Consider the following 57,333-nt stretch of genomic DNA (forward strand, 5'->3'; position numbering starts at 1 on the left):
GCCTTGCCTGTGGAACAGAAGTTTCTCAAGCAAGAAATAAAAGTGTCTTACCTAAGAAACAAATGTTCCACAATAAGGAAACAAATGTTCCTATAAAGTGAAACGGATGCTTTCTCGTAACAGGAAAGAAATGAGCTAAATGATAATTTAGCGAAATGAAGAACTAAGAATGAAGAATGAAGAATTACCTTGCGGCATGCTTGCATAGCGCAGCCAAATTCTTCATTCTTCATTCATCATTCTTCATTAAATTATCATTTAGTTCATAACCCGTGCAGAAAGGAATTATGCCTATATGTTTTGCTACAGGACGATCAATAGAATTGAAACTTTGTAATCTCTGTTTACGTAAAGGTTTACGTACCTTTTTGCTTTCTTTCCTTTTCCTTTTACATGTAATTCTTCTACTTTTGGCCACGTAAATCTATTTAAAACCGAATTTAATATTATATTTATGGAAAGAAGCCTCTTTAAATTTGCTCTACTGGGAGTCATGCTCCTGGTCAGTCATTCCTCTTTTTCACAAATAACGGAACGGGAACGTCCTGCGGAATGGAAACAATTAGTGAAAGGCGCCCGCTTCATGGATTGCTTCCTGCCAATGAAGGGAAATGTACTTTCATCCGATACATGGGGCGCTGACTGTGTGCTTCCGCGTTATGTAGATAATGGCATTGAAGACGGTATCTGGTCCTATTGGGGTGGAAACGTCCGAAAAGGCGAAGACGGTAAATATCATCTATTTGTCTGTGGCTGGCTGGAATGTTCACGCAAAGGACACATGGAATGGCCTAACTCATACGTATTTCATACCGTAAGCGATGATCAGACAGGGCCTTTCAAGCCTGTTCGTATCATAGGTAAAGGGCATAATCCTGAAATATTCCGTGCTAAAGATGGCCGGTATGTTGTCTATGTAATTGATGGCCGGTATGTATCCGATGATCTGAATGGAAAGTGGGAATATGGAAAGTTTGATTTCAATGCACGCGACCGCCGTGTTATCGAAGGCCTTTCTAATCTTTCATTTGCCCAGCGTGAAGACAGCTCTTATGTGATGGTCTGTCGCGGTGGTGGTATCTGGGTCAGTCGGGATGGATTGGCGGAATACAATCAACTGACCGACAAACGGGTTTATCCGGATGTGGACGGTCGGTTTGAAGATCCCGTAATCTGGCGCGATCATATTCAGTATCATCTGATTGTTAATGATTGGCTGGGACGTATTGCTTTCTATCTTCGTTCGAAGGATGGAGTGAACTGGGTGGTCGATCCGGGTGAAGCTTATATGCCGGGAGTTGCCGTACATGCAGACGGACAGGTGGAAGACTGGTTCAAATATGAACGCCTTAAAGTGTATCAAGATAAATACGGACGTGCCATTCAGGCTAATTTCGCGGTAATCGATACGCTTAAAAATGAAGATAAACCTTTTGACCACCATAGTTCAAAGAATATCAGTATTCCCTTGAATCCGGGATTGTTGCTTACCATACTGGACGAGAAACCTATCACCTCGGGCACAAAAACAATTCGTGTGAAGATACAGGCGGAAGAAGGTTTCAATCCCCAGACGGATATAGATGTGAATTCCTTGCGTTTCGGTGCTTCTGAAGAAGTGAATTATGGCAGAGGCTGTCAGGTATTAACCACAGAAAATGCGGGCAAGGACTTGATTGTAACTTTCAATGGCAAAGGAAATGGCATCACTAAAGATGAGTTTGCCCCGAAGTTGATTGGAAAATACAAAGATGGGAGAATGCTTTACGGGTATGCGCGTTTGCCATACGTTGATTATATAGAACCGGTCCTTTCAGCTCGTGCTCCGGTCTTTAACAAATCCGGGAAGGGATTGGAATGTACAGTGGAAGTACAGAATTTCGGTCAGGTCGGCTCAAAGAAAGCATTGGTGGAAGTAGGGTACAAAAGGGAAGGAAAAACAATAAAGGTAGCTTCCGGTATGGTTCCGGCATTGAAGCCTTATGAAAAAACCGATATATTGCTTTCTGCTAAAGACAGGTTTGAGGAAGGAAAGGAATATGATCTGATAGTGACACTCTATTCCGGCAAAAAAGTATTGTCAACATTTAATTTGAAAAAGAAAGTATTGGAGTGATATGAGAAAGTTATCGGTTTCGATGATTTGATAAGGGGATAAATATTCCGCTTACAAGGTATTAACTTCCTGTCGACAAGGTCTCAACTTCTTGTCAACAGGAAGTTAACTTTTTGTATGCAAAGAGTTGGAATCTTGTAATGTATTGATAAATAAAGCCTTCCTATCTTGTCTAATTTTAATATAAAAGGTTCTGTTCATAAGCGAATGATTAATATTATACCGTCAATATCTTTCGGAAACTTTCATTAAATTCCTATCTTTGCGGAATTCCGTATTATTTGAATTAAGATGAAACGATACCTGCTGTTACTTCTTATGTAATTGATTTCTATGAAGAGTCAACAATAACAGGCGGGTAGTCGTTATTAGGTTATAGCTAAATTTCATTTCATGAAACATTTCGTTCTTTTTGCCTGCGTAGTTGTTGGTTTGATTTTTGCCGGATGTCGTAACCGGCAGGAACCACCTGTGCCGGTAGTTGTGCAGGGGGCTGAACCCAAGGATACGGCCGTGCTGGAATTTCCTCATCCTAAGGAGAAACAGTTGACCGCTGCCGATATCTCCCTTACCAAAGAATTGCTTTATGACCAGCATACCCTGGAAGATACCTATCCATATAAGGATACGGTACGCTCTTTCAAATGGGATGTCATCCGGAACTGTCTGGCCTATATTGAGAATATGCAGCGCGATACTACCGTAAGGTGGGTGGTGTTGCAGAATTATAAGAATCTGAATAAAGAAGCTCCCTTGGTACGTAAGTTCGTGCGGAATGTGTACCGCCGCGTATCTGATACGCTGGGTGTGGAGCGTTATCAATCGGTGCCGTTGTATCTGCCCGCTGATACGCTGGTGCCCGAACGTTATGGCAGAGACGGCACTATCGCTTATCTGAAAGGCGAGGAGGGAAGTTTTTACCGGATATTACCCGCCACTTTTGAAGAAGAATGGCTGGCGCCGCGCGGTTATCTGAAGCAATTGCCGGATAGCACCGTCTTTAACCATGTGATTTTTGTCGACCGCCTGGATCAGAATATTGCTACCTTGGAACATGTCTCGGAAGGTGAGTGGAAGATACGCAGCATGAACCCGTCCACTACCGGAAGACATGCCCCGCCTTATGCTCAGGAAACCCCATTGGGCATGTTCCTGCTTCAACAGAAGAAAACGCGTATGGTCTTTCTGAAAGATGGTTCGGCGGAGACGGGAGGCTATGCACCCTATGCCAGCCGCTTTACGAACGGAGCTTATATCCATGGAGTGCCGGTGAATGCGCCGCGTACAAGTATGATTGAGTACAGTTGGTCGTTGGGCACGACGCCACGTTCGCACATGTGTGTGCGCAATGCTACTTCGCATGCCAAGTTTGTCTTCGACTGGGCGCCTGCCGAACGCTCTTTGGTTGTGGTGATTGAATAGTGAATCCTCATTTTTAACTATCTGTGTGATAGGTGTCTGGAGAATAAACTGTAATTTAGCCGCCGTTATTTCTCTGGCTAAAGTTTTATGTTGCGATTTATTGTATCCGTTTTATTCTTATTTCTTCCTTGTACCTTGTTTCTGGGCGGCAAGTCGTCAGATAGCGCTCCTGACTTTGCTGAAAGGGCTGCTTCATCTGATGTTGAGGCTTATGCGAGCTTATACCGTTCCATGCGGTTGGAAGGAGTTGTCAACTGGAAAGCTTTCCGGCAGGCTGTGGCAGGTTATTATAAAATAGACAATCGCAAACGGGAGGTGTTGACATTGATAGACTTTTCCCGTCCTTCTACCGCAAAACGTCTTTTTGTATTTGACATGAGGGAGTGTAAAGTACTTTTTTCATCGGTCGTTTCCCACGGAAAGAATAGCGGTGATAATTATGCCACTTCCTTCTCCAACGAATATGGTTCCTACAAAAGTTCACTGGGGTTCTATCTTACAGAATCTACTTATCAGGGAAAGAATGGGTATTCGCTTATTTTGAATGGTTTGGAAAAAGGAATCAACGACCGGGCCCGTGAGCGTGCCATTGTGATGCATGGGGCGGCTTATGCCGATCCTTCGGTAGTCAGCGGAGGAGGACGTTTGGGAAGAAGCTTTGGCTGTCCGGCTGTTCCGCAAAAACTTTCCCGTCCTATCATTGATGCCATCAAAGGAGGAAGTGTGATGTATATCTATGCTGAAACTCCCGAGTACCTGGCACACAGTTCAGTCTTGAAAGGTGCGGACGGACTGTAGTGTGATTAAATAACTTCGGTGATAGACTTTGCACGTAAAACAGCGTAACTAAGCTATGCCGTTCCTATGGGTTGGCATTGATGATATGCCGAGCCATATACCGAGGCATGCTCGTTCTAATTGTAATCCGGGTTCTTCCCAAGTGTATGATCCGCTCCCGTCATATCCCGTGGGATAGGGAAGATATGTCGTAAGGCTCATCTTGCGTCAGGGTTACTGCACCTTCGGGCTTGTACAGAGGTATTCTGCCCATGTATCTTGCGGATAGTTACGTTTACGCGCGGCATTCAGTAGCCGGGCGGCTCCGTCCATGTCAAAATAGTAATAATGGCAAATTCGGGGTAGCTTCTCACGAGGATGCCCTGAATTTGCCATTAAGAGAGAGAGTGTGTGTGTGTAAAGAACTACTAATGTAAAGTTAAACTATAATCAGGAAGTAGAGAATTCATCAAGGTTATTAATACTTGTCTTCCGGGAAGCCGGTATAGGCATACCCGCCGATTATGATAACTTCATCCTTACTGGCATCATGCGTCAGCGATGACAGTTTCCATGAATATTCCGGTATAGTCGGGTTTTTCCATTCATTTTCCGGCTTAGGCTGGCTTTTGAAGGTGGCGGTGCCGCTATATAGCTTAAGTTTCAGATATAAGCTGTCGGCTATGTTCCCTCCTTTGGTGGTGACGGCTTTAGGAATGATTTTCCCGTCCTCAACGAAAGCGCGCAGATAATCACGTTTTTCCTCTATTGTTTGTCCCTCGGCCGTAGGCTCATTCGCTGGCGCTTCTACAGAAGGAAGATTGTCGGTCAACTTGTCGAACTCCGTATTCGCGGATCTGAAAGATACCGGATTGCCGGTGAAGAAGAATTTGCTTTTCAGATAAAACATACCCGGTATCGTGTTGTCTATCCACATCTCATTGGGCACGTTGGCGGATGTGTTATAGATGCTCAATTCGGATTTATCATAGTCGTGATAAGTCGTCGTCATGCTTTCGTCCATCAATTTGACAACATATCGTCCTGAGTACTCCAGCGTTTCGCTGTCCCATACTTCTACATCTTCCTGGCACGAGATAAGAAACAATGCAGAAGCGAAAACTAGTCCTATAAGCGCGGTTATTTTTCTCATAATATCTGTTTTTTTTTGAGTTTACTTTAATACAATGGTAAAGAGCATGCCGGCATATCCGGCTTTCCATGACACTGCGCCGGTTGACGGATCATAGTTGCCCTCTGTCAGAGACGTGAGAGTATCATTCCATGGCAATGTGGAGCTTGACAGCAAAGTAATGCTATTGTCATTCTTCACTTGCACATATCCTTTGCAGGCATAGGCGGCACCATACCCTGCCCTTTGTTCGTAGTAGCCGCCCAGGAAGTCGGATATCTCGAAGAATCCGGGGGCTATCTTGCTGACTCTTACCTTATACCCCGGAAAGTTGGTGACGGTGCTGCCCGACAAGCGGAATGTTCCGTCGGCTGTGAGGTAGTTTCCGGCAATCTCAACGGTAACGGTCGGGTCGGCAACGATGACCGTGCGCTTCTTGGTTGTTTTTACTCCATCTTTATTGGCGAATACGTACTGGACGGAATAAAGCCCGACGGTTTGCGCGTCGACAGTGCCGATTGCTTCCGCGTCCGCCGAAACGTCTTGTCCGCGGTAGATGACTTTGCAGCCGGGGTCCTGGAAAGAAGTTCCTAATGTGACAAGCATTGTCTCTTCTCCCAATAGTTCGAAGCGCATTGTTCCGGAAATGCCTTCAGTCTCTTTTTCACATGCCGTGAGGAGGAACACGGCACATAAGAGTATGCTTATATATCTCATGACTTTCATATACAAAAGGTTTATTTGTTTATTACTGATTTGCTGTCTATTTTATCACAATCTCCGCTTTCTTGTTCCACCATATCTTCTCGCCCAAATTGGCTTTCTGGTCGGGCTTGTTGATATTGCGTCCCATCACGGCATCGGGATATAGGGGTGAAGCCGGCAGAGTGTTGTTCAGCTTGTTGCGCCCGTTGACCGCCACGGTCAGGTTCCCTACTATCTTCGGGTCGGAGTAGGCGGTCGTTCTCTTCAGCTTGATGTCAATGTCGTAGATGGCCGGGTACTTTATGCGGTTACGTTCCAAGAACGACTCGATGTGCTGATAATGGGCATTGGCAACCCATTTCTGCATGCCTATCTGCTTGATTTCCTCTTCCGGCGTACCGTCTTTCCATTCGGCATAGCCACCGGCATCAAGAATGGCGCCTGCCACCCCGTGCTGTGCCAACGAGGCCTTTACCGCATTCTCATAGCAGCGCCTTGCGTTGTTGTGGTCCGATGCGCGGGCATAAACCTCGGCCATATAGAAATATACTTCCCAGTCGGACATGATCATCAAGTCCATATCGGGCTTGAAAACAATGGTACTGTAAGCCACTTTGTCATCCGTGGTGCTGCCGTCGGATGCTTCTTTTGAATCAAAATCGCCGAAGAAGGCACCCCTGTGTGCAGTACTGGTCTTGAACAGGTTGTCGATGCGGGGGTCGTTGTTATTTTGCAGGTAGTCGATGAAGTTCTTGCAGGCGATGACGTTGGTTGATAGATACGATGCCCCTCCTTGCTGGAATTCTCTCATCGGATGGCGTTTGCCTTCTTGCCCGTCGGACCATACTTTGCCCGAAATCTTGGCGCTTGAGGTGAGAAAGCTATTGGCTTTGACGAAAGCCAATGTCTTGGCATTGTCATAACCGGGAGCTTCGGAAACCCTTAACATCAGCTTCAGCTTCAGGGAGTTGGCGAATAGTTTCCATTTGTTCAAATCTCCGGCATAGATAAAGTCATATTCTTCGTCCACCATTGCCCCGGTCAGATCCACTTTCAGCAGTTCTTCCATCCTGACCGTCAGGTCGGCATATATCTCTTCGCCTGTGTCGAACTTCGGCGAAATAATGCCCTCGGCTCCTTTCAAGGCCTCCGAATAAGGAATGTTTCCCCATAAGTCGGTTATAATCTGCCATGTGAAGATGGACAGGGCTTCGGCTATAAAATAGTTGCCGTTCTCGTTCGTTTCTTGAGAAATGGTCTTGATTCTGTCCAAGTCGGCAAGCACACCGGCTGTCAGGCTGCTATAGGCGGTGTTGAAGTCCGTTTCATTATATTCGCACAGGAATTTGAACTGGGAGGCTGTGTGCTTCTGTGTCCAGTATTCCGACCAGAATCCGCCCGCAAAGCCGAAATCCCATCCCATCAGGTTGTTGCCCAGGGTCACTTCGGCCGAAGGTAGGATAACTTTCCCGTTCGGAATGTTTTCCAGCACGTTAGGGTCGTGGTTCACGTCCAGCCAGTCTTGGCAACCGGATGCAAAGAATAACATAAGAACCGATAATGAGGATATGATAAACTTCTTCATAATATTCTTTTTTTTAGGTGATTGTTTAAAAGGCCACGTTGAGGCCGAATGTATATAGTTCGTTGCTCGGATTGGCGTTGAACTCACCGAACTTGGCACTTACGTCGTTTCCGAAAGTCGTGGTTTCCGGGTCGATATACGGATTCTCACGCGGGGTCCACAACAATATGTTGCTCATGTTGAACGACAAGCGTACGCTTCTCAGGTATAGTGCCGAGCACCATGACTTCGGGAACTGATAGGCTATGCCCGCATCCCTCAGTTTCAGATAGGAACGGCTGATGACAGAACTTTGGTCTCCGTGCAGTCCGCCGCGGTCGGAATAGAAAGTATGCAGTGCGGTAGGATTTACCGGAATGTCGTTCTCTCTGTAAGTGCCGTCGCTGTTGGCGATCACGGAGTTTGGAACGAGGAACGGTTTGCGGTCGTTGAGCACCGATTCGGGAGAACTTCCTGTCCAATGCATGTATTTCTTCGTTTGGGAGTAGATGTACCCTCCGTGGCGATAATCGAGTGTCGCGAATATCGAAAGCCCCTTCCACTTGAACACATTGGTGAATCCCATTCTGTATTTCTCGTTGATGTCTTTGCTGAAATATTCAGTTTGGGCTGTGGGCTGTGGATTTCCGTTCCCGTCAACCACCGTATAATCTTTTCCATCGATAGCAACCTTTTTCACTCCGCTCAGTTTGAATTGTCCGAGCGGCTCTCCTTCAACGGCATATATACCTGCTCCTCCAAAACCTCCCAGGAATACTTCCGGGACATTCAGTTTTTCCACCTTGTTCTTATTCACTGAGATGTTCCATGACAAGTTCCATTCGAAATCCTTTATTCTGACGGGAGTCAAGTTGAGGGTCAATTCAATACCCTTGTTTCGCACGTCGCCCAAGTTGCTGATTTGTGTGGTATATCCGCTGGAAGGATCCTTGGGGAGGACTTCAATCAAGCCTTCGGTGTATCTATTATAATAGGAGAAGTCGATACCCACGCGGTTTTTGAAGAAATTGGCTTCAAACCCGATTTCGAACTCTTTGGTCAACTCCGGTTTCAGGTCGGGATTTCCCAATTGGTTGGATACGGTATAAGAATTGACACCATTCAAAGGGAAGGTCAAATTGTCTATGCTCGGATAGCCGGGGTTTGCGGCGGCGGCGGCCACGTAGCGGTCGTATATGAAGTACAAGTCCGCATCGTTACCCGTCATACCGTAGGCCATACGCACCTTGGCGAAATCCACGATTCCTGTATCCACGTTTTTGGTTCTTAAGAAATCGGTTATCAGGAAGCTTAATGTCGCTCCCGGATAGAAGTATGAGTTGTTGCCCTGAGGCAGGGTGGATGACCAGTCGTTTCGGGCGGTCAGGGTCAGGTAAGCATAGTTCTTATAGCTCAAATCGGCATTCATATACGCTCCGACCAGGCGCCTCGTTTCTTTTCTTTGATTGGAAACTGATGGAGAGCGGCTGTTGCTCAGGTTGTAGAATCCGGGAACGTCAATCGAATTGATGGCACCCGAAAGCCAGCTGTCCTTGCGCTCATTGGTGTTCCAGCCGACAATGGCGTTTAGCGACCAGTCGTCAGTGAAATCGGCATTATAAGTAACCATGACATCGTGGTTCATTTGTACGCGTTCGCGTCTCACTTCCTGATAGTTGCCGGCACTTGCGGTACTCGCTCCATCGTTTGGGGAGCCCGGTGTAAATGCGACCGGTGCTTCGTGTGTTTCGGATGTGGAGGTTTCATAATCGCCGCCGAAACGGTAAGTAACTGTCAGGTTTTCCAGCATCTCATAGTCCAGCTGGAATTTGCCGAATATTTTGTTCTTGTTCTGTACGGCGCCGTTTTCATTGAGCACATAGTAAGGATTCAGTCCGTAAGGAGTGAAATAATTATCCAGATTATTGAATTTGCTATGATAATCTTTCATATCGACGATGGAAATGTCGCTGGCTATTTCATACAACGAGCGGTGCAGGGATGTTCCCTGGCCGGAAGCAACCGCTTGGGTCTTTTCCGTACTGAAGTTGACGGCGGTTTCCACCTTGAGCCTGCCGGTTCGATGAGAACCTCTGGTGGCAATCGTGTAGCGGTTGTAAGAGTCTTGTTTGGTAGGGATAACTCCGTCCGAACTGTTCTGGGAGAGAGATACGAAGTAGACGGTCTTTTCATTGCCGCCCGACAAGGACAGTGCGTTCTTGAAGTTCTGCCCTGTCTCGTAGAAGTCTCTCACCCGGTCTTCCAGAAAGACATAAGGTTTTACTTGTTGCTCATTGTCGACGATGCGTCCCCACACTCTGTCCTTTCCGTCATAGGGCGCTCCCCAGTTTCCGTTTTCGTCCAAGGCTCTGTCTCCGCTCCAGCCTTGACCGAACTGAGACTGCTCTTGCGGCAAACGGCCTACTCTGGACATGGTGTACCCGCCGTCATAGACCACTTGTACTTTTCCGTTCGTGTTCTGTCCCGACTTCGTGGTAATCATAATCACCCCGTTGGCAGCGCGCGAACCATATAGGGCAGTGGCGGCGGCGCCTTTCAGCACTGTCATGTCGGCAATGTCATCGGGATTCAGCGCATTGATTCCCGAACCGAAGTCGACTTGCGAATTCAGGTTGTCGCCTGATCTGTTCTGAGCATTGGTGATCGGTACTCCGTCAACGACATAAAGTGGCTGGTTGTTTCCGAAAGAGGACGTACCGCGAATGATTACGTTCTGTGTAGCGCCCGGTCCGGGTGCCGTCGAGATATCAACTCCGGCAATTTTTCCCTGCAAGGCATTCATCGGATTCACGGCTTTGGACTGGGTAATGACATCCCCTTTGATGGAAGTTGCGGCATAACCTAACGCCTTTTTGTCGCGGGTGATGCCCATGGCGGTTACCACGACCTCTTCCAATATCTCCGAATCGTTTTTAAGCGTTACTTTTACCATAGGCTTGATGTCGACCTCTTGTGTCGTCATGCCGACGAAAGAAATCACCAACGTTCTTGCCGAACTTGGCGCGTTTGTGATTAAGAACTTTCCATCAATATCGGTTATGGTTCCTGAGGAGGTGCCTTTTACCAATACTGATGCTCCCACAATGGGCTCACCATCTTCTTCGTTGGTTACTACACCCGAAACTGTTAAAGTTTGGGCTGTCACAAAGCCTATGCTCACCAGGAGACAGGCCAATAGTAATGTTAATTTCCTTTTCATAGATTCTCTCTTAAGATTAACAAATTAAAGCGTGATTATAACAAGGATTGTACGAATGTATATATAAAATTTTGATAAGTTGTAAGGACTTGTGTATGTTTTCGCTTTATTAACTGTTAGTATATTGATAATTAGCGACTTTATGCCGAAAATATTTTATGTTTATTGACTGGTATATCTGCTTATTTTAAAGTGTATGTAAAATTTTAGTTATGCAATCTTGCTATTCGAGGTGCTTTCTGTGTCTATGTTTAGTACTGTTCTGTTAAAACGTAATAGTGAATATATGATAAAAAAGGCAAAATATAGGATATTCAATTGCTTATTACGTTATTGTTACATGTGAAAGCATGGGCGGTTTTTAGTTCTTTGCGGTATATTTAGGAATATTTTATGGGTTGCAGGTGAGGAGGATTGAATTGGCGTTTACTGATGCGGCTCGACAGTATTTTTGGGTGCGGTTGCCCTGAAAATAAGCAAGCTTATTTTGTACTGCTTTCGGTTTGCATTATCTTTGGCAGGGTAAAATGAAAGGTAATCATGAATGATGTGTTACGTAAGCGCTGAGCGTAAAATCATACATATAGACATGGATGCGTTCTATGCCTCTGTAGAGCAGCGTGACAATCCCGAGTTGCGCGGAAAGCCTGTTGCCGTGGGCTATGCCGAAGAACGTGGGGTAGTGGCAACTGCCAGTTATGAGGCGCGTCGCTTTGGAGTTCGTTCGGCTATGCCATCCACGAAAGCCAAACGGCTTTGTCCGCAACTTATCTTTGTTCCCGGACGGATGGAGGTGTATAAAGATGTCTCCCGCCAGATACATGAAATTTTCCATGAATATACGGATATTATTGAGCCGCTTTCGCTGGATGAGGCTTTCCTGGATGTGACAGAGAATAAACCCGGTATCCCATTGGCTGTGGATATTGCCAAGGAAATCAAACAGAAGATACGGAGAGAACTTAATCTTGTAGCATCCGCCGGTATATCTTATAATAAGTTCCTGGCAAAGATAGCTTCGGACTATCGCAAGCCGGATGGACTGTGTACCATCCACCCTGACCAGGCGCTGGATTTTATAGCCCGTCTTCCCATCGAGAGTTTCTGGGGCGTAGGTCCGGTGACGGCAAAGAAGATGCATTCATTGGGGATTCACAATGGAGAACAGTTGCGAGCCTGTTCACAAGCCATGTTACTGCGTGAGTTCGGAAAAGTCGGTTCATCGTATTATGATTGTGCAAGAGGAATTGATCTTCGTCCGGTGGAGTCGGTGCGTACTCGCAAATCTATCGGCTGTGAACATACATTGGAGAAAGACATCTCGCAACGTTCATCGGTTATCATCGAGTTATATCATACTGCGGTGGAACTGGTAGGGCGGTTGGAACATAAGGATTTTAAAGGAAACACACTGACGCTGAAAATCAAGTTTCATGATTTCAACCAGATAACCCGTAGTATTACGCAATCCAAAGAATTAATCACTCTCGATGTAATCCTTCCCTTGGCGAAACAATTACTGAAAGAAGTGGATTATGAACACCATCCTATCCGCCTGATAGGTCTCTCTGTTTCTAATCCGCGGGAGGAGACAGAGGAGAAGGGTGTTTGGGAACAGTTGAGTTTTGAGTTTAGTGATTGGAAATAAACTTGATTTATTAAACCGATATACAAATGGATGATTTTGTACCCAACTACGGATAATCAGGTACACTGTTTTGGTGGAACTTGTGTACTTTTGCCTCATCATATAACAGATAATCTAACTTTTAAATATCATGAAGAAGAACACGTTTTTCCGTATTTTCCTTTCTTTCTGCCTGCTTGTTGTAGCAGGTGTCTCTGCACATGCATATGCTGAACGAAATCTTTTGCAAAAAGCTGCCGGTAGTGAAGAACAATTGAAAGAAGTATTGGTGATGAATCAGAAATGGGTACCTTATCCTGCTTATAACGACCGTGCCGGTTGGGACGAATTGCTGGGTACCAATAAAGGAAACCTGATTCGTGCCGGAGAGAAAATGCTTAATTACGAATGGAAAGTAATTCGTGCTACCGATTACCTGGAATATGAACGTAGCGGTGAGCGGAACATCATGCAAAATCCCTATGAGGCCAACCGGAAAGCAATCAACGTCCTGATGCTTGCCGAACTTGCCGAAGGAAAAGGACGGTTTATCGACCAATTGATAAATGGGGCATTTTACAGTTGCGAGATGACTTCCTGGGTACTTTCCGCCCATTTGGTACGCCAGAGCACCAAACGCTCTCTGCCCGATTATCGCGAACAGGTGATTGATCTGGGTTCGGGAAATTTCGGTTCCATGCTGTCGTGGGTATATTACTTCTTCCATGATTCTTTCGATAAAATAGATTCTGTGATCTCTCAGCGCTTGCGTCATACGTTGCAGGAACGTATTCTCGATTCTTATATGAACAATGACCGGGAATGGTGGATGGCTTTCCAATGGAAACCGGGAATGATTATCAATAACTGGAATCCCTGGTGTAACTCCAATGTGTTGCAATGCTATCTTTTATTGGAGAATAACCGTGACCGCCTGGCAAAGGCTGTTTGGCGCAGTATGCAGTCGGTAGATAAGTTCATTAATTTTGTAAAGGCTGATGGTGCTTGTGAAGAAGGTCCTTCTTATTGGGGGCATGCAGCCGGGAAAATGTATGACTATCTCCAAATACTTTCGGATGGAACAGCCGGGAAAGTATCTCTTTTCAAGGAACCGATGATTCGCCGGATGGGAGAATATATCAGTCGTACGTATGTAGAAAACGGTTGGGTAGTGAACTTTGCGGATGCTTCTGCCAAGGGTGGAGGCGATGCACCGTTGATTTACCGTTATGGCCGTGCGGTCGGCAGTGAGGAAATGATGCAGTTTGCTGCCTATCTGTTGGATGGTAAGCGTCCTTCTGTGCCTTTAGGCAATGATACTTTCCGCTCCTTGCAGTCCATATTGTGGAATGGAGAACTGGAAAAAACGGCCGCTGCCCATGCCATACCTGTTTGTACCTGGTATCCCGAAACGGAATTCTGCTATCTGACCAATAAGTCAGGCTGGTTCCTGGCTACGAAAGGCGGATTCAATAATGAAAGTCATAATCATAATGATGTAGGCACATTCTCATTGTATGTCAATACGATACCTGTGCTGATTGATGCGGGGGTAGGAACTTATACGCGTCAGACATTCAGTAGCGAACGTTATACCATCTGGACCATGCAAAGTAATTACCATAACCTGCCGATGATAAACGGAGTACCTCAGAGTTTCGGTCAGAATTATAATGCTACGGATGTTGTCTGCCAGCCGAGGAAACGTTTCTTCTCAGCGAACATTGCGGCTGCTTATCCGGAGGAAGCCGAGGTAAATGACTGGACACGTGCCTATTCATTAGGCGATAAGCAACTGACAATTGCCGATAACTTCTCCTTGAAATCAGCGAAAGAACCTAATCAGGTGAACTTCCTTACTTGGGGAAAGGTGGATATTTCCGTTCCCGGAAAGGTGACGATAGAAGTACAGGGACAGAAAGTAACTTTGGAATATCCTCGCGAATTCATGGCAGGGCTTGAAACAATCGAATTGCCTGATACACGTCTTTCCAATGTCTGGGGTTCTGAAATATACCGCATTACATTGAAAGATAAAGAAGCACGATTAACGGGCAAGTATAAGTTCGTTATCAAATAAATAATCTATATTTGCATTTTAGAATATAGTAACGTTTAAAAAATGAAGTGGTATAAATGAGGCTTTATTTTTTCCCAATAGGAGAATTATTTTTTCCCAACTGGAAAAAAATAACTTAGTAATAGGCTAATAACAAATTGGGAAATAAATTCTCATTTTATGTGCCAAGTTGTTTTCTAAGTGTTGTATAAAAATGCGGAACTATGGGTTGTTTTATGAACTTTTTGTGGCTGATATTCGGAGGTATCTTCACGGCCTTTGAATATCTTATTGCCAGTTTGCTGATGATGATTACCATCATCGGTATTCCGTTCGGTATGCAAACGTTGAAACTTGCCGCGCTTGCGCTGTGGCCTTTCGGTAAAACGGTGCGGAGTGGCGAACGTTCGGGTGGTTGCCTGTATATACTGATGAACGTGTTGTGGATACTTCTGGGCGGTATCTGGATTTGCCTTTCTCATCTGGCATTCGGTGTGGTGCTGTGCATCACCATTATTGGTATCCCCTTCGGACTACAGCATTTCAAACTGGCAGGATTGGCTTTGACGCCTTTTGGAAAAGACATTGTAAGCGACTGATAAAAGAAAAGGGCGAAAAACCTTTCGGTTTTCCGCCCTCATTCATTTTATTTAAAGGTGTTATTTACATGGTAGCCTGCTTTGCGAGCAGTTTTTGAAGTTTGCCATTCAAAGCCTGGCACATAGTTCCGTTTCTCATTGCCTGATAGCGTTTGATACGGTACTGTAACATAAAAATTTCATTTGCATTCTTTTTCATAATTGTCATCTTTTTGTGCTTTCCGCGTTTCAGAAAGCGGGTTTTACATCTTTTCTTTTATCTTATTAACGCTGCAAAGATACGAATTGTTTATGATAAGTATGTTTTAAAACATAAAATAATGCACTTTTTCCTCGTTTTTCTTTATAAATCCCCAATTTTGCTATATGCATATTACAAAAACAGGACTAAAAATGGAATAAATGGCCTTTGTACGATCTATTAATAATTTGTATACCTTTGTAGCATCTTACACATAATCAACCCTTACAAACAGGAAGTCATAATGATAAATAAACTGTTGGCACTTTTGCGAAGCCCTTATCCATCATTGGTGAAGAGATGGAAAAGCGTGATAATACCTTCACTTATAGTGTTTCTGATCCTTTTTGTGTTGCAGCCTTTTGGCATTTCTATGATGGGAGGCTATAAATTCTGGGTAGTGTTAGGTTATGGAGTGGTTTCTTCATTGGCACTGAGTATCTCCACGTACTTGTTTCCTGCTTTGTTTCCCCGTTATCATAGTGAGAAGAACTGGACATTAGGCCGCGAATTGTTAGGGACCTTGGGAGCTTGTTTGCTGATTGCGATAGGTAACTGTTTCTATACGGCTTGGGTATTTGGCTCATTCATGCTGAGCTGGAAAGGATTTCTGATAAGTTTGGCTTGGGTGGCGGTTCTTGCTCCTTTCCCTATTGTCTTCTTTTTGATGTGGAATCGTAATTTGCAGCTGGTACGTAATCTGAAGGAGGCAACGGAGATCAACTACGCTCTTGCGAAAAGAGAGAATACTCAGAAGGAGAAGATTCGGACAAGGAATGAGGAACAGATAGGAGAGGGTAGGGCAGCAGAAGAAATAGCAGCAGAAGAAACTCCTATGCAGTTGGTTTTCTCCGGCGGAACGAAAGAAATGCTGGAAGTGGATGCCTATACCTTATTATATATAGAGGCAGAAGGAAATTATATAAAGATAGCTTACAGTAGTGCGGATAAGATGCAGCAAAAGTTGGTGCGGGCTACTATGAAGCAGGCAGAAGAAGCGGTTGCTGCCTGTTCGTTCATTGTCCGTTGTCATCGGGCCTTTCTGGTGAACATACACACTGTGGTAAAAGTAGATGGAAACTCACAGGGATATCGCTTGCGACTGGAAGGATGTACAGAAGAAGTTCCGGTTTCCAGAGGCTATGCAAAAGAGATAAAAACGCTGATAGAAAGGGATACGGAAGGGTAGTCATTCGTCACAGAATAAAGAAAAACACGGCCATTCGTCACAGGCGGAATGCTGTTTGTCACATATCCGGGCAGTCTGTCCCGGATATTTTTTTGCTTGAAATTCTTAGTCTATGTTTGCTGACGGAAATCGTAAAGAACATAGATAAAGTGAAAAGATTGATTCTACTTTTTAGTGTAAGTGTATTGCTGATAGTGCAGCACTTGGAGGCGCAGACAGCTGTGACGGATACCGTTTTCTTGCAACTATACAATGATAGTGTAGATTTGAAGGAAGTGGTAGTGAAAGGTAAAAGAACGCCTGTTGCCAACAGTCGTTGGAGTGATATGAGTCCGGTGGAACTGGTGACCGTGGGAGGTGCAAACGGTGATTTGTATCAGGCATTGCAAACACTGCCGGGCACGCAGGTACAAGGAGAAAGTGGCCGGCTGCTGGTGCGAGGCGGAAGTAGTGATGAAACACAGACATACATTGACGGAATGCACGTCTTGAATCCTTATACGGCTACAGGTATAAACTCACCGGCACGCGGGCGTTATTCTACTTTTATGTTCAGTGGTGTTAATTTGGAATCGGGTGGGGCTCCGTTGGAATACGGGGATGCGCTCTCGGCTGTGTTACCATTGGAGACAAAGGATAAGAGCCCTATCAATAAGTTAGGCATCAATGCCTCTACGGTAGGCTTCGGTGGAGGAGGTACACGGGCTTTCGATAAAGGTTCGCTTTCGGTGAACCTGGATTATCAGGACTTATGTGTCTATGATCATATTTATTCAGGCCGTACGGATTTCGAAGATCCCTACCGGATGATGACCGGATCGGCACAATTCCGCTATCATCCCGATGATGCTACGCTTTTCAAGATCTATGGCGGCTATGATCATACTGACTTTTCCAATTATGAAGGCGCTGAACGTAGACTGTTCGATCTGAATGAGAATAATTTCTATCTTAATACAACTTTCCGTAAGCGTACTTCCGGTGGATGGAACTGGTTTGCAGGTGCAGCATTTTCTTTCTTTGAACAGAAGATAGGTAATGTATCACTATCGGCAGATCATTGGATGGAACAACAACAGGAACTTCATGCAAAGGCAAAAGTGTTCAAGCGTATTTCTCCGGCTTTCCGTCTGGATATGGGAGTGGAGAGTTTTATCCGCCGGTATGAGAATCGTTATCAATATCAGATGAAAGAGGCGGAGGGAATAGATAGCCATCATGAAATCAATCCGATGATCAGTGCAGGCTTTCTTTCGGCGACTTACTATCCGGTGGAGCAATTGAAGGCGGAACTTTCTGTCCGCACAGAATATACTTCATTGAATGAAAAGGTGAATTTCTCACCCCGTCTGGCTGTTAATTACTATTTGGGAGATGTAGTGCTCTCGGCTACGGCGGGACGATATACACAGTTGCCGGTTAGCGGATTGCTGGCTCAGGAAAACAAGTTGAAATCGGAATCATGCATTCAGTATAATGTGGGTGTACAGTATGAGGGTGATGGACGTTTCTACAAAGCTGAACTTTATTATAAGAAATATGACTGTCTGGCATTGGTGGAAAAGGGAACGATAGATGCAGCGGAAGTACTGACTTCCGGTGGTTATGGCTACAGTAAAGGTTTCGACTTATTCTTTAATGACCGTGTCCTGCTGAAGAATCTGGAATACCAACTTTCCTATACATATAATATTGCCAAGCGGAAGTTTCAGGAATATACGGAACTGACTACTCCGCAATATGCCACTCGGCACAATGCATCCGTAGTGCTGAAGTATTCCATTCCGCGAATCGGCACGATAGTCGGTTTGACGAACCGTTTCAGCAGTGGGCGTCCTTATCATAATCCGGATTTGCCGGGTTTGATGAATGATCATGTAAAGCCTTATAACAGTCTTGATCTCGGACTGACATTCCTGCCCAGTAAGAAGGTGATTATTCATGCCTCTGCTACCAATATCCTTTGTCGGAAAAATGAGTTTGGGCGAGTGAACAATAAAGCTATTCTGGCTTCAAACGATCATTTCTTCTATATCGGAGTGTTTATCACACTTGGGAAGAAGGCGGCTTATGATGTTTCTAATTTCTAATTTAATTAAAAAGAAAGGTCCGCGTTCGTCCGCCTAATCCGTGTTGTCAGCGTATCTATTTATAAACTCTTTAAAAACAATTCAAATGAAAGCAATGATTATTAGTTTCGTATGTGTTTTGACCTTTGCAATTCAAAGTCTGTCTGCACAAAATCTTACTCTGGAAGTACGTGGTATTGAAAATGTGACTGGTAAACTCTATGTCGCCATCTACAACTCTCAAGAGACATTCATGAAGAAGCCGCTTGCCGGTTTTGCAGTAGATGTGAAGGATAAAGTTGTGTCTATCCCCTGTAAAGGACTCCCGGCAGGAACTTATGCCTTCTCCATGTATCAGGATGAGAATGGAAATGGTAAATTGGATACCGGTGCTTTCGGTATTCCTGTGGAGAAGTTTGGTTTTAGCAATGATGCCGAAGGCGTTATGGCTCCCCCTTCCTACGAAAAATGCAGTATTACCTTCTCTGAGGATACAACTTTAGTGGTACATCTGAAATAAACTTCAGATAATTCTTTAACTTTGTAGCTCACACCTTAATTAATGTAAGTATTATGAGACGAGCTACACAACTTTTCGGAATATGCTGGCTACTTTGTCTGCTTGCTGCCTGTGGAGAATCCCATTTCATGACCGATGCCTCGTATCGTTCGCGCGTGGAGCAGGACTTTCAGCAAAAGAAGGCTCTGGTGCCGCAGGGAGAACTATTTACGATACTGGATGATGCTTCGCTGAGCACTTATGAGCAGGAAGCCTTGGAATTCCTTTATGCCTATATGCCACTGGCGGATATTACTGATTATCCTGGTGAATTTCACTTAATGAATATCCGCGCATCCCAGCGTGCCGCAGAGGAAATGCCTTGGGGAAAGACCATTCCCGAAGATTTGTTCCGACACTTTGTACTTCCGGTGCGGGTGAACAACGAACAACTGGATAGTGCGCGGGTAGTGTTCTATAAGGAGTTGAAAGACCGTGTGAAGTCCCTTTCTTTGTACGATGCCATCCTGGAAGTGAACCATTGGTGTCATGAGAAAGCTGTCTATATGCCTTCCGATGCCCGTACCGGTTCACCACTGGCAACAGTGAGTACTGCTTACGGGCGTTGTGGCGAAGAATCTACCTTGCTGGTGGCGGCACTTCGCTCGGTAGGTATTCCGGCACGGCAGGTTTATACACCACGATGGGCACATACGGACGATAACCATGCGTGGGTGGAAGCCTGGGCAGATGGTAAATGGCATTTCTTGGGTGCCTGCGAACCGGAACCGGTACTGGATCTTGGTTGGTTTAATGCCCCTGCCAGCCGTGGAATGTTGATGCACACAAAGGTTTTCGGACGTTATGAAGGAAAAGAGGAAGTAATGTCCGTTACTCCTACGTATACGGAAATCAATGTAATTGATAATTATGCGCCTACAGCGCAAGCTAAGGTTATGGTGAAAGATGAAGCGGGAAATCCTGTTCCTGACGCCTGCGTGGAGTTCAAACTCTACAATTATGCGGAATTCTATACCGTAGCAATGAAACATACTGACGATAGTGGTCTGTGCGGACTGACTGCAGGAAAAGGGGATATGCTTGTCTGGGCATCCAAAGATGGCCGTTTCGGCTTCTCCAAACTTTCTTTTGGTAAGCAACAGGAATTGACCGTAACCCTTGATAAGGAAGCGGGTGACAGTTTCACAGTAGATATTGACATCGTGCCTCCTACAGAAAGTGCCAACTTGCCCGAAGTGACGCCGGAACAGCGGGCGGAAAATGATCGCAGACTGGCGATAGAAGATTCTATCCGTAATGCCTATGTCGGTAAATTCATTTCGGAAGAGGCGGCACGCAACTTTGCGAGAGATTATAAATTAGACCGGGATGCAGTAGCCAAGATTCTGGTTGCCGCCCGTGGAAATTACAGAGTGATTTATGATTTTATGACTCGTCTGCGTTCTGATAACTCCAGGAAAGGAGGGATAGACCTTTTGCAGCAGATTTCGGCAAAAGACCTTCGTGATGTTCGTCTGGATGTGTTGATAGATCACATGCAGTCTCGTGTGCGCACGTCGAATGCCGGATATTACCGTAAATACGTGAGAAATCCGCGCGTGAGCAATGAAATGTTGACTCCGTATAAGACTTTCTTTGGCAAGGTGATTCCGAAAGAAGATGTTGAGGCTTATGTGGCAGAGCCTATGAAGATGGTTGCATGGGTGGCGAAAAATATTCAGGTGAACAAGAAATGTAATCTGGGGGCACCTCCTGTATCTCCCGAAGGTGTGTGGAAAGCACGTTTGGCCGATCCCCACAGTCGTGATATCTTCTTCGTGTCCATGGCACGCAGCATGGGAGTTCCCGCACGCATTGATGAGGTGACGGGTAAGGTACAGCTGATAACTGACGACGGAGCCATAGATGTGAACTTCGAAGCAGCCGGACAGACACCTGCGCAGAGGGGTAGGCTTGTAGCTAAATATACACCGATTCAGTCACTGGATGATCCGAAATATTATTCTCATTTTACCATTTCCAAAGTAACTCCGCAAGGTAATTTGCAGTTGTTGTCTTACGATGAGGGCGACACAGACATGGGTGGCGGCGTTACATGGAGTAGTTTGCTGAAGCAGGGAACACCTCTGGATGCCGGAGATTATATTCTGGTAACCGGTACTCGCTTGGCAAGTGGTGGTGTATTGGCGCAAATGACATTATTGAATGTGAAAGCAGGTGGACGTACAGAAACGAAACTTGTGATGCGTGAAAATAAAGATGAGGTACAGGTTATCGGAAACTTCGATTCGGAGAGCTTGTTCACAACATTGGAAGGCGGCAATAAGCAAAGTCTGCTTCAAGCCTGTGGCCGTGGATACTTCGTTGTCGGTATTCTTGGAGTGAATCAGGAACCTACAAACCATGCCTTACGGGATATCTCTGCTTTGAAAGCCGATCTGGAGAAATGGGGTAGAAAACTTGTATTACTCTTCCCGAATCAGGAACAGGCCGGCAAATATCGTGCTGCTGACTTCCCCGGTTTACCCAATACTGTGATTTATGGAATCGACACAGAAGACATAGCTCAGCAGATTGTGAAGAATATGAAGCTGAAACGCAAAGATACATTGCCCATATTTATCATTGCCGATACTTTCAATCGCGTGGTATTTGTTTCACAGGGTTATACCATCGGCTTGGGTGAGCAGTTGGTGAAAACGGTGAAAGGACTATAAGAAAAGCGACAGTAGAGTGGGAGAGGCTTATTTGCAAGCCTCTTCCTGTTTCAGATCGGTCAACGCCTTTATCGTTTCTTTTACACGTTCTGCGGTAGTGATGGGGCGACGATACTCTTCTATGTTCACAGTACCACCCATCGAAACTGTTCCGTTTCGGTGCAGCATCTTGCTTTCGATAGTCTCTCTTGCTGAGAAGTGGAACTCCCGGATATCGGTTTCCGTGGCGATGTGAGCGATATTATTTTCATTTACTCCGCAGCCTGCCAACAGGATAATGCGTCCGTCTGCCTGCCGTTGCAGTTTTTTTAGTAAAGGGATGCCCTGTTCAGCCGTGGCTTGTGCGCCGGAAGTAAGAATACGGTTACAACCTAACTCTATGATTTGCTCCAGTGCTTCCTGCGGATTGCGGCATACGTCGAAAGCACGATGGAATGTGACAGACATGCCTTGTGATACTTCGATCAGCTGCCTCATTAAGGATAGGTCTATATCTCCTTTAGCGGTAAGGCAACCGAATACAACCCCGTCTGCTCCCAATCGACGGGCGTTGTCGATATCCTTCAGCATAATGCGTTGCTCGATGGGGGAATACAGAAAATCTCCTCCACGGGGACGGATGATGACGTGCAAAAGAGTCTTTGTTAAGGCTTCCCGGGCAATGACGATATCTCCGTAGGATGGGGTAGTACCTCCTTCCGGTATTCCGGCACATAGTTCCACCCGATTTGCTCCTCCTGCCTGTGCGGCAAGGCAACTCTCCACGGAGTTGGCACAAACTTCAAATTGATATTGTTCCATAATTGATTATCAGGATTACTTGGTTTGTGGATGCAAAAATAAGAAACAGTTTCGTGAATGGCAAAGAAAATAAAAAGAGGCAGGAATTTTTTGTTTCCCCACCTCTTTATCACTAATTTCAATCTTTACAATTTATTTCGCATAGCTTACTGCACGTGTCTCACGGATTACCGTGATCTTCACCTGTCCCGGATAAGTCATCTCATCCTGTATCTTCTTCGCAATTTCACCGGAAAGGTTTTCAGTCTGCTTATCGTCAATCTTATCAGCACCAACGATTACACGCAACTCGCGACCTGCCTGGATAGCATACGTCTTCGTCACACCCGGATAGGCCATTGCCAACTGTTCCAGATCGTTCAGACGCTTGATGTAAGCCTCGACAATTTCGCGGCGTGCTCCCGGACGTGCACCTGAGATGGCATCACATACCTGTACGATGGGTGCCAGAAGGCTCGTCATTTCCACTTCATCGTGGTGGGCACCGATAGCGTTACAGATATCTGGTTTTTCCTTGAACTTCTCAGCCAGCTTCATACCATAGAGTGCATGCGGCAATTCCGGTTCTTCATCAGGCACTTTGCCGATATCATGCAGCAATCCGGCACGCTTTGCTTTCTTGGGGTTCAGACCCAGTTCCGATGCCATCACAGCACAAAGGTTGGCTGTTTCGCGGGCATGCTGCAACAGGTTCTGACCGTATGAAGAACGATATTTCATCTTACCGATAATACGGATCAGTTCAGGATGCAAACCATGAATACCGAGGTCAATCGTAGTACGTTTACCGGTTTCGATGATCTCTTCTTCCACTTGCTTGCGTACCTTAGATACAACTTCCTCGATACGTGCCGGGTGGATACGTCCGTCAGTTACCAACTGATGCAGTGCCAGGCGGGCAATCTCACGACGTACAGGGTCGAAAGCTGACAATACGATAGCTTCGGGCGTATCATCTACCACAATTTCCACGCCCGTTGCGGCTTCAAGCGCACGGATATTGCGGCCTTCGCGACCGATAATGCGTCCTTTGATTTCGTCCGATTCAATGTGGAATACGGTCACTGAATTTTCGATGGCAGTTTCCGTAGCTACACGCTGTATGGATTGTATAACGATACGTTTTGCTTCTTTGCTTGCCGTCAGCTTGGCATCGTCCATGATGTCATTGATGAAGGACTGTGCCTGCGTCTTGGCCTCTTCTTTCAAAGATTCGATCATACGTTCTTTGGCTTCTTCGGCCGAGAGTCCGGAAATGGTTTCCAGTTTCTCGATTTCCTGCTGTTGCAGTTTATCCAGTTCGTCTTTCTTCTTGTCGATAATAACCAGCTGGGCTTCCAGGTTTTCTTTCACCGCTTCAGCTTCTGATTTCTTACGCTGTATCTCTTCTTGGCGTTGGTTCAGCACCAACTCACGTTGTTTCAACTTGTTCTCCGCTTGTTGAATTTTCTGGTTGCGGATCGCTACTTCTTTCTCCAAGTCTGCTTTTTTGTTCAGGAACTTCTCCTTTACTTCGAGCAACTTATTCTTTTTAATCACTTCCGCTTCAGCCTCGGCTTCTTTCAGAATGTTGTCATATTTGGACTTCAAACCATGCTTGAAGAACATGTAGGACAGAAATCCACCGATAATGAAACAGGCAATGGATACTAGTATTGTTACTGTCATTTCAATTTGTTTTAAGTATATAAATAAAAAACGCACTGCAGGAAAGCCACCCTTGTTTTCAGAAGGGACACTTTCACACAGTGCGTGGATTTTCTAATTCTTTTGCTGGCTTTGGTGTGTTCTTTGGAAAGCTTCCGGACGTTTACAGTCCTTTGAAGTATGTTTCCAGCACCTCTGTCAGTTCTTCTATCTTGTCGGCATACGGACGAGTGTCGTTTCGGTTTTTCATTTTCAGGTTCTCCAAGGCAAATTGATAGGCCACCATGGCTATAATCTTCTCCGGAGTCACATTCTGATAATGTTCTCGATACGCATTGAGCCGTATATCCACCTGTTTGGCGGCTTCTCTCACCATTTCTTCCTCTTCACGCAATATCGTGAGGGGATAGGTGGTGCCTGCCATCTGTAGGTTTATCTTTATCTTATCGTTCATACATCTCGTTATTCATTCAACAAGGCGATGCATTTATCGACTTCACGCACTAATTTGGACAATCGCAGTTTCGTCTCTTTTACGTCGCTGCCGTTAAGGCTGATTGTCATTGCTGTTTTTAGGTTCGTATAGTCGTCTTCCAAAGCTTCATATTCGGCATGTACCTGCTCGCATTCTTCTTGTTTAGTTTTTAGAAGTTGCTTTAATTCAGCATTTTCACGCCTCAATTCATCATGCAAAAAGATCAAATGGCGCAGTCTCGCTTCAAAGGTACTTAATCGCTTCTTTTCTTCGTCAGTCATTACTATACCAAAATTGTACACAAAAATACAATTAACTTGGAGATTACAAAAACTTTTCAGGAAAAATGTTTCCTGAACATCGAAATAATATGAAAACGGCACTTATGCGGACTGAAAAAGGGTTTGTTTGGCGGATGCCTAAAACTATTCCTATTCTTATAAGAAACTAATCCCGGCACTGCGATGAACTAATATTTTTCTTGCATCTTATTATTCTTACCACATCTGTGTTTCTTTCTTACAGTAACTGTTGTAAGAAAGAAAAACAGATGTGGTAAGAAAGTAATATAATTGTTGTATGAATAGTTTTATTAATCTTTATTATTAGTTTGTCGCAGTGGTGCGATTAGTGTTTAGGAAGCGCGGACTTAGTTTCTTGCGGTAGGGGAATGTCATAACTTGGTAATTTAATCCTTTAATCCTTTAAACATCCAATAGGTGTATATTCTTCCATTATGTAATGCTTTGATTTACATAGAAAAAGATAGCTTTTATTTTTTAATTCAGTTGTAATCGGTAATTTTGTCTCGTCAAGTGTGTCACGAGAGAAATGGCCTAAAGAAGTTGGCTTCTTCTGATAGTTATGGCTCGTAACTTTTAGAGAGATGGTAGTAGGTCTACCGCATTCGGCTTGCAGGAGCTGATTGCAAACCACTTTGTGCTGCTTTGAGGGAAACTGAAAAGTGGTGAACGACAATTGAAAGCTTTCCGTAAGGGTGGCAAGGTAAGTGACAAGGAGATGAACGCGGGTGAACCATTCGATGAAGCATCGTTAGCAAAGTTATCAAGTCACATCAAAACCAAGGTCTTTGACGCATCTTGGGATAATGGCTGAGGAAACCTGTTTACTGTCAGCCGGGTGTGCGGTGTATAGATGGCATGACCTTGTCACAGGCTCTTTAAAGGAACGTGAGAAGTATACATGGAATGTTAAGGGAAAATGTTAGAGCGGTGACACGCTAGACAGAAAGTACTGAAGTCCATGTCTGCGGCGGATTGCCTCATAGTAGTGTTGAATGCTCTGTAATGGAGTTGGAGCGAAGGGGGTAACGTGCTTAGCCAAGTTTAATGTCCAACTTGAATAAAGGATGAAGCAATAAATGAGGCTGACCTTTGAATTTTAATGAAACCGCTTTAATGTCATAGCCAAGGCATGGAAGTAGTAAAATGAATGATTAGTAATAATTAAAACAAAGAGTTAAGTGCGAAGAGCCGTGTGATGGGAGACTGTCAGGCACGGTTCCGAGAGAAGGAAGGGTGAAATTCCCTTTCCTTACTCGACAAGAAAAGGCATATATTGCATTATGAATAAAAAACTAATTATCATGTTGTTGGCTATGTTTATGGCCGGAACGACCGATATGTGAAAGGCAAGGACAAACAGCTTTTGTATGAAAGTTATGAAAGAGAAAAATATTATCAAGATAATGCGTTACGAATCGCCGTGCGGTGTGCTACTACTCGGTTCGTTTGATGATAAGCTCTGCCTGTGCGACTGGCAGGTGGAGAAACATCGCGACCATGTAGATCGGCGGTTGAAACGGATATTGCGTGCTGAGTTCGAGGTGGGTACGTCGGAAGTAATAGAGAAAGCAGTGAGGCAACTTGACGAGTTCTTTGCCGGGAAGCGCAGGGAGTTCGATGTGCCGCTGCTGTTCGTGGGCACGGACTTTCAAAAAACGGTGTGGAATGAATTGCTGAAGATACCTTTCGGCAAGACAATTTCCTACGGTGAAATGGCGCAGCGGATCGGTATGCCTAAAGCTGTACGTGCAGTAGCCAATGCCAACGGCGCAAATTCCATGTCGATATTTGCACCCTGTCATCGAATAATCGGCAGCGACCATTCGTTGACAGGTTACGGCGGAGGACTTCCGGCTAAAAAGTTCTTGCTTGAATTGGAATCCCAACCCCGGCTGGCACTATGAACGGACAGGAGACACTCGATTATACACGTATTGCACAGGCAATAGAATATATCCGTGCCAATTTCAAACGGCAACCCGGACTTGATGAAGTGGCAAGTGAAGTGGCATTGAGTGGATCACGTTTTCAGCGGATATTTACCGAATGGGTAGGTGTCAGTCCTAAAAAGTTTCTGCAATGTACCAGTATCGAATGTGTAAAAAATATTGGACGAAATCTATGCCTCGTTGTTTGATGCAGCGATGGAAACAGGCCTTTCGGGGACAGGGCGATTGTACGATCTGTTTGTCAATAAGATAGCCGCCTAAGATATTTTATATCTTCTTTATTTGTTATAAAGGTAGTGATTTAGTGCGGATATACTCAACTTTGGGAAAGACTTTTTTCGGTTAAAAACAACAAAAAACGAATAGCATTAAAATGGCATTTGAACGCTGTTTTAATGCTATTCGTTTTTACTCAAAATTGAACCACTTCGTTTTAAGCCCCCTGAAAAAACCGAACCATTTCGTTTTAAAAATTCGTCCGGGTGGTTTTGCGGATTATACAAGGCTAATCAGCTTTCTCTTACTAATTTCTGGATGGCTAAACAAATGATATGTCTGGAAAACTTATAGAACAGACAGAAATCAGATTGAAGTTTCCCGATACTATTCTCTTTTTCTTGTAACATTCCGGAGTGACCCGTATCTAAAGGAAAAACTTTAGAATATATGGCGATGAAAAGATTACTTTTGACTCTGATGTTATTGGGAATTTCTCTTTTGATTTTAGCACGAGATTATCCCTTTTCGGTAGTAAAGTCGGGAACAGGAAAACAAACGGTTGTATTTATACCCGGTTTTGCATGCTCGGGCGATGTCTGGGCGGAAACAGTCAGCGTACTGAAAGACAGCTATACCTGCTATGTGCTGACGATGGCGGGCTTTTCGGGGATTGCGCCCGAAGAGCGCCCATCATTCGAAAGATGGAAAATGCAGATTGCAGAGTTTATCAAAGAGGAGCGGATAGAGAAACCTATTCTAGTGGGGCATAGTATGGGAGGTGGTTTGGCGCTTGCAATTGCGGCTGAATTTCCGGAGCTTACAGGAAAGATTGTGATTGTAGATGCCTTGCCTTGTCTGATGGCTTTGACAGTTCCTGATTTTAAATCTGCTCCTGATAATGACTGCACAGATCTAATTGACAGGATTACAGCTATGGATGAGGAGCAATTTGCACAGATGCAAAGAATGAGTGCGGCAACGCTTACCACTGATTCATTGAGATTTGCCGAAATAGTAAACTGGGGATTGGCATCTGACAGAAAGACGTATGCTAAACTATTCTGTGATTTCTCGAATACAGATTTAAGGGAATGTATAAAGAATATAGTTGTCCCTTCCCTCATACTTTTGGAATCTTATTTCAAACATATAGATACGGTCATTAAGAATCAATATAAGAATTTGTCAGTAGCACAAATCAGATATCTGTTTTATTTTTATGGATTGCCTTTAACTGGTTTGTTCTACGTCCTGTAATGATTAGAAAGAATAGGCGGAAGATGGATGGCTTGATCAGACAGCTCGAAAAGATAAAGTCGCAAGTGGATGAATTTTAGTTTCTAAAAAAAAGTTGTACATTTACTCGCTCAAAATAAAAAGATGCAGTATGAAAATTTTAGTTACTTACGCCGTGCAGGGCGAGTTTACGGAGTTAAAGTTTCCCGGATTGATAGGAGAGGAAGAAGTTCACATCGGCTATATTCGTACGGAAGTAGGCAAAGTGAAGTCAGCTTATTATGTTTCTGAAGTGCTCAATCAGGCAAAGCCGGACTTGGTGATTAACGTAGGTACAGCGGGAAGCATTGATTGCCAGGTAGGAGATATTCTGGTGTGCCGTCATTTTATAGACCGTGATATGCAGAAGTTAGCCGATATGGGTTTGGAATATGAGATTGATTCTTCTGCCTTGCTGGCAGAGAAGGGATACTGTATGCATTGGGCAGGAGAAGGTATTTGTAATACAGGTGATACTTTTCTGGCGGAACTTTCGGATGTGAAAGGCGATGTGGTCGATATGGAAGCTTTTGCGCAAGCCTTCGTTTGCCGTGCCAAGAACGTGCCTTTTATTGCTGTGAAGTATGTGACGGATATCATAGGACAGAACTCCGTGAAGCATTGGGAGGATAAACTGGCTGATGCACGTAAGGGGCTGGGAGAATTCTTTGAACAGATAGGTGGAGCGGTTAAATAAGCATCTACTTCAGCGTCTTAAATGAAAGGATATGATAGGTTACTCCTGCTGCAATAATCAGGAGTACTACTTTTACCCATATATATGGAACGATAAAAAATACGCAGTAGAGCATGGTGATCCACATCAGCGAGATGGAAATTATTTTTGCGCGTAGAGGGATGGCTTTGTTTTCACGAAAGTTACGGATATAAGGACCGAGGTGCTTATGACTTAATAACCAGCTATATAGGCGAGGCGAACTTTTAAAGTAGAGTGCAGCGGTGAGTAGCAGAAACGGAGTAGTGGGTAGCAACGGCAGAAAAATGCCGAGGATACCAAGTGCCAAAGAGAGTGTACCAAGTGCTATATAAAGGGTTTTCATGCCACAAAAGTACTCTTTTTTTGTTTACGGAGAAAGTTCTGTTTGCTTTGTTATCCGACATTCGCTTTAAATGCTTATGTTTGCGAAGAATTTTCAATAAAATCAAAACATGTATTTGAGAAAGTCCGTCTTCACGCTATTGCTGATACTGTGTAATGTATTTGTTGTGGTGGCACAGACCACTGCAGACTCTTTGGCACTTGTTACTGCTCATTGGAATGTAACTTCTATGGGAAAAGGTGTACTTTGTCGCGAAGCGGAGTTCGTTTCTTTGTATGGTGTTCCGCAGCATGTCGCTATTCTTGAAATCAAACCGGAGCAACATCGGTTTGACATTTTAATTCATTCTCCTAAAGAAGAAACCAGTAATGCTGCCCGTCGTTCCGGTGCAGTGGCGGCTATTAACGGTTCTTATTTCAATATCAAGCAAGGAACTTCTATTTGCTATTTGAGGAAAGACGGGGTGGTGGTAGATACTACTGCGACCGGTGTACTCAGTACTGTATCCAATGGTGCCGTGAAAATAGATAAAGGGAAACTGGACATCATATCCTGGAAGAAACAGTATGAGAAAAACTGCGAACAGAAAGAAGGGAGTATTCTTGTTTCCGGTCCGTTGATGCTGCTGGATGGAAAAGCTTGTGATTTGTCTGCTTGTAACCGGTCATTCGTTCAGACTAAACATCCACGGAGTGCCGTGGCTCTGATGAAGGACGGAACGATATTTCTGATTGCGGTTGCGGGCCGTTTCGAAGGTAAGGCGGAAGGTATCAATATCCCTGAGTTGACACATCTTCTCCGTGTATTGGGTGCAAAAAAAGCTTTGAATCTGGATGGTGGTGGCTCTACTACACTTTGGAGTGCTTCTGCGCCGGATAATGGAATTGTAAACAAGCTTACTGACAATAAACTTTATGATAATAAAGGGGAGCGTAAGGTTGCCAATTCACTTTGTGTTTACGAATAAAAGCGGAAGATTTAAACTGTAATCCTTAGAATTTTTGTACTTTTGTGCCGCGCCGAGGTGACATTAGGTGCGACAACAGACAAAGTATTTTCTTAATTAGCGTATTAACAAGAATATGTATACAGTTATCAAACGCATGGAAATATCAGCTGCTCATAGCCTGAAACTTTCCTATCGCAGCAAATGTGAGGATCTGCATGGTCACAATTGGATTATCACAGTCTACTGCCGTTCCCGGGAACTCAATGCCGATGGAATGGTAGTTGATTTCAGTCACATCAAAGAAACGGTGAAAGGAAAGTTAGATCACCGTAATTTGAATGAAGTTCTTCCATTCAATCCTACCGCAGAGAATATAGCCCGCTGGATATGTGAGCAGATACCTATTTGCTTTAAAGTCGAGGTACAGGAATCTGAATCCAATGTAGCCACTTATGAGAAAGAATAACCCTACTGAAAGCCGGCACGAATATTTTTTATGAGAAAGATTAATGAGATTTTTTATAGTTTGCAAGGTGAAGGCTATCACACCGGCACGCCTGCTGTCTTTATCCGCTTTTCCGGTTGCAACCTGAAATGCTCTTTTTGCGATACACGGCATGAAGAAGGTGTACTGATGTCCGATGATGAAATTATTGCCGAAGTAGGAAAGTATCCGGCTGTTACGGTTATCCTGACGGGTGGAGAACCTTCTCTCTGGATTGATGAGGCTTTTATCGACCGTTTGCACCAGGCGGGAAAGTATGTCTGTATCGAAACGAATGGAACGAACCCATTGCCTCAAAATATTGATTGGGTGACTTGTTCTCCCAAGCAAGGGGTGAAGTTGGGGATTACCCGTATGGATGAGGTGAAGGTAGTTTACGAAGGTCAGGACATTGGAGTCTACGAGTTGCTTCCGGCTGAATATTTCTTTCTGCAACCCTGTTCATGTAGCAATACTGCGGAAACAGTGGCGTGCGTCATGCAACATCCTAAATGGCGGTTAAGTCTGCAAACGCATAAACTGATTGACATTCGTTAATGAGTCGGGGTAGTGTTATAGGAATGTAACGTGAATGACATCTTTCTTTTGCTTTTTAGGGCTTACTTTGCCGTGAAATTAAAATTCTAAAAAGAGAAGAAACATGAAATCAATTCGTTTTTTATCCTTGCTGCTTTTGCTGAATTTATTTGCAGCAGGAGGGTATGCAGCAGACCAACCCGTTAAAAAAGAGATTGTTGTAAGTGGTGTGGTGACAGATACGCAGAAACAACCTGTTACAGGTGTTGTTGTGACAGATGGCGTTAATTTTACGCAGACTGATGATAAAGGGCGTTATCAGTTGGTATCTGATCCCGCACAGTCTAAATTCGTTTATCTTTCTGTTCCGGCGGACTACAAAACTAATGTAGAGAATGCATTACCTGTTGGCTATTATGCCCGGATTGATGCAAAAAAGAAAAAGAATCGTTGTGATTTCAGCTTGGTGAAGAGAGAACAGCCGGTTCAGGATTTTACCTTTATAGCTATCTCTGACCCGCAGGCAAGAAATGAGGAACAGTTGGATCGCTTTGCTTCGGAAACTGTGGTTGATTTGAAGGAAACATTGAAGCAATTGTCTTCGCAGGAAGTTTACGGAATGGTTCTGGGAGATATCGTCTGGGATGTTATGCCTTTGTATGATTCGTATAAGAAGGTTATCTCTGATTTGGAATTAACCATGTATCATGTGATTGGTAATCACGACTTTGATCAGCAATATACGGCACTGAGCCTCGCTACGAATAAGGAAGAATACGGGGAATCGGTATTTGGTGAGCATTTTGGACCGACGGATTATTCTCTTAATGTAGGGAAAGTGCATATTATTTCGATGAAAGATATAGATTATAAAGGTAAGAAGAAATATACGGAGCAGTTTACCCCTGAACAATTGGAATGGTTGAAAAAGGATCTGAGCTATGTGAAGCCGGGTACTACCGTACTGTTGAATCTTCATGCTCCTACGGCTAACAGTACGGGTAGAGGAGGAGCCAATGCCCGTAATGCCGAACAACTTTTTGAGATACTAAAAGATTATAAGACGCATATCTTTGTCGGTCATACTCATTTTTATGAAAACCGCATTGTGACTCCTGTTATCTATGAACATAATATTGGTGCCGCTTGTGGTGCCTGGTGGGCAGGACATGTAAATCGTTGCGGTGCTCCCAATGGTTATCTGGTGGTAAATGTGATCGGTGATGACATCTCCTGGCAGTATAAGGCTACCGGTCGTCCATTCGATTATCAGTTTCGTGTGTATAAGCCGGGGGAGTTTCAGAGCCAACCTAAATATCTGGTGGTTAATGTCTGGGATTATGATCCGGCATGGAAGTTATCCTACTATGAAGACGGTGTTGAGAAACCGGGTGTAATGGAGGCTTTTGATGATGAGGATCAGGATTATATTACAATGAAAGAAGGAAAGGCTACAGGGTATCATACATCGCACTTATTCCGGGTACGTCCTACGGATAAGGCTAAATCAGTGAAGATCGTAGCAACGAATCGTTTCGGTCAGAACTTTACTCAAACTGTAGATTTGAAATGACAGGCTTTGACTACTTGTTTATGACGGGTTTATAAACAAAAATAGCTGCAAGTAAAAACTTGCAGCTATTTTCATCTTGCACGGGAGGAGAGGCTCGAACTCCCGACACCTGGTTTTGGAGACCAGTGCTCTACCAACTGAGCTACTCCCGTGTTTGCGGCTGCAAAGGTAATGTAAACTTTCAAATATGCAAGAGGGATGAGCGATTTTTTTAACGCTCTCTCATCTTATAACATCTGTAAGTCCTGATACATAATGCGGTAGGCTGCTGCTTTTTTTTCTAAAGCAAGCGGATAAGCGCGCGAAGAAGAGGGCATCCGATAGAGTCGCATAGGTCTGCCATCAAAAACAAACTCTGTAAAATCTCCCACTTTCGGCTTTTCAAGAGAGAACTGTTCGCATAAAGTTTCCGTTGCTTTCTCACCTGTAGTAACTATGGCTTTACATTCCGGTAAGCGACGGAGCATGTCCTCAATATCCGTAGGTTCTACAACTTCCAGAAATTTGTCGGATGCATTGTCCTGCAACCGTCGTATGGCGGTAGCTGTATCAAATAGGGCAATGCCTTTTTTTTGCAGGAAAGGGATAATGCGATCTTTGTCGAAAGCTTTTGCAGCTTCGTTCAGAAAATGGTTCTTATCATTGAAGAACAGGAGTCCTACAATCCGCCACATATCATTGTTCCAGTTCGGATAATAAAACTCCATCGACCACCTTTTCTTTTGAGGTGGAAAACTTCCCAGCATCAGCAAACGGGCGTTAGCAGGAAGAAAGGGTTCTAAAGGGTGCCGTTCGATTTGCATACTTACTATTTTTAAGATAAAAAATGTCTGAAAAGCCCGGAATATGATTCAGACTTCTCAGACGACTCTGTGATTTTCTTATGCAAAAGTATAGATTATTTCCGGAAGTTACTCTGCTATTTCCAGATTACTCATTTTTTCTGTGATGCGGAAAGGGAAGTCCGGATATTCGTACAGGCTGAACCGTGATTCGGTTTTGCCTTCCGTATAATTCCAAATACTTGCGTAGTCTTCCACATCTTCTCCCATGGCGCGTAGTTGGCGCAGGTAGGCGGCTATGGACTTATTCTCTACGATATAGACTTGTCCGAGTTGATTGATTATCGGGCTGTGGCGACGTGTTCCGTCGTGGTCGAAACGAAGGATGCGCTTTCCGTCTTCAGTCATTCCTACCAGATTGAACGTCATGCTCTTGCCAATGGCGGGCAGGTTTAACACGCTGCGGTCTGTGGCAAGAAACGGAAGATGATGTATCTTCAGGAAGTGGCGGATACAGGATGTAGGATCAAGTGCGGTTTCGAGCGATGCAGACAGGTTGAAGGCATCTTCTTTATTTAGTTTGCCGAAACGCTTTTCTTCTTGCTGTTCCTGCATGGAACGGCTGTTTGGTGTAAAGACTGCGTTGTTTTCTTCGAAACCTTTTACGGAGAATGTATAGTAACAGACAACTCCCAGTTCATTAAGTACCTGGCGTAGGCGAGTGGTATGTCCCCGACGTGAGGCAGCTACGTTATACACAAGTTGGTTGGTAATCAGCCAGCCTGCCGATAATAATTTACGTATGCCTTCTTCTGCCTCGGGAGTAACCTCCAGTGGCGTTTGGAAATGCGTTTGAATAATGAACTGGCGGATACCGATGACGGATGCTTTCTCCTTGAAAGTTCGCAGAATTTCTACCAATTCATTGTTGATACGCATTGGCAGATAAGCTGGCAAACGCGATCCGAGGCGGATACGCTGTAATTCGGCATACTTTTCTCCTTCCGGGCGTTCCTGATTGGCTTTCCGTTTACGGGCAGCCATACGGTAAACGGCTTCCAAAATTGTGTTCAGCGTCTTGTTCTGACTCATGAGGGCATCTCCGCCTGTGATGAGGATGTCACGCAATTGGGTATCTTCCTCGAAGTAAGTCATCAGACGGCGTAATTTCTTCTCCCATGTTTCTTTAGGACGCAGGGAGTCAAACTCAAAATTGAGTCGTTTGCTCTGGAAGTCATACATGCGCTGGCAGGAAGCACAAAGCCCGCCACAAGCGCGTCCCATAGTGTCGGGAATGAGGATGGCTACTTCCGGATAACGACGGTGGATATTGTGACCATCAGGCAGGAGCCAGCCGGCTGCATTGGGTTTTCCGGCTTCTATTATGTCTTCACGTTCCCAAGCGCGGATTTGCCCGTAAGTTTCCACCAGTTGCGGGGAGTAGAGGATGTAGCTGCGCAGAGATTCATCGTTGTATCCTGTGCTGCCGGGATTTAACAAGTGCAGGTAGTAAGGCGTAACGAAGAAAGGCATTCCTTTCTTGCGGGCACGAGATAACAGATACATGGTTTCAGCAGAAAGTGAATTACCCAGAAAGCGATTCAGTTCCGCAGGGCTTTTGGCAGCCATGGCCAGATGGAAACGGAAGTCGTTCCACCATTCGCTGACGAGACGGTATTTCTCTTCGTAGCTGATGCCCTCTTCAAAATGGAAGCGGGAAACAGCGGTACGGTGCTCTATCTTTTGTATCAATGCGTGCAAAATACGTTCTTTATTTTTTGTGCGGATCAGTTGCACGTCTTCAGTCAGTCCGCTGGGCCAGCGCTCGGTCCACGCTTTGACGCGTTGGGGTGCCGGGAGGGGGGCAATAGGATGCTGTAAACGTTTGAATTGCTGGAAAATATCCAGGAACATGTCTGTTTCCACATCTTCTTCCAGGTTTCCGGTAAGAAACGCGTATAGAAGTGACAGGGTAGAAACAATCATTTGTTCATCGGTAGAAAGTTCATGGACTTCCCGGCCGTCATATTCAATCAGAAGTCGAATTTGCCTGACAACTTCACTTTCCGTATCAGCCTGATTGGTAATGAATTCCGAAATGCCTTGCTTGAAGCTTTCCGTACCGTCGCTCTGTTCGGCGATGCGTACAATTTCGGGAAGTTCATTTCGATAAAGTTGCTTCAACTGGGATAAAGTGAGTGCAAGCATTTTCTTTTGTTTCATAAGCGGTTGTTTTTTAATGATTAATACTGAAATAGTTGCGAGCTGTGAACTGCAAGCAATAAATTACGAGCTACAAATTACGAGCTACGAGTTACAAATTATAAGCTACAGATAACTCTAATAGCCTGAAAGGCTTCCATTATATAGCGTAGGGCATCGCCCTACGTAAATAGTATATATTTCTCAATAAGCCCTGAAAGGGCGAAATCGAGTTAGTTGCCTTTATTTCGCCCTTTCAGGGCTCAGAGGCAGGTAATTCAATCCGTAGGGCGATGCCCTACGCTATATAATGAAAGCCTTTCAGGCTGCCTGACTTATTGAGCCTAAATCAAGCTATTTGAATTATCAAATCTTCTGAATTATGAAATCTTCTGAATAATCAGATTACTTGAACTAATAGGTTTTGAACTATCAACTTATCAGAGTTTTTAAACTTACCCAGTGCAATAGTTTGTCACTGGTAGCTTGTAGCCTGTAGCTTAGCGGGCAAAGCCCGCTGCGTCTTACAACAATCTCTTTACATAAAGTGTTGTTGCTCCTTCGAACAAAGAAGTTGCATAAAAATAACAAAAAAAGGCGAGAAATCATTTCTCGCCCTTTCTATTGATCGTTTCTTTAGAAAACTTTTTCTTTTGATAACAGTTTTTGTCTGGTAGATATTTCAAGCTTATTTCTCTTCCGTGGCTTTGTTTTTTGGTTCTTTTTTAGCCAGTAACACAACGTTGTACACGTATTCTGTCATCCATTGCTCGGAGTATCCCAGACGCTCTTTGTATTGGCGGACTGCCATAGCCGTCTTATGTACATCGTCCTTTTTCCATACGGTTTTGGTGCAGACGTCATGTACGGTCTTTTCGGTCATACTGCGCAGTGCACCTTTAAAAACAGAGGGCACGCGAAACTTCCATTGCATCAAGTTACCCATCAACATCATCAGGTCTTGTGAGAAGCCTTGATACATAAACAAGTATGCCTGCACATCATTCTGCGTGCGGCAATGCTTCTTTACGGAAGCGTCGATTTCCTTGAAGAAGTTTTCACTCAGTCCATAGTCCTGCATCAGCATTTTGCGTGAAGCGGTCTTTTCGGCTTGTCCCAGTCGTCCGCCCTGAGTCGGTATTTTGAACAGGCGTTTGAAGTTGGCTACATCCGGCACGAAACGAATGTTCGTAATGCCTAGATTAGCGGCAATTACGGACTGGAAATAAACGCGTGTCAGTGACACGAAATCTTCCACGTTTTTGGAGGAAGTACCCTCGGAATTCTTTTTAAATAGTTTGGCAAATATACCCATCTTATTTATGTTTTATGATTTATGATTTATAATTGCCGGGGCAATTGCGATTGCAAAAGTACGAAATAAGTTGATTTACACCAACAATTGTATAAATCATAATTTATAAATCATAAATCTCTTACCAGCACTCTATGTCATTTTCTACCTCTTTGAGGCGGTCTTTCGTGAAAACAGGGTCTTTGATACCCGCCCGTTTCTGTGCACGGTAGTCTTCCAGCAGTTTGAAAGCGTATTTACCGAGCAGGCTGATGGCAATCAGGTTACAGAGTGCCATCAATCCCATGGTGACATCTGCCAGGCTCCAGGCCACATCCAGTGCAGCGAGTGCACCAAATAGCACCATGCCACCTACCAGAATACGGTAGATGTTCAATATCCATTTCTTACGGGTAAGATAACGTACATTGGCTTCTCCATAATAATAATTACCCAGAATGCTGCTGAAGGCGAAGAAGAACAAAGCAATAGCAATAAAAATACTTCCTGCCGAGCCAATTTCGTTCGTCAGCGCCTGTTGCGTAAGTTGTACTCCGTTGGTAGAGCCGTCCAGTGGCGCACCACTGAAAAGTATAATGAATGCGGTGCAGGTACATATAATTAATGTATCGGTGAAAACGCCCAAGGTCTGTATCAGCCCCTGCTTTACGGGATGTGTGACGTGTGCGGTGGCTGCCACATTGGGAGCGGAACCCATCCCTGCCTCATTGCTGAACAATCCCCGCTTGATGCCTTGCATCAATGCAATACCTACGCCACCACCCAATGCCTGTTGCCAGCCGAAGGCATGGCTGACGATGAGTTTGATAACGGCAGGAAGTTCGGTGATATTGATAGCTACAATAATCAGTGCCAAAGCAATATACCCCAATGCCATAATGGGAACAATGATGCTGCTCACTTTAGCAATGCGCTGTACACCACCAAAGATAATAAGCAGCGTAGCTATGGTAATAACCCCTCCTACAATGGCGTGGTCGAAACCGAACGCATGTTCAAAAGCTGCGCACAGTGTGTTGCTTTGCACGGAGTTGAAGGCGAAGCCGAAAGTTATCGTAATGAGTACGGCAAACACGGTACCCATCCACGGTTGTTTCAATCCTTTCCGCATATAGTAGGCGGGACCGCCAATGAAGGAGTCTTTGCCTTTCACCTTATATAATTGTGCCAATGTGGACTCTACGAATGAACTGGCAGCACCAAACAGGGCAATGACCCACATCCAGAACACCGCTCCCGGTCCGCCTACAGCGATGGCAGTGGCTACACCTGCCAGATTGCCTGTACCTACGCGGCTGGCAATGGAGATGGCAAATGCCTGAAATGAAGAAATATGCTTTTCACCTGGCTTGCCGTTTGTTCCTGCTGAGTTACCCAGTAAACGTACCATTTCACCTATCATGCGGAACTGTACGAAGCGGGTTTTCAGCGTGAACCAAAAGGCACATCCCAAAAGCAGAGCGATAAGAATATAGGTCCAGAGAATATCGTTGATTGAATTGATTATATTCATGCTATATTGTTTTATATTTACTTGTTTAATGATAAACAGTCGGTTCTTCTGTCTGAATTTATGATTCTAAGGATTACAAAAGATGCGCTTATAACTGGTTGATTGTAAGTATGTTATATTGAGGCTGTCTCAAGTAACGACTGAGGTACCCTAAGGTAACGACAGAGGCACCCTCAAGTAACGACAGAGATACCCTAAGGTAACGACTGTGTCCGGCTCCTCTTTTCTGTAAATAACTTTCTGCTCATCCCCAAGAAATAAAAGTCAGGATTGAGGAATAATCATTTACTTTAACCTGAAGTGAAACTTATGCCCTTCAAATACCGGTTCTACAATATCAAACCGGATGAACTTGGCAAGTAGATGTTCCGCTGCGCGTCGGGAAAGGCGTGCCAGCCTGCAATACCTGTTCAGTGACAGACTGTCATTTTCTTCCAACAAGTCAAGCAACAACTGTTCGCGCTCAGTATAAGTTATCAGTTCTCCCCGCGGACTGCCACTTTGCTGCCATACACGCAGATGCACCGGTGTGGCAAGTATATTCTCATCCTTGATGCGCAGATAAGCCAATGGTTTTCCTGTTTCATCCTTGGCATATACGGGTTTTTGCAGACTTTCCTCAATCTGCACTACCAGCACGCTGCGTCCTTCCGCCTGAAAGGTCTGCATGGTATAATTCACTTCCGGCTGACAGTACATTTGCGCTGCCGCCTCTATCATATATTGTTCCTCATCGGAGCGTACTCCGGCGATCTTTCCGTTATCTTTAACTCCGATCAGCAGCCGCCCGCCGTCTGTATTGGCAAAGGCGGAGAGCGTTTTTGCGATCTTACGGGCATCGGAAATCTCAAACTTAAAGTCCTGCCTTTGGTGTTCGCCTTCGGCTATGAGCATGTGTATGTATTCCGTATCTGTAAGGGTTTTCATGCCTGCAAAAGTAGGCAAAAAAGGCCAGAGGACGCCTTTTTGCGCAATTTTTGCGGATTATTTCAAAAAAAATATTGTTTTTCTGCATTTATTTCAAGAAAGAGTGTATTTTTGCCAGACATTATTAACGAATAATATTAATAAGAAAAGGATTATGAAAGAATTAGTTGAAAAAGTTGCTGAATTGTATGCAGCATTCGAGAAAGATGCAAAGGCTCAGATTGAAAATGGTAATAAAGCTGCCGGTACTCGTGCACGTAAGGCTTCTTTGGAAATCGAAAAATCAATGAAAGCATTCCGCAAAGCATCTTTGGAAGCTGCTAAATAATAAGCACGCTTACTGAAAAAATTGAAAGACCGTCTCAGGGAGAACGGTCTTTTTTTGTTTTACAGGTATGAAGACACTCTGAATAGTTCTTTATTATTTAACTTCCCATTATTTGTTTCCTTCTCTTCGAATTGCTAATTTTGGCCCAATTATAAGTTGTGTAGTGGATATGAATGAAAACGTCCTCAATAAACTGAAAATACTGGCGGAGTCGGCCAAATATGACGTCTCATGCTCGTCCAGCGGTACCGTGCGTTCCAACAAACCCGGTATGTTGGGTAATACTGTCGGTGGCTGGGGCATTTGCCATAGTTTTGCTGAGGACGGACGTTGCATTTCACTGCTGAAGGTGATGTTGACGAACTATTGCATTTACGACTGTGCATATTGCATCAATCGTCGCTCTAATGATTTGCCGCGTGCTACGCTTTCTGTCGGCGAGTTGGTAGATCTGACGATGGAGTTCTATCGCCGCAATTATATAGAAGGATTATTCCTGAGCAGTGGTGTGGTGCGGAATCCGGATTATACCATGGAACGCCTGGTGCGCGTGGCAAAAGACTTGCGTACAGTGCATCGTTTCAATGGTTATATCCATTTGAAAAGTATTCCCGGTGCCAGTCGCGAACTGGTGAACGAAGCAGGTCTGTATGCCGACCGCCTCAGCGTCAATGTAGAAATACCGAAAGAGGAGAATCTGAAACTTCTTGCCCCGGAGAAAGACCATAAAAGTGTATATGCGCCGATGCGCTATATTCAGCAAGGCGTATTGGAAAGTTCGGAGGAACGGAAGAAACACCGCCATGCACCACGTTTTGCCCCTGCCGGACAGAGCACGCAAATGATTGTAGGGGCTACGGCGGAAACGGACAAAGATATCCTTTTTCTTTCATCTGCTCTTTACAAAGGACCTACAATGAGGCGTGTTTATTATTCCGGTTATATCTCTGTGAATACGTATGATACTCGTCTGCCGGCCCTGAAGCAGCCACCGCTGGTGCGTGAAAACCGCTTGTATCAGGCAGATTGGTTGATGCGCTTCTATCAGTTTAAGGTGGAAGAGATTGTGGATGATGCATATCCTGACCTGGATCTGGAGATTGATCCTAAACTGTCGTGGGCCTTACGCCATCCGGAGCAGTTTCCGGTAGATATCAATCAGGCGGATTATGAGATGCTGTTGCGTATTCCGGGTGTCGGAGTGAAGTCGGCAAGATTGATCGTGGCATCCCGTCGTTTTTCTAAGTTAGGTTTCTATGAGTTGAAGAAGATAGGAGTAGTGATGAAGAAAGCGCAGTATTTTATTACTTGCCATGAACTCCCTATGAAGACAGTGAATGAAATGACTCCGCAAGCAGTGCGCAGTTTGCTGATAACGAAACCGAACAAAAAGAAAGTGGACGAAAGGCAGTTGTTGCTTGATTTCCACGACTAAGAGAGTTCTTTTCCATGAATATATTTGTTTTTGATAATACTTTCGAGGGTTTGCTGACTTCTGTTTTTGAAGCTTATTCCCGTCGTGTTTTTCCTGATGCATTGTTTCCGGAAGGAGAGCCATTGCCTTTATTTCATGATGAAGTTTTCACGGTAATCACCGAAGAAGAAAAGGCGAAGCGGGTATGGCGTGGTTTGCGGAAGAAACTTTCTTCCGGTGCTCTGTCTTGCCTCGCCCAATGTTGGCTGGCGGAGGAACAGGAAACTCCGATACTTTTGTTCCGCTATATCTGTAAGGCGATTGATGCTCCCCGTTCCATTGAAACCAATTTTGCCGATCCGGATGTACTGGAATTCTCGCGTATGTGGAAGCGGGTGGATTGGGAACGTCTTCGTATGCTCCAGTTTATCCGTTTTCAGAAAGCTGCCGACGGCACCTTCTTTGCTGCGGTAGAACCGGAAAAGAATGCTCTGCCACTGGCCATCGATCATTTTAAGGATCGTTTTGCCGATCAGCCCTGGCTGATATACGACATAAAACGGGCGTATGGCTTCTATTATGATTTGAAAGAAGTACGTCAGGTCACCTTTGAAGAAGGTTCACGAGAGGGACATCTGCTTACAGGCATGCTGGACGAAAGCCTGATGGATAAGGACGAGAAACTTTTTCAGCAACTCTGGAAGACATACTTTAAAGCCATCTGTATCAAAGAACGGCTAAATCCGCGGAAGCATAAACAAGATATGCCTGTACGTTACTGGAAACACATGACAGAGAAGTGGTAATAAGATTATTCTATCTGTTCCACCGTCACGTCCGGCCATTCCTGCATCAGTGACAGCATGTGCCCTTCGTCATTACTCCGCTTGGATTTGATAACCATAGTCACTATATACTTTTCTGTATCTCCGGAACCTAATCTTTCCATTTTGTAGGAGACCAGCATATAATTTCGGGAGTTAAAGCGATCGGATACTTCCTTAAGGATATCCTTGTTTGAAGTAGAGAATGTTATCATGGAGCTTTTCATCCCTACACTTTTGAATAGGATGCTGAGCAGTTCCAATCCCGCCAGAGTGAGCAGGGTAGCGGCTATACCTATTACATACATTCCGGCTCCAACCGCCAGACCAATGCCTGCTGTAGCCCATATTCCGGCAGCAGTGGTCAGCCCCCTGACCATCTGTTTTTGTAATATGATGGTACCGGCACCGATAAAACCGATACCGCTGACTACCTGGGCCGCTACACGACTCGGGTCCAGCGAGACGCTGTTTTCTTTGATAATGTCCTGAAAGCCATATTGGGAAACAATCATGATGAGGGCACTGCCCAACGATACTAAAAAGTGAGTACGATATCCTGCTTCTTTGGCACGGTATTCTCTGTCCAGGCCGATGATGGCACCTAAGATGCCGGCTACTAATAGTCTGAGTATGAAATCGAAATCTAATGTCATATTAGCTCCTTTCTGTGTTTTAAGTTACTGTACTTTTTCTTTCGGCTTGCCCCGAAAGAAATAAATACCAAAAAGAAAGAGGCACCGGCTACGTCTCCGGAGCTACTCCGGCAATGGCAGTGTCGGAGTAGTCTCGGAAGTGCAGCCTTGAGTTTTTCTTTTGGTATCTTTTCTTTTGTCTCAAGATAAAAGAAAAGTACTTAATTTATAACCCATACCCTATTATGCGGTACTGTCTTTTTTGGATCATAGTGCATTCCCGCCTGTGTCGGTATTTTAAGAACGTATGTACGTCTGCTTTTGTTTTGTAAAGAACTATCGCGCAGCCATGGGTTGGCATCCTTCAGTTGGGCGTAGGTAATACCTTTACTCTTGGCAAATTGTGCCAGATTGTCGATACTCGTTGTTACGTTGACCTCTGTATGGGGGATGGCTGGGTAAAGATGTTCCCGTTTCAATAAAAAGCCATAGCGCTGTGGATTACTGATGATGGCTTTGGCAGCAAGCAGACGGAACATGTAACGGGAAGTTTCTTCTACAAGCCAAAGATCTACGGCTTGATCTACGAGCTGTTTTTTCAGTTCAGAGGAGATGCGGCCTTGTCCACCATTGTAGGCAGCGGCTACGCAGAGCCAGTTACCATATCTTTGGTAGGCATCTTTCAGATACTGGCATGCGGCACGGGTGGCTTTTTCCACGTGATAACGTTCGTCGATATTGGGGTTTACTTCAAGACCGAATTCGCGTCCGGTAGTTTGCATGAACTGCCACATTCCGGCTGCTCCTGCCGGACTGCGGGCAAGGGTGTTGAGGTTACTCTCTATTACGGCGAGGTATTTGAAATCATCGGGTACACCGTTTTCCTTCAATATGGGTTCTATGATGGGAAAGAAGCGGTTCGCACGCTTGATGGTAAGCATGGTGGTGGAGTGCATATAGGTGAACGACATTTGTTCGCGGTCCATGCGTTCACGATGATCGTAGCGTGTCAGGTCAATTTCCTGTCCGGCAAAGGTGATTTTATCCGGTACGGAAGGGGAGGTGACACAATAGGGAACTTCGGATTTAACGGATTGCTGTTCAGGGTCTATCGTGCTGTGCCCAAACAGAAATGGAAGTGCGGCACCGGCGCATAGAGCAACTGAGGTAACTATTAGGATATGTATTGAGTTTTTTTTCATTTTCAAAAGTTGGTTTGGTTCGAGGTCGAATATACAATATTTACGGGAATGAGGCAAGAACTATGGTGTCTTTACAACGAATCTTAGTTCTTTATAGGCAATCTTTCCCATAACCACCGGGGGATCATTCGCCAGAAAAAGACAACTACACGGTATCTGCCGTCGATCACAATGACCCGTTTTTTCCGGTTCAGGGCACGGATGATACTTTTCGCTACCTGATTGGCTTGCATCAGCATAGGAAACTTGCCACTTTTCAGTAAGTCCGTGGCGACGAAGCCCGGGCGTATGTCTGTGAAATGGATATTCAAGTGTTGCATCCGGGAGAGTTGTGCCAAGGCTTCGATGTAAGTATTCTGGAAACATTTCGTTGCAGAATAGGCCGGAGCGATGCCCAGTCCTTTGGTGCCTGCGATGGAACTGATGACAGCGATGTGCCCACCTCCTTGGGTTTTGAAGTGATTGAAGGCGGCGGTCACCATGCGGGTGAATCCTTCTACGTTGGTACGGGCGGTATTTAGTTCTATTTCCGGCTTCAGGTCCGGGTTCTGGCTACCTATGCCGGAGCTGAGAAAGAACAAATCCATGCCACCTAACTTCCGGATGAGTGTCTCCAGTAGGGTGGGAGCATCCGAACCTGTTACGTCCAGACGTTGAATTTCGATTTGTCCGGGGGCGGTGGCTTGCAGTTTCTCCAATGCTTCTTCCCGTCTTCCGGCAATACCGATGTGCCAACCTTGCTGAATTAGCAGTTTGGCAACTTCTTCTCCTATGCCGGAGGTGGCTCCTATAATAATGGCTCGTTTCATAATTGCTGTATTAGTAGTTTGTTAATTGCATGTGCAGGATGGGAAAGGGCTTACCTTGCGCATCTGTTTCATCCCGGCTTATTATTTCAAAGCCCCTGTTACGGTAGAAGCGGAAAGCCTGTTCATTTTGTTCATTGACATCCACTTTGTGGAAACCTCGTTCGTTTACGGCAAACTCTAATAATGTCTTGCCGTACCCTTTTCCCTGTTCGTTGGGATGGATAAACAGCATTTCTATTAAATCGTCGCTTAGTCCCAGAAAGCCACTGATGCGGTTGTCTTTATTCTTTGTAATATAGAGTTGCACTGCGGGGAAATAAACGTCCTGTACCAGAGGTTTGTAATATTGAATATCTTCTTCACTCAGAAAGTGATGCGTACTGTGTACGGATGCTTCCCAAAGCTCAGAGAGTTCGGGATAATCTTTCTCCGTGGCGACGAAGATATTTGTAGGAAGATTGTTTGTTTTCATATATTCTATTGCCCGATGACGGTTGCTACTATTTTTCTTCCACCGCCACGATTGCGGAATTCACAGAGGTATATACCTTGCCAGATACCCATATTCAGTCTACCGTCAGTGATAGGTATGCTGAGACTATTACCTGTCAGGGTCGATTTGGCATGGGCGGGCATGTCATCATCTCCTTCGCAAGTATGCATGTAGTAAGGTTCCCGTTCTTTCACCAGGTGGTTGAAGATGGCTTCCATGTCAGTCTGGACATCCGGATCAGCATTTTCATTGATGCTAAGCCCGGCGCTGGTATGCTTGATGAACAGATGTAAGATTCCGGCTTGCGGCAGACGCGGCAGGTTACGTATTATTTCATCCGTTATCAGGTGAAAACCACGTGTACGGGGACGTAGGGTAAATTCTTTTTGAGTAACAAAACTTTGTTCCATTTTATATATTTCTATGCGTTATTATTTGCCGATATGATTTAGTCTGAAAGTCTTTCTATTCTTTAGGGGCTTTATCAAGTGATGATCCGCAATACTTACAGAACTGTGCACTTTCTTCGTGTCCTCGCCTGTGACAGTTGGGGCACTCTCTTGCTACATTCTTTTCATGTCTTTTCATCAATGATACGGAAACTATGCCGGTGGGTACTGCAATAATAGTGTAACCTATCAGCATGACACAACCCGAAAGGAATTTCCCCAGGGCGGTGACAGGAGTTATATCTCCGTAACCTACGGTGGTAAGGGTGACGCAGGCCCAATAAATACTGTTGGGAATATTGCTGAACTGTGTATTGGGTTTTCCTCCTTCAATCATGTACATCAGTGTTCCGATAGATATCACCAGAATAACCACAAACATAAAGAAAACTGCGATTTTCTTGCTACTGTCTCGTAGTGCTGTCAGCAGCATTTGCCCTTCCATCCAGAAATTGAATAACTTGAAGACGCGGAATATCCGTATCAGGCGGAATGCCCGTATAATAAGCAGATAGCGTGCCCCAGGAAATAGGAAAGCTAGATAAAGCGGTAGTGTAGCCAGCAAGTCGATGATTCCGAAAGCACTGAAAGCATATTTGGAAGGTTTAGGCGAACAATACAATCGGGTAATATATTCGAAAGTAAAGAAAGCGGTCAGTAAATACTCCATAACAATGAATGGAGTTTTCAGCCATACCGGTAATCCTTGCAGGCTTTCCAGGATAACAAGCCCTACGCTAAGCAATATGCACCAGATCAGGGTAACATCGAATAGCTTCCCGGCAGGTGTGTCAGCTTCGAATATGATGACATATAGTTTTCGCTTCAAAGCCTGATTATGCATCAGTTCTGTGAATTTATCTTTCAGTTTCATGTGTCACAATGTTTGTTACAAAAGTAAGAAAACCTTTCCGAATGAGAAAAAGGGTACTTGACTTTTTGTAACTTGCTGGAATATGGAGTATATTTGTTACCTGTTTTCACGATTTAAAAGTAAACAACCATGAATCGAATAATAACCTTTGCCATCGGGATTTTGTTCATAGCCCTGTCTGCTGCTGCCGGTGGTCGACGTGTACTGTTCATCGGAGACTCTATAACGGATGGCAACTGGGGAAACAGTTGCGGAACCGCCAAGCCTTCTTCCGAACGTACTCTTTGGGACATGAACCATATCTACGGCAGTGGGTATATGTATTTGTGTGCTACTTATTATCAGGGAAATTATCCGGAAAAAGAATATGAATTTTTCAATCGTGGCATCAGTGGAAACACATTGGAAGACTTGGAAAAGCGTTGGGAGGCGGATGTGATTGATATGAAACCGGATGTCCTGTCCGTTCTGGTCGGAACGAACGATATACATTTCTATTTGCAGAGTGACAAGAAAAAACCTTTCGATTTTGCGGCTTGGGAAAAACGTTACCGTTCGTTGTTGGATCGCTCTTTGCAAGCTAATCATGATTTAAAGATCGTATTGGGCGCCCCTTTTGTGGTGAATACCGGAAATATGCGTAAGAGTGCTGATTTTGCAGAACGTGATAGTTTGGTACATCGTTGTGCGGAGATCGCGAAACGCGTAGCGAAGGATTATGAAGCTGTTTATCTTCCTTTCAACAAGATGTTCGATGAAATCTTGAAAACAATTCCGACCTCAAAGGATACATACTGGATCTGGGATGGAATTCATCCCACCCCCGCCGGGCATAAGCGTATGGCAGACCTTTGGATAGAATGTGTAAAGCTGTAATTCTCCTAAAAATAAAGAGCGTATGAATAAAGTATGTGTAGTAACAGGTGGAGCCGCTGGTATCGGTCGTTGCATTGTCGAGATGTTTGCGGAATCGGGATATACGGTGTATTTCATTGATAAGATACCCGAGGCGGTGGAACTGGCGGAAGGAAAGATGTCGGAAAGAGGGCTTTCGGTTACAGGCTTTGTCGGAGATATTGCCGAGGAACAGACGCTGCGGGATTTTGTAGACTTTGTCTTATCCATAGAAGATCAGATCGACTGTCTGATAAATAATGCTTGCCTGACAAATGGAGGTATATTGAGCAACTGTTCGTATGAAGACTTCCTGTATGTGCAACGTGTGGGAGTAGTGGCTCCTTATTTCCTGGCTCTGTCTTTTAAAGACTACTTCAGTGGTGCAGGTGCTATTGTGAATATTTCTTCTACCCGTGTTTTCCAGTCGCAGGCCAATACGGAAAGTTATACGGCAGCCAAAGGTGGAATAACGGCTCTGACTCATGCGCTTGCGGTCAGTCTTTCGGGAATTGCCCGTGTGAATTCTATTGCTCCCGGTTGGATTGATACGGGAAGCTATCATGAAGAGGATTATGTGCCGGCATATACGGAAGGAGATATCATGCAGCATCCCTCGCAAAGGGTAGGAGAACCGGCTGATATAGCCCGTGCAGTTCTTTTCCTTTGTGACGAACGGAACTCCTTTATCAACGGGGAGAACATCACGATTGACGGAGGCATGAGTAAACTAATGATTTATCATAATGATTATGGTTGGGATTATCAACCGTAGAAACTATTAAATATAAAAAGAGAATAATGGAAAAAGTAATTATCAACTCGTATGAGGATTTTGAAAAGCTGGTAGGCCAGCAAATTGGGGTTTCCGATTATGTGGAACTTTCGCAGGAACGTATCAATCTGTTTGCTGATGCTACGTTGGATCATCAGTGGATACATGTAGATACGGAACGTGCTAAAACAGAGAGCCATTTCAAGACTACTATTGCGCATGGTTATCTTACTTTGTCTATGTTGCCGTATTTGTGGAACCAAATTATTGAGGTGAACAACCTGAAGATGATGGTTAATTATGGTATGGATCAGATGAAGTTCGGTCAGGCGGTATTGTCAGGACAAAGTATTCGTTTGGTTGCGAAACTACACTCATTGACAAACTTGCGCGGTGTGGCAAAGGCTGAGATTAAATTTACGATTGAGATAAAAGACCAACCGAAGAAGGCGCTTGACGGTATTGCGGTGTTCTTGTATTATTTCAATTAAAATTCTTTCATCATAGATTACACGGATATTCACAGATTAAGAAGAAGAGTTTTACTAAAGCTTCATTATTAAATCTGTGAATATCCGTGTAATCTGTGGTGTATTCTTTATTGCTTCTTAATATACTCCTGCCACAAATGCCGGATAGCCGCTATCGGATGATACAACAACATTCTTGGTCCTGCCCATCTCATGATTTCTCTCATCCGTTCCCGCATCTCCGGTTTGTAACAATGTATGGTACAGAGTCGGCAAGTACCTTTCTTTTCTCCGAATGGACAACGTGACAACCGTGCATGTGCATATTCCAACACTTCCCTGCATTGCGGGCACAAAGTTTCGTTCCCCTCTTTCTTCCGGCAGTAGAGGCGGATCATTTGTTCCACGGTTTGTTTTTCCTGTTCGATGCGGGACATATTATTTTTCTCGGGCTAGTCGGACAACCTGTCTGATAAACTCAGTTTTTCCTTTTGTATAAGCATCTCTGTCATGCTCATAAACCTGTTTTAATTTCAGTTTTAACTCTCCATACTCATGGGCAAGAGCCGGATGAGATTGAAGATAGTGGCAAAAGATCGGCTCATCCCAGTCACCTGTATAGCGTACATGTAGATGATAGGCTTGCCCCTTGAATCCCTGAGGGGTATATCCTTTCATGAACATCATGTGAGGTACAGGGTTCTCCGGTTGATGTGTATAGATATAACCTGTACTTTGAATCTTTACGATTAATCCTTCGATGTTAGTTTTTCCGTCGATCTCTAATAAAATGTCTATTGTGGGTTTAGCTATCAAATCTTTAACTGCCGTGCTTCCTATATGCCGGATGCGGACAATGTCTTTTCCGACAATGGTACGGAGTTGCTGTTCTTCCAGTTTGTATAATTTTTCCCAATCTTTCTGATGTTCGGTCAGGATGATGGGGAAGAGTTCCCATAACTCCTCATTGGACATGTTTATTAGTTCTTTCATAACGGATAATATCTGTATAGCGAAAGATGGTTATATCAGTTTTTTTGCCAACGTTTCAGCTTTGGAAACTCTTGCTTCATCATCGCAATGGCTTCTTCTTTAGTTACCTTCTGTTCCGAGTCTTTATTGAATTCTTCTACAAACTGGGCACAATGTTCTATCATTTCATCCATGGTGCAGTCTTGTGCGAATTTACCTTGCTGATAGCAGTAAGTGCAATAATCTACGCTGAGGCTACCGTCAGCATTTGTTCCGCATACTTCATCAGATGTGAGCGGCATTCCGCAACTTTGGCAAAATTTCATTTCCATAATCTTCTTGAATTAGAGTTTGTACAAATATACATTCTTATTTTAATTGCAGCAATTTTTTCAGTAAACCTTCATTCAACAGGTGCACTGTTTCGAACTTTCCGTTATAGAATACAGCCCAATTATTAAAGATACAAGGCAGTTGTTTAGCTTTCTCCAAAGTATCTATCTCTACCAACCGGAGAGGTATTTGGTTGTTCTCGCAGTAATTGTATATCTGTTCGATACAATTGGGGATATAGGGACATTGCACACCGTAATAGATGGTCAGTTCTTTGCCCTCAATACTCTGTTTCCGCACGTTTGATGTGAATTGCGGTTGGGTGCCGTCAAAGGAAAGAGCTAATAATTCATATTCGTCATTGATGGTATCCACTGCTTTGAAGCCATATTTCAACATGAACTTCTTTTCTGATAAGAAAGGTTTCTTCTTTTTGGAAGAAAGGAGGCAGATGCCGGATTTTCCTTGCGCTTTTGCGTCGTCGATGCACGATTGTAACAATTCCTTTCCGTATCCCTTTCCTTTGTAACTGCCGGATACCCACAGGCAATAAATATAGAAATAATTATCACCAGTTACGGGAACCCAGGCTTTTTCCAACGGGGCATACTCGATGAACACCTTTCCCTGCGCATCCAGTTTGCGGAAGACGTGTCCTTCTTTGATACGCTCTGCCAGCCAGTTGCGTTTATCGTTTACGCCGGTCTGGTGTTTTTTGTCTGCAATGGCGCAACATAGGTGCTCGCTCATTACGTTCTCAGGGGTTAGTGTGATGAATGCCATACTTTTATTGATTTAGACGAATGGGTATATAGATTTTGGTGATTTGTTCCGATGGATCTTTCGACCACGTAACGTACTCTTCAAAAGAAAGCGCATTTCGCAATCTTTCTTTCTCTTTTGAATAAATATGAGTGTAAGTTCGAAGCAATCCTTTATAACTTCCCCGATAGGTATAAACTACATACGGTCCATTCTCTATCGTTAAACTACCGATGGATCCCGACTCCTCTCCATGCGGACCGATAATACGCCACATGCATGGTAGGGATAGATATGACTTGAAAAGCCGGTGAAAGTGATATACAGACATGTTCATCTCCATTGCCAGCATTTCCGAAGATAATGTCTGGTGCAAATGGTTATGAATATAATCAATAGCCTGGTTGATTAATTCCTGATGTCCGTATGTCGTTTCTTCCTTCATCTGTCAGGTTTTGGCGCAAAGGTAGGCGAAATCAGCGGAAGAAGAGTTATCCATTCTTGCTAATTTTGAGATAAACCATATCTTTCAGAAGCTTTCCATCTTCATATATGGGGTGATCGTAGTTGTCAGTAAAAAAGTTGGGTATGCGGTGCGAGTAGGTAAATCCGCATTGTTTGTAGAAATCCACTGTGTACGTATCTTCTCCTGTACCTACCAATAGTGTATGATAACGATCTTTGTAGTGTTCCAATAGAAATTCTATCAGCCGTTTTCCATATCCTTTTCGTTGGTAGTGGGGATAAGTGGCGATGTTCTTGATTTCATAGACTCCGTTTCCTTCATCTGTTACCACACACGCCGTCTTTAAGTCGCCGTCGTAGAGAGCATACATTTCTCCCCGTTCCAGATAGAGATCTATCATGGACTCTTGTTCGTCGGCAAGTAGCAGTAGTTCGAGGAACTCCTTTTTGTTCTTTAAAATAGGGACGATGTTTACCATTCGTATAGATTTAGTTGTTCTTGAATCACCTCAAAGGTAGGCAATTGGTATGAGAAAGACAAATTCTGCTACCAAGTTGAAAAACATTATTCCGAAATTTGCTACTTATAATTAATTTCTGTTCTTTCGTACAGGAATTTATGGTTGCCCGATAATGGTCTATGCTTTTTAGCGAGAGCAAGTTTTCTAAGTCAATTCATTTGGGGGATAAGATTAAAAGTAGTCAACCTATGTAAGAAGATTATGTACTCAATATCAGTAGATTATGATTCTCAGTTATTCTCGCTATATTGAGAATACTTTCTTTTTATGTTGAGAAAATCTTCATTATAAGCATCCTATTTCCGACTGATAAGTATTGTATTGCAAAGTAATATAGGTTATGGATAAAACATCCTTTGGAGAAGAAGTATATAGCGTTGTCGCCTCTATCCCTCCGGGACGTGTGTTGACGTATGGACAGATTGCTTATCTTATAGGTAAGCCCCAGTGTTCACGTATGGTGGGGCAGGCCATGCATAACGCACCTGAGGAACAAAATCTGCCTTGCCACCGGGTAGTGAATAGTCAGGGACGACTGGCTCCTTTCTGGCCCGAACAACGGAAGTTGCTGGAAAAAGAGGGTACTGTATTTAAGAAGAACGGATGCGTAGATATCAAGGCATCCGGTTGGGAAATACTGAAGGAGGTTATTTCTTAGCGAATATATTGATGAGCAGCGAGCAGCTTGTCAGCAAGATACCTGTTCCCACCACTCCCGTCCAGCCGAACCATTGCCAGAAGGTTCCGGCAAGAAAAGTTCCGGTGGAACCGCCAATGAAATAGGTAGTCATGAAAATAGTATTGATGCGATTGGATGCTTGCGGACAAAGGGCAAACGCACTTGTCTGATTGCTGAGCTGGATGCATTGCATACCTATATCTATCAACAGAATACCGGCTATGATACCTGCATAACTATATTGTCCCGCATAGAGCACTATCCATGCGCTGATTATCAGCGAACATCCTATATAAGTAAGCCGTTTCACCCCGACCGTATTGATGAATCTTCCGATAGAAGAAGCGGTCAGTGCCCCGGCTATGCCACAAAGTCCCAACATTCCTATGATATTGTTTCCCGCAAAGAAAGGCGCCTGTTCCATCTTGAAAGCCAGACAGCTCCACATGGCAAGGAACGACCCGAACGAGAAACCTGCACGCAACGAAGCTATGCGGAGCTGGGGATACTTCTTGACGATGGAAAACAAGGATTTCATCAGTCCGGCATAACTTCCCTGATAATTGGAAGGAAGGTCCGGGAGTATCCTTATTATAATAAGCAAACAAACGACCATCAATCCTGCGGCAATAAAGTAGATAAACCGCCAACCCATGTATTCGCCTACAATGCCGCTCACTACGCGCGAAGCAAGAATACCCGTCAGTAGTCCCGAAAGGATAATACCTACATTTTTTCCTTTAGTTTCGGGAGTGGAATATTGTGCTGCAAGGGGCATGAATATCTGGGGTATAACCGAACAGGCACCCGTCAGCAGAGAAGCGAACAGTATCAGGTGGATATTGGGAGCTAAAGCAATGGTGAGCAATGAGACTACCAGAATGGAAATATTTACGAGGATAATATTTCTTCTGCGGTATAAATCGCCCAGTGGAATGATGAACAATAGTCCGATGGCATATCCTATCTGCGAGCACATGGCTATTAGATTGGCGGTGAACTCACTGATGTTCAGGTCACGGCTGATACGGTTCAGTAGTGGTTGGTTGTAGTATATATTGGCTACCGTTACGCCTGAGATGATGGCCAGCGTCCAAAGCAGGGACGAGGGTACTCCTTGATTTTCTTTTAGTTCCAATTTCATGCCGCAAAGGTAGTAATTTCATGAAAAAGAAACATGCATAATGATCAATGATTCATATACAGGGGCATCAGGCGATGGTAGGCTTTCAGATATTTCCTGAGTCTGGTGACTTCTTTTTCTCCAATGCAGGGCATGCGGCGCACATCCATATTATCCGTCAGGTCATGAATCTTTACGGCAACGGCTATGGGATTGGAGGCACATCTTTCGACGTATTCTTCATAATCTTCCTCATCGGAGGTCTTTGTGACACACCGCACGGCTTCAATGATTTCGGTAGAGAATCCTTCCTTTTCCAGGTCTTCGAACGTCCATTCCGTATCTTCTACAACGTCGTGTAGAATACCGACAATCCTTTCTTTCAGATTCCGTCCCATATTCATTACGCGGATGGGATGATGCAGATATTCCTGTCCGTATTTGTCTTTTTGTCCTTTGTGAGCTTCGGTGGCAATAGAGATGGCATGTGAGAGAAGATGATTGTCCATAAGATTTTTTTTAGAATTGTTCGATACAAAGTTACTGAAATCTGTTATTAAATATAAGAGAGGCTTATTATTAAAATAGTATATTAACCCAATAAATGAAACAGATTATGAATATAGAACATTTTCCGGAGAAAAAAGTTTTTCAGACCGTAGTCGATGGAGAGACTGCCCGCCTGATGTATCATGTAGCTGACGGTGCTTTGGATGTGCGCCACACGATTGTACCCGGTGAAATAGGTGGTAGGGGAATTGCCTCTGCTTTAGTAAAGGCAGCCTATGATTATGCATTGGCTAATGAACTGGTGCCTGTGGCAACTTGTTCCTATGCCGTGAAGTGGCTGGAAAGGCATCCTGAATATAATGGAAAGACGGGTAAGGATTATGCGGGGGAGGGGACTTGTGCATTATAGAAACTCAAGGTCATCATATCTTGATTTTGCCATTTTCGGATTTTTCTCTATCTTGCTTCCGTTTTTAATCACTCACTAAAGAAAAAACAGAATATGAAGAAATATATAGGAGCGCACGTAAGTGCGAGTGGGGGAGTTGAGATAGCTCCTGTTAATGCGCATGAGATAGGTGCGAATGCATTTGCTTTGTTTACAAAGAACCAACGGCAATGGGTGGCCAAACCTCTGACCGAAGAAAGTATTCTCGGATTTAAAGACAATTGTGAGAAATACTCTTTTGATGCCCGCTATATCCTGCCTCATGATAGCTATTTAATCAATCTGGGACATCCTGAAGAAGAAGGCCTGGAGAAAAGTGCCGCATTTCTGGATGAAATGCAACGTTGTGAGCAATTAGGTTTGAAGCTTCTGAATTTCCATCCGGGTAGTCATCTGAATAAGATTTCAATAGAGGAATGTCTGGATAAGGTGGCAGAATCTATCAATATCACATTGAGTAAAACGAAAGGAGTGACTGCTGTTATTGAGAATACAGCCGGACAAGGAAGTAATGTTGGTAATGAGTTTTGGCAACTAAAGCATATTATTGATCGTGTGGATGACAAATCCCGTGTAGGTGTATGCTTGGATACTTGTCATACTTACTCGGCAGGATATGATATCGTAAAAGAATATGATAAAGTGTTTCAGGAGTTTGATGAGGTAGTTGGTTTTAACTATTTGCGGGGTATCCACCTGAATGATACTAAGAAAGAGCTGGGTAGTCATGTAGACCGCCATGACAGCATAGGGAAAGGTTTGTTAGGTATAGACTTTTTTAAGCGTTTTATGAAAGATGAACGGTTTAATGATATGCCTGTTATTCTTGAAACGCCGGATGAGAGTTTATGGGCAGACGAGATAAAGTTGTTGCGTAGCTTTGAAGAATAGATACGCGGACTAAACGGACGAACACGGATTTTCTTAATTATAAATAAGAAGTCCGTGTTCGTCCGTTTAGTCCGCGTATCCTTATTGATTTACCTTCACATTATTCCATTCAGATGACGGGATAATCGACTTGTCATACTCACCATCTTTCGCTTTAATATTCAGATTTTCAAATTTGAAATTCGTCAGTTTGTACTGCTCGGATGCACTTACGTTGAAAAACACATCACATTCAAAGTCTATATTACGCATTGTTACATGATCCGAGTAAGACATCGGAATATCTTTACGGTCTTTCAGATCAAAGAACTGAGTCCACGGTTTGATGTATAGGAAGCTTTTGGTATTTCCTTTAATATCCTCCACAAGGATATATTCATAATTTTGGGGAGTATCGGCACGCATCTTCAACCACAACAGACGGCTTGCCTGATTGATGGTACAACGACGGAGAATAATATTGCGGTTATGAATAGATTCGCTACCACAAGTCAGTGCACTATGGCAGAAACCGTACGTACAATCTTCTATAATAATGTTAGTGTTACTTCCGTTGTTAGAATCCTTATCAGCCCAGGGGCCTTTTCCACCTTTAAGAGCAATAGCATCATCGTTTACAGAGAGATAGCAGTTCTTAACCAACACATTATTACATACATCAATATCTATGGCATCCGTGCTGGGTGCCTTAACAGGAGCAGCCGGAGAGAAAATATATAGGCCTAATAGCTTCACATTGTTACATTTGTAAATGTGTGTCGTCCAGAAAGGAGAGTTGATGAGGCGTACACCGGAAAGCTGTACATCATTGCTATTGGAAATGTGTACTAGACGCGGACGCAACTCATCCATATTCGTGCATTTCGGAATAACGGTGCGGCGCAACCAGAAAGATTTCCAATAGCGTAGTCCGTTGCCATTGATGGTTCCCTTACCGGAAATGGTGAAACCATCTACTTTGTCGGCATTAACCAGTGCGGCAAAGTATTTAAGTGATTGCCCCTCTATGCGGGTATTGATTATAGGGAAGTTGCTGATATCATCGCTACCTTTCAAAACAGCTCCTTCTTCCAGGTAAAGGTGCGTTTTAGGCTTGAAAAAGAGTGCACCGCTCAGATAAGTACCTTTCGGGATGATGATCACACCGCCATCTTTGGATGATGCCTGGTCGATAACCGCCTGAATTTTCTCTGTTTGAAGTAAGGTGCTGTCATTCACCACACCATGATCAGTAATCTTATATTTACCGCCAAGGGTTTCGATATTTACAATTTCGTTCTGTCTGAACCAGTCGGGAATAAGGGTACCATCGGGAAATTTCTCTTGTGCAAAAGATGGCAGGCAGAAAAGCAAACTACATACTAAAGTTACGAATTTCATGGTCTTTATCATTAATTGAGTTAATAGTGTCTGATCGGATAGACTTATCCGTTTGCAAAAATAGGGATTAAAATCTACATGCTGCTCATGCGGATAAGTCCATTTCCTAAG

General features: G+C 44.2%; 57 protein-coding genes, 1 tRNA gene and 1 pseudogene. 27 read left to right on the forward strand and 32 right to left on the reverse strand.

Annotation, left to right across the window (positions count from 1 at the left end):
• Nucleotides 1-454 precede the first annotated feature (454 nt).
• From BN161_RS08140 to BN161_RS08150, 3 genes are all read left to right on the forward strand, one after another.
• The gene (locus tag BN161_RS08140; RefSeq protein WP_044264798.1) at nt 455-2,116 is read left to right on the forward strand and encodes a glycoside hydrolase family protein; all 1,662 of its coding nucleotides are present in this window, start codon (nt 455-457) and stop codon (nt 2,114-2,116) included.
• A 393-nt stretch (nt 2,117-2,509) separates the two neighbouring features.
• On the forward strand, nt 2,510-3,538 hold the full coding sequence (locus BN161_RS08145) for a L,D-transpeptidase (RefSeq protein WP_044264800.1): 1,029 nt from the start codon (nt 2,510-2,512) through the stop codon (nt 3,536-3,538).
• Between the two features lie 87 nt (nt 3,539-3,625).
• Complete coding sequence (locus BN161_RS08150; RefSeq protein WP_044264802.1) at nt 3,626-4,336, forward strand: murein L,D-transpeptidase catalytic domain family protein; 711 nt, start codon at nt 3,626-3,628, stop codon at nt 4,334-4,336.
• A 213-nt stretch (nt 4,337-4,549) separates the two neighbouring features.
• Here BN161_RS08150 and BN161_RS30435 read toward each other — a convergent pair whose 3' ends face one another.
• The 5 genes from BN161_RS30435 to BN161_RS08170 form a co-directional block, all read right to left on the reverse strand.
• On the reverse strand, nt 4,550-4,711 hold the full coding sequence (locus tag BN161_RS30435; protein WP_244436443.1) for a hypothetical protein: 162 nt from the start codon (nt 4,709-4,711) through the stop codon (nt 4,550-4,552).
• A gap of 82 nt (nt 4,712-4,793) precedes the next feature.
• Nucleotides 4,794-5,468, reverse strand: a complete 675-nt coding sequence (locus BN161_RS08155; protein WP_044264804.1) for a lipid-binding protein — start codon at nt 5,466-5,468, stop codon at nt 4,794-4,796.
• Nucleotides 5,469-5,489: 21 nt separating this feature from the next.
• Complete coding sequence (locus tag BN161_RS08160; RefSeq protein ID WP_044264807.1) at nt 5,490-6,173, reverse strand: BT_2262 family domain-containing protein; 684 nt, start codon at nt 6,171-6,173, stop codon at nt 5,490-5,492.
• A gap of 37 nt (nt 6,174-6,210) precedes the next feature.
• On the reverse strand, nt 6,211-7,737 hold the full coding sequence (locus BN161_RS08165; RefSeq protein WP_044264809.1) for a SusD/RagB family nutrient-binding outer membrane lipoprotein: 1,527 nt from the start codon (nt 7,735-7,737) through the stop codon (nt 6,211-6,213).
• 25 nt (nt 7,738-7,762) lie between these two features.
• Entirely contained in the window at nt 7,763-10,936 is a 3,174-nt protein-coding gene (locus tag BN161_RS08170) for a SusC/RagA family TonB-linked outer membrane protein (protein ID WP_044264811.1), read from the reverse strand.
• Nucleotides 10,937-11,480: 544 nt separating this feature from the next.
• Between BN161_RS08170 and dinB the strand changes: the two genes are divergently transcribed.
• From dinB to BN161_RS08185, 3 genes are all read left to right on the forward strand, one after another.
• A complete protein-coding gene (gene dinB, locus BN161_RS08175) occupies nt 11,481-12,584 on the forward strand; it encodes a DNA polymerase IV (RefSeq protein ID WP_044264813.1) in 1,104 nt (367 codons plus the stop codon).
• 130 nt (nt 12,585-12,714) lie between these two features.
• Nucleotides 12,715-14,643, forward strand: coding sequence for a heparinase II/III family protein (locus BN161_RS08180; protein WP_044264816.1), 1,929 nt, complete (start codon nt 12,715-12,717; stop codon nt 14,641-14,643).
• Between the two features lie 203 nt (nt 14,644-14,846).
• Nucleotides 14,847-15,221: a YccF domain-containing protein gene (locus BN161_RS08185; RefSeq protein ID WP_044264817.1), complete on the forward strand. Its 375-nt coding sequence runs from the start codon at nt 14,847-14,849 to the stop codon at nt 15,219-15,221.
• A 64-nt stretch (nt 15,222-15,285) separates the two neighbouring features.
• Here the strand turns inward: BN161_RS08185 and BN161_RS30790 are convergent, their stop codons facing one another.
• A complete protein-coding gene (locus tag BN161_RS30790; protein WP_262483901.1) occupies nt 15,286-15,420 on the reverse strand; it encodes a hypothetical protein in 135 nt (44 codons plus the stop codon).
• Nucleotides 15,421-15,706: 286 nt separating this feature from the next.
• Between BN161_RS30790 and BN161_RS08190 the strand changes: the two genes are divergently transcribed.
• The 4 genes from BN161_RS08190 (at nt 15,707) to BN161_RS08205 (ending at nt 21,957) form a co-directional block, all read left to right on the forward strand.
• Nucleotides 15,707-16,651 carry a LytTR family DNA-binding domain-containing protein gene (locus BN161_RS08190; RefSeq protein WP_044264818.1) on the forward strand — a complete coding sequence of 315 codons (945 nt, stop codon included), beginning with the start codon at nt 15,707-15,709 and terminating at the stop codon, nt 16,649-16,651.
• A gap of 149 nt (nt 16,652-16,800) precedes the next feature.
• Nucleotides 16,801-18,741 (forward strand): TonB-dependent receptor plug domain-containing protein, encoded by a 1,941-nt coding sequence (locus BN161_RS08195; protein ID WP_044264931.1) that lies wholly within the window; start codon nt 16,801-16,803, stop codon nt 18,739-18,741.
• Nucleotides 18,742-18,826: 85 nt separating this feature from the next.
• Complete coding sequence (locus tag BN161_RS08200; protein ID WP_044264819.1) at nt 18,827-19,240, forward strand: DUF2141 domain-containing protein; 414 nt, start codon at nt 18,827-18,829, stop codon at nt 19,238-19,240.
• A gap of 53 nt (nt 19,241-19,293) precedes the next feature.
• Entirely contained in the window at nt 19,294-21,957 is a 2,664-nt protein-coding gene (locus BN161_RS08205) for a transglutaminase-like domain-containing protein (protein ID WP_044264820.1), read from the forward strand.
• Nucleotides 21,958-21,984: 27 nt separating this feature from the next.
• On the opposite strand, the gene BN161_RS08210 is transcribed toward BN161_RS08205, so the two are convergent.
• The 4 genes from BN161_RS08210 to BN161_RS08225 form a co-directional block, all read right to left on the reverse strand.
• On the reverse strand, nt 21,985-22,758 hold the full coding sequence (locus BN161_RS08210) for a copper homeostasis protein CutC (protein ID WP_044264822.1): 774 nt from the start codon (nt 22,756-22,758) through the stop codon (nt 21,985-21,987).
• Nucleotides 22,759-22,890: 132 nt separating this feature from the next.
• Entirely contained in the window at nt 22,891-24,426 is a 1,536-nt protein-coding gene (gene rny / locus BN161_RS08215; protein WP_021967590.1) for a ribonuclease Y, read from the reverse strand.
• A 142-nt stretch (nt 24,427-24,568) separates the two neighbouring features.
• Nucleotides 24,569-24,859, reverse strand: a complete 291-nt coding sequence (locus BN161_RS08220; RefSeq protein ID WP_044264827.1) for a cell division protein ZapA — start codon at nt 24,857-24,859, stop codon at nt 24,569-24,571.
• A gap of 8 nt (nt 24,860-24,867) precedes the next feature.
• Nucleotides 24,868-25,161: a hypothetical protein gene (locus BN161_RS08225; RefSeq protein WP_007213044.1), complete on the reverse strand. Its 294-nt coding sequence runs from the start codon at nt 25,159-25,161 to the stop codon at nt 24,868-24,870.
• A gap of 1,400 nt (nt 25,162-26,561) precedes the next feature.
• On the opposite strand from BN161_RS08225, the gene BN161_RS08230 reads away from it, so the two are divergent.
• The 4 genes and pseudogenes from BN161_RS08230 to BN161_RS08245 all read left to right on the forward strand — a co-directional run bounded on the left by BN161_RS08230 (nt 26,562) and on the right by BN161_RS08245 (nt 29,325).
• Nucleotides 26,562-27,089, forward strand: a complete 528-nt coding sequence (locus BN161_RS08230) for a methylated-DNA--[protein]-cysteine S-methyltransferase (RefSeq protein ID WP_044264933.1) — start codon at nt 26,562-26,564, stop codon at nt 27,087-27,089.
• Nucleotides 27,086-27,380, forward strand: a pseudogene (locus BN161_RS08235) (cysteine methyltransferase); the annotation flags it as partial. The gene BN161_RS08230 and the pseudogene BN161_RS08235, both read left to right, overlap by 4 nt.
• Nucleotides 27,381-27,800: 420 nt before the next feature.
• On the forward strand, nt 27,801-28,610 hold the full coding sequence (locus BN161_RS08240) for an alpha/beta fold hydrolase (RefSeq protein WP_044264831.1): 810 nt from the start codon (nt 27,801-27,803) through the stop codon (nt 28,608-28,610).
• 130 nt (nt 28,611-28,740) lie between these two features.
• Nucleotides 28,741-29,325, forward strand: coding sequence for a 5'-methylthioadenosine/S-adenosylhomocysteine nucleosidase family protein (locus tag BN161_RS08245; protein ID WP_044264834.1), 585 nt, complete (start codon nt 28,741-28,743; stop codon nt 29,323-29,325).
• Nucleotides 29,326-29,329: 4 nt separating this feature from the next.
• Here the strand turns inward: BN161_RS08245 and BN161_RS08250 are convergent, their stop codons facing one another.
• Nucleotides 29,330-29,689, reverse strand: a complete 360-nt coding sequence (locus BN161_RS08250; protein ID WP_044264835.1) for a YbaN family protein — start codon at nt 29,687-29,689, stop codon at nt 29,330-29,332.
• 109 nt (nt 29,690-29,798) lie between these two features.
• Here BN161_RS08250 and BN161_RS08255 point away from each other — a divergent pair, with 109 nt between their 5' ends.
• The 4 genes from BN161_RS08255 (at nt 29,799) to BN161_RS08270 (ending at nt 33,232) form a co-directional block, all read left to right on the forward strand.
• On the forward strand, nt 29,799-30,656 hold the full coding sequence (locus BN161_RS08255) for a phosphodiester glycosidase family protein (RefSeq protein WP_044264837.1): 858 nt from the start codon (nt 29,799-29,801) through the stop codon (nt 30,654-30,656).
• A 115-nt stretch (nt 30,657-30,771) separates the two neighbouring features.
• Complete coding sequence (queD, locus tag BN161_RS08260) at nt 30,772-31,104, forward strand: 6-carboxytetrahydropterin synthase QueD (protein ID WP_044264838.1); 333 nt, start codon at nt 30,772-30,774, stop codon at nt 31,102-31,104.
• A gap of 30 nt (nt 31,105-31,134) precedes the next feature.
• A complete protein-coding gene (locus BN161_RS08265) occupies nt 31,135-31,680 on the forward strand; it encodes a 7-carboxy-7-deazaguanine synthase QueE (RefSeq protein WP_044264840.1) in 546 nt (181 codons plus the stop codon).
• Between the two features lie 103 nt (nt 31,681-31,783).
• A complete protein-coding gene (locus tag BN161_RS08270; protein ID WP_044264843.1) occupies nt 31,784-33,232 on the forward strand; it encodes a calcineurin-like phosphoesterase C-terminal domain-containing protein in 1,449 nt (482 codons plus the stop codon).
• Between the two features lie 79 nt (nt 33,233-33,311).
• Here BN161_RS08270 and BN161_RS08275 read toward each other — a convergent pair.
• The 6 genes from BN161_RS08275 to BN161_RS08300 form a co-directional block, all read right to left on the reverse strand.
• A tRNA-Trp gene (locus BN161_RS08275) sits at nt 33,312-33,384 on the reverse strand.
• 75 nt (nt 33,385-33,459) lie between these two features.
• Nucleotides 33,460-34,035 (reverse strand): uracil-DNA glycosylase family protein, encoded by a 576-nt coding sequence (locus BN161_RS08280; protein ID WP_044264846.1) that lies wholly within the window; start codon nt 34,033-34,035, stop codon nt 33,460-33,462.
• 108 nt (nt 34,036-34,143) lie between these two features.
• The gene (locus BN161_RS08285) at nt 34,144-36,237 is read right to left on the reverse strand and encodes a KamA family radical SAM protein (protein WP_044264848.1); all 2,094 of its coding nucleotides are present in this window, start codon (nt 36,235-36,237) and stop codon (nt 34,144-34,146) included.
• Between the two features lie 667 nt (nt 36,238-36,904).
• Nucleotides 36,905-37,531 carry a hypothetical protein gene (locus BN161_RS08290; protein WP_007213063.1) on the reverse strand — a complete coding sequence of 209 codons (627 nt, stop codon included), beginning with the start codon at nt 37,529-37,531 and terminating at the stop codon, nt 36,905-36,907.
• A 121-nt stretch (nt 37,532-37,652) separates the two neighbouring features.
• The gene (locus BN161_RS08295; protein ID WP_044264849.1) at nt 37,653-39,044 is read right to left on the reverse strand and encodes an alanine/glycine:cation symporter family protein; all 1,392 of its coding nucleotides are present in this window, start codon (nt 39,042-39,044) and stop codon (nt 37,653-37,655) included.
• A gap of 285 nt (nt 39,045-39,329) precedes the next feature.
• Nucleotides 39,330-39,971: an AlbA family DNA-binding domain-containing protein gene (locus BN161_RS08300; RefSeq protein WP_044264935.1), complete on the reverse strand. Its 642-nt coding sequence runs from the start codon at nt 39,969-39,971 to the stop codon at nt 39,330-39,332.
• A 154-nt stretch (nt 39,972-40,125) separates the two neighbouring features.
• Here BN161_RS08300 and BN161_RS08305 point away from each other — a divergent pair, with 154 nt between their 5' ends.
• From BN161_RS08305 to BN161_RS08315, 3 genes are all read left to right on the forward strand, one after another.
• On the forward strand, nt 40,126-40,299 hold the full coding sequence (locus BN161_RS08305; RefSeq protein WP_007213067.1) for a histone H1: 174 nt from the start codon (nt 40,126-40,128) through the stop codon (nt 40,297-40,299).
• 169 nt (nt 40,300-40,468) lie between these two features.
• Nucleotides 40,469-41,734 (forward strand): putative DNA modification/repair radical SAM protein, encoded by a 1,266-nt coding sequence (locus BN161_RS08310; protein ID WP_044264936.1) that lies wholly within the window; start codon nt 40,469-40,471, stop codon nt 41,732-41,734.
• 14 nt (nt 41,735-41,748) lie between these two features.
• On the forward strand, nt 41,749-42,519 hold the full coding sequence (locus BN161_RS08315; protein WP_044264850.1) for a TIGR03915 family putative DNA repair protein: 771 nt from the start codon (nt 41,749-41,751) through the stop codon (nt 42,517-42,519).
• A gap of 5 nt (nt 42,520-42,524) precedes the next feature.
• Here BN161_RS08315 and BN161_RS08320 read toward each other — a convergent pair whose 3' ends face one another.
• The 6 genes from BN161_RS08320 to BN161_RS08345 form a co-directional block, all read right to left on the reverse strand.
• Nucleotides 42,525-43,193 (reverse strand): MgtC/SapB family protein, encoded by a 669-nt coding sequence (locus tag BN161_RS08320; protein WP_044264851.1) that lies wholly within the window; start codon nt 43,191-43,193, stop codon nt 42,525-42,527.
• Between the two features lie 200 nt (nt 43,194-43,393).
• A complete protein-coding gene (locus BN161_RS08325) occupies nt 43,394-44,374 on the reverse strand; it encodes a lytic transglycosylase domain-containing protein (RefSeq protein ID WP_044264855.1) in 981 nt (326 codons plus the stop codon).
• Nucleotides 44,375-44,457: 83 nt separating this feature from the next.
• Nucleotides 44,458-45,183 carry an SDR family NAD(P)-dependent oxidoreductase gene (locus tag BN161_RS08330; protein ID WP_044264857.1) on the reverse strand — a complete coding sequence of 242 codons (726 nt, stop codon included), beginning with the start codon at nt 45,181-45,183 and terminating at the stop codon, nt 44,458-44,460.
• A 10-nt stretch (nt 45,184-45,193) separates the two neighbouring features.
• The gene (locus BN161_RS08335; protein WP_044264859.1) at nt 45,194-45,655 is read right to left on the reverse strand and encodes a GNAT family N-acetyltransferase; all 462 of its coding nucleotides are present in this window, start codon (nt 45,653-45,655) and stop codon (nt 45,194-45,196) included.
• 5 nt (nt 45,656-45,660) lie between these two features.
• Nucleotides 45,661-46,086, reverse strand: a complete 426-nt coding sequence (locus BN161_RS08340) for a secondary thiamine-phosphate synthase enzyme YjbQ (protein ID WP_044264861.1) — start codon at nt 46,084-46,086, stop codon at nt 45,661-45,663.
• A 55-nt stretch (nt 46,087-46,141) separates the two neighbouring features.
• A complete protein-coding gene (locus BN161_RS08345; RefSeq protein ID WP_022209091.1) occupies nt 46,142-46,999 on the reverse strand; it encodes an ion transporter in 858 nt (285 codons plus the stop codon).
• A gap of 129 nt (nt 47,000-47,128) precedes the next feature.
• Between BN161_RS08345 and BN161_RS08350 the strand changes: the two genes are divergently transcribed.
• From BN161_RS08350 to BN161_RS08360, 3 genes are read left to right on the forward strand one after another with little or no spacing between them, the layout of a single operon-like run.
• Nucleotides 47,129-47,875, forward strand: coding sequence for an SGNH/GDSL hydrolase family protein (locus BN161_RS08350; RefSeq protein ID WP_044264864.1), 747 nt, complete (start codon nt 47,129-47,131; stop codon nt 47,873-47,875).
• Nucleotides 47,876-47,897: 22 nt separating this feature from the next.
• Entirely contained in the window at nt 47,898-48,668 is a 771-nt protein-coding gene (locus BN161_RS08355; RefSeq protein ID WP_044264867.1) for an SDR family oxidoreductase, read from the forward strand.
• Between the two features lie 26 nt (nt 48,669-48,694).
• Nucleotides 48,695-49,159: a MaoC family dehydratase gene (locus BN161_RS08360; RefSeq protein WP_007213084.1), complete on the forward strand. Its 465-nt coding sequence runs from the start codon at nt 48,695-48,697 to the stop codon at nt 49,157-49,159.
• A gap of 107 nt (nt 49,160-49,266) precedes the next feature.
• On the opposite strand, the gene BN161_RS08365 is transcribed toward BN161_RS08360, so the two are convergent.
• The 6 genes from BN161_RS08365 to BN161_RS08390 are packed head-to-tail and all read right to left on the reverse strand — an operon-like array spanning nt 49,267 to nt 52,149.
• Nucleotides 49,267-49,575: a nitrous oxide-stimulated promoter family protein gene (locus BN161_RS08365; protein ID WP_044264869.1), complete on the reverse strand. Its 309-nt coding sequence runs from the start codon at nt 49,573-49,575 to the stop codon at nt 49,267-49,269.
• 1 nt (nt 49,576) lies between these two features.
• Entirely contained in the window at nt 49,577-50,131 is a 555-nt protein-coding gene (locus BN161_RS08370) for a GrpB family protein (protein ID WP_044264871.1), read from the reverse strand.
• A gap of 35 nt (nt 50,132-50,166) precedes the next feature.
• Complete coding sequence (locus tag BN161_RS08375; protein ID WP_044264874.1) at nt 50,167-50,442, reverse strand: zinc ribbon domain-containing protein; 276 nt, start codon at nt 50,440-50,442, stop codon at nt 50,167-50,169.
• 37 nt (nt 50,443-50,479) lie between these two features.
• The gene (locus tag BN161_RS08380; protein ID WP_044264877.1) at nt 50,480-51,226 is read right to left on the reverse strand and encodes a GNAT family N-acetyltransferase; all 747 of its coding nucleotides are present in this window, start codon (nt 51,224-51,226) and stop codon (nt 50,480-50,482) included.
• Nucleotides 51,227-51,230: 4 nt separating this feature from the next.
• On the reverse strand, nt 51,231-51,650 hold the full coding sequence (locus tag BN161_RS08385; protein WP_044264880.1) for a GyrI-like domain-containing protein: 420 nt from the start codon (nt 51,648-51,650) through the stop codon (nt 51,231-51,233).
• Between the two features lie 46 nt (nt 51,651-51,696).
• Nucleotides 51,697-52,149 (reverse strand): GNAT family N-acetyltransferase, encoded by a 453-nt coding sequence (locus tag BN161_RS08390; protein ID WP_044264883.1) that lies wholly within the window; start codon nt 52,147-52,149, stop codon nt 51,697-51,699.
• A 382-nt stretch (nt 52,150-52,531) separates the two neighbouring features.
• On the opposite strand from BN161_RS08390, the gene BN161_RS08395 reads away from it, so the two are divergent.
• Entirely contained in the window at nt 52,532-52,849 is a 318-nt protein-coding gene (locus BN161_RS08395) for an MGMT family protein (RefSeq protein ID WP_044264886.1), read from the forward strand.
• Here the strand turns inward: BN161_RS08395 and BN161_RS08400 are convergent.
• On the reverse strand, nt 52,839-54,014 hold the full coding sequence (locus tag BN161_RS08400) for an MFS transporter (RefSeq protein WP_022209083.1): 1,176 nt from the start codon (nt 54,012-54,014) through the stop codon (nt 52,839-52,841). The two genes, BN161_RS08395 and BN161_RS08400, sit on opposite strands and share 11 nt — an antisense overlap.
• A 44-nt stretch (nt 54,015-54,058) precedes the next feature.
• Entirely contained in the window at nt 54,059-54,502 is a 444-nt protein-coding gene (locus tag BN161_RS08405) for an HD domain-containing protein (protein ID WP_044264888.1), read from the reverse strand.
• A 107-nt stretch (nt 54,503-54,609) separates the two neighbouring features.
• Between BN161_RS08405 and BN161_RS08410 the strand changes: the two genes are divergently transcribed.
• A complete protein-coding gene (locus BN161_RS08410; RefSeq protein WP_007215758.1) occupies nt 54,610-54,912 on the forward strand; it encodes a GNAT family N-acetyltransferase in 303 nt (100 codons plus the stop codon).
• A gap of 93 nt (nt 54,913-55,005) precedes the next feature.
• Entirely contained in the window at nt 55,006-55,842 is an 837-nt protein-coding gene (nfo, locus tag BN161_RS08415) for a deoxyribonuclease IV (protein WP_044264897.1), read from the forward strand.
• A gap of 81 nt (nt 55,843-55,923) precedes the next feature.
• Here nfo and BN161_RS08420 read toward each other — a convergent pair whose 3' ends face one another.
• Nucleotides 55,924-57,222 carry a rhamnogalacturonidase gene (locus tag BN161_RS08420; protein WP_044264938.1) on the reverse strand — a complete coding sequence of 433 codons (1,299 nt, stop codon included), beginning with the start codon at nt 57,220-57,222 and terminating at the stop codon, nt 55,924-55,926.
• Nucleotides 57,223-57,333 lie beyond the last annotated feature (111 nt).

This window comes from Bacteroides timonensis, from assembly GCF_000513195.1.
Taxonomy (GTDB): domain Bacteria; phylum Bacteroidota; class Bacteroidia; order Bacteroidales; family Bacteroidaceae; genus Bacteroides; species Bacteroides timonensis.

Coding starts and splice junctions, on each gene's coding strand:
- BN161_RS08295 (WP_044264849.1), bottom strand. CDS start 39,044: ATGAATATAATCAATTCAATCAACGATATTCTCTGGACCTATATTCTT.
- BN161_RS08310 (WP_044264936.1), top strand. CDS start 40,469: ATGAATGAAAACGTCCTCAATAAACTGAAAATACTGGCGGAGTCGGCC.
- BN161_RS08150 (WP_044264802.1), top strand. CDS start 3,626: ATGTTGCGATTTATTGTATCCGTTTTATTCTTATTTCTTCCTTGTACC.
- BN161_RS08400 (WP_022209083.1), bottom strand. CDS start 54,014: ATGAAATTGGAACTAAAAGAAAATCAAGGAGTACCCTCGTCCCTGCTT.
- BN161_RS08345 (WP_022209091.1), bottom strand. CDS start 46,999: ATGAAACTGAAAGATAAATTCACAGAACTGATGCATAATCAGGCTTTG.
- BN161_RS08365 (WP_044264869.1), bottom strand. CDS start 49,575: ATGTCCCGCATCGAACAGGAAAAACAAACCGTGGAACAAATGATCCGC.
- BN161_RS08145 (WP_044264800.1), top strand. CDS start 2,510: ATGAAACATTTCGTTCTTTTTGCCTGCGTAGTTGTTGGTTTGATTTTT.
- BN161_RS08305 (WP_007213067.1), top strand. CDS start 40,126: ATGAAAGAATTAGTTGAAAAAGTTGCTGAATTGTATGCAGCATTCGAG.
- BN161_RS08370 (WP_044264871.1), bottom strand. CDS start 50,131: ATGAAAGAACTAATAAACATGTCCAATGAGGAGTTATGGGAACTCTTC.
- BN161_RS08420 (WP_044264938.1), bottom strand. CDS start 57,222: ATGAAATTCGTAACTTTAGTATGTAGTTTGCTTTTCTGCCTGCCATCT.
- BN161_RS08240 (WP_044264831.1), top strand. CDS start 27,801: ATGGCGATGAAAAGATTACTTTTGACTCTGATGTTATTGGGAATTTCT.
- dinB (WP_044264813.1), top strand. CDS start 11,481: ATGATGTGTTACGTAAGCGCTGAGCGTAAAATCATACATATAGACATG.
- BN161_RS08245 (WP_044264834.1), top strand. CDS start 28,741: ATGAAAATTTTAGTTACTTACGCCGTGCAGGGCGAGTTTACGGAGTTA.
- BN161_RS08170 (WP_044264811.1), bottom strand. CDS start 10,936: ATGAAAAGGAAATTAACATTACTATTGGCCTGTCTCCTGGTGAGCATA.
- BN161_RS08375 (WP_044264874.1), bottom strand. CDS start 50,442: ATGGAAATGAAATTTTGCCAAAGTTGCGGAATGCCGCTCACATCTGAT.
- BN161_RS08255 (WP_044264837.1), top strand. CDS start 29,799: ATGTATTTGAGAAAGTCCGTCTTCACGCTATTGCTGATACTGTGTAAT.
- BN161_RS08210 (WP_044264822.1), bottom strand. CDS start 22,758: ATGGAACAATATCAATTTGAAGTTTGTGCCAACTCCGTGGAGAGTTGC.
- BN161_RS08405 (WP_044264888.1), bottom strand. CDS start 54,502: ATGGACAATCATCTTCTCTCACATGCCATCTCTATTGCCACCGAAGCT.
- BN161_RS08315 (WP_044264850.1), top strand. CDS start 41,749: ATGAATATATTTGTTTTTGATAATACTTTCGAGGGTTTGCTGACTTCT.
- rny (WP_021967590.1), bottom strand. CDS start 24,426: ATGACAGTAACAATACTAGTATCCATTGCCTGTTTCATTATCGGTGGA.
- BN161_RS08385 (WP_044264880.1), bottom strand. CDS start 51,650: ATGAAGGAAGAAACGACATACGGACATCAGGAATTAATCAACCAGGCT.
- BN161_RS08265 (WP_044264840.1), top strand. CDS start 31,135: ATGAGAAAGATTAATGAGATTTTTTATAGTTTGCAAGGTGAAGGCTAT.
- BN161_RS08380 (WP_044264877.1), bottom strand. CDS start 51,226: ATGGCATTCATCACACTAACCCCTGAGAACGTAATGAGCGAGCACCTA.
- BN161_RS30790 (WP_262483901.1), bottom strand. CDS start 15,420: ATGAAAAAGAATGCAAATGAAATTTTTATGTTACAGTACCGTATCAAA.
- BN161_RS08390 (WP_044264883.1), bottom strand. CDS start 52,149: ATGGTAAACATCGTCCCTATTTTAAAGAACAAAAAGGAGTTCCTCGAA.
- BN161_RS08205 (WP_044264820.1), top strand. CDS start 19,294: ATGAGACGAGCTACACAACTTTTCGGAATATGCTGGCTACTTTGTCTG.
- nfo (WP_044264897.1), top strand. CDS start 55,006: ATGAAGAAATATATAGGAGCGCACGTAAGTGCGAGTGGGGGAGTTGAG.
- BN161_RS08360 (WP_007213084.1), top strand. CDS start 48,695: ATGGAAAAAGTAATTATCAACTCGTATGAGGATTTTGAAAAGCTGGTA.
- BN161_RS08200 (WP_044264819.1), top strand. CDS start 18,827: ATGAAAGCAATGATTATTAGTTTCGTATGTGTTTTGACCTTTGCAATT.
- BN161_RS08355 (WP_044264867.1), top strand. CDS start 47,898: ATGAATAAAGTATGTGTAGTAACAGGTGGAGCCGCTGGTATCGGTCGT.
- BN161_RS08290 (WP_007213063.1), bottom strand. CDS start 37,531: ATGGGTATATTTGCCAAACTATTTAAAAAGAATTCCGAGGGTACTTCC.
- BN161_RS08180 (WP_044264816.1), top strand. CDS start 12,715: ATGAAGAAGAACACGTTTTTCCGTATTTTCCTTTCTTTCTGCCTGCTT.
- BN161_RS08300 (WP_044264935.1), bottom strand. CDS start 39,971: ATGAAAACCCTTACAGATACGGAATACATACACATGCTCATAGCCGAA.
- BN161_RS08335 (WP_044264859.1), bottom strand. CDS start 45,655: ATGAAAACAAACAATCTTCCTACAAATATCTTCGTCGCCACGGAGAAA.
- BN161_RS08340 (WP_044264861.1), bottom strand. CDS start 46,086: ATGGAACAAAGTTTTGTTACTCAAAAAGAATTTACCCTACGTCCCCGT.
- BN161_RS08220 (WP_044264827.1), bottom strand. CDS start 24,859: ATGAACGATAAGATAAAGATAAACCTACAGATGGCAGGCACCACCTAT.
- BN161_RS08185 (WP_044264817.1), top strand. CDS start 14,847: ATGGGTTGTTTTATGAACTTTTTGTGGCTGATATTCGGAGGTATCTTC.
- BN161_RS08285 (WP_044264848.1), bottom strand. CDS start 36,237: ATGAAACAAAAGAAAATGCTTGCACTCACTTTATCCCAGTTGAAGCAA.
- BN161_RS08155 (WP_044264804.1), bottom strand. CDS start 5,468: ATGAGAAAAATAACCGCGCTTATAGGACTAGTTTTCGCTTCTGCATTG.
- BN161_RS08190 (WP_044264818.1), top strand. CDS start 15,707: ATGATAAATAAACTGTTGGCACTTTTGCGAAGCCCTTATCCATCATTG.
- BN161_RS08270 (WP_044264843.1), top strand. CDS start 31,784: ATGAAATCAATTCGTTTTTTATCCTTGCTGCTTTTGCTGAATTTATTT.
- BN161_RS08330 (WP_044264857.1), bottom strand. CDS start 45,183: ATGAAACGAGCCATTATTATAGGAGCCACCTCCGGCATAGGAGAAGAA.
- BN161_RS08160 (WP_044264807.1), bottom strand. CDS start 6,173: ATGAAAGTCATGAGATATATAAGCATACTCTTATGTGCCGTGTTCCTC.
- BN161_RS08165 (WP_044264809.1), bottom strand. CDS start 7,737: ATGAAGAAGTTTATCATATCCTCATTATCGGTTCTTATGTTATTCTTT.
- BN161_RS08395 (WP_044264886.1), top strand. CDS start 52,532: ATGGATAAAACATCCTTTGGAGAAGAAGTATATAGCGTTGTCGCCTCT.
- BN161_RS08230 (WP_044264933.1), top strand. CDS start 26,562: ATGAAAGAGAAAAATATTATCAAGATAATGCGTTACGAATCGCCGTGC.
- queD (WP_044264838.1), top strand. CDS start 30,772: ATGTATACAGTTATCAAACGCATGGAAATATCAGCTGCTCATAGCCTG.
- BN161_RS08325 (WP_044264855.1), bottom strand. CDS start 44,374: ATGAAAAAAAACTCAATACATATCCTAATAGTTACCTCAGTTGCTCTA.
- BN161_RS08320 (WP_044264851.1), bottom strand. CDS start 43,193: ATGACATTAGATTTCGATTTCATACTCAGACTATTAGTAGCCGGCATC.
- BN161_RS08280 (WP_044264846.1), bottom strand. CDS start 34,035: ATGCAAATCGAACGGCACCCTTTAGAACCCTTTCTTCCTGCTAACGCC.
- BN161_RS08140 (WP_044264798.1), top strand. CDS start 455: ATGGAAAGAAGCCTCTTTAAATTTGCTCTACTGGGAGTCATGCTCCTG.
- BN161_RS08410 (WP_007215758.1), top strand. CDS start 54,610: ATGAATATAGAACATTTTCCGGAGAAAAAAGTTTTTCAGACCGTAGTC.
- BN161_RS08250 (WP_044264835.1), bottom strand. CDS start 29,689: ATGAAAACCCTTTATATAGCACTTGGTACACTCTCTTTGGCACTTGGT.
- BN161_RS08225 (WP_007213044.1), bottom strand. CDS start 25,161: ATGACTGACGAAGAAAAGAAGCGATTAAGTACCTTTGAAGCGAGACTG.
- BN161_RS08350 (WP_044264864.1), top strand. CDS start 47,129: ATGAATCGAATAATAACCTTTGCCATCGGGATTTTGTTCATAGCCCTG.
- BN161_RS30435 (WP_244436443.1), bottom strand. CDS start 4,711: ATGGCAAATTCAGGGCATCCTCGTGAGAAGCTACCCCGAATTTGCCAT.